The sequence below is a fragment of the Pseudoalteromonas sp. P1-9 genome (genome assembly GCF_001399975.1).
GTDB lineage: Bacteria > Pseudomonadota > Gammaproteobacteria > Enterobacterales > Alteromonadaceae > Pseudoalteromonas.
On the sequence record NZ_LKBD01000015.1, the window covers coordinates 1 to 57,671 of the forward strand.

General features: G+C 39.4%; 53 protein-coding genes (1 of these 53 running past the window's edge). 25 read left to right on the top strand and 28 right to left on the bottom strand.

Going from position 1 to position 57,671, the window contains the following annotated elements; all coding sequences use genetic code 11:
- The first annotated feature begins 574 nt into the window (after positions 1-574).
- On the top strand, positions 575-1,525 hold the full coding sequence (locus AN214_RS10865) for a hypothetical protein (RefSeq protein ID WP_054979756.1): 951 nt from the start codon (positions 575-577) through the stop codon (positions 1,523-1,525).
- An 86-nt stretch (positions 1,526-1,611) separates the two neighbouring features.
- Entirely contained in the window at positions 1,612-2,307 is a 696-nt protein-coding gene (locus AN214_RS10870; protein WP_161805680.1) for an HNH endonuclease, read from the top strand.
- Between the two features lie 241 nt (positions 2,308-2,548).
- On the opposite strand, the gene AN214_RS10875 is transcribed toward AN214_RS10870, so the two are convergent.
- The 3 genes from AN214_RS10875 to AN214_RS10885 form a co-directional block, all read right to left on the bottom strand.
- Positions 2,549-3,409: a hypothetical protein gene (locus AN214_RS10875; protein ID WP_054979758.1), complete on the bottom strand. Its 861-nt coding sequence runs from the start codon at positions 3,407-3,409 to the stop codon at positions 2,549-2,551.
- Between the two features lie 195 nt (positions 3,410-3,604).
- Positions 3,605-4,414, bottom strand: a complete 810-nt coding sequence (locus AN214_RS10880; RefSeq protein WP_054979829.1) for a pyruvate, water dikinase regulatory protein — start codon at positions 4,412-4,414, stop codon at positions 3,605-3,607.
- A 106-nt stretch (positions 4,415-4,520) separates the two neighbouring features.
- Positions 4,521-5,582 carry a hypothetical protein gene (locus tag AN214_RS10885; RefSeq protein ID WP_152960753.1) on the bottom strand — a complete coding sequence of 354 codons (1,062 nt, stop codon included), beginning with the start codon at positions 5,580-5,582 and terminating at the stop codon, positions 4,521-4,523.
- A 671-nt stretch (positions 5,583-6,253) separates the two neighbouring features.
- Between AN214_RS10885 and ppsA the strand changes: the two genes are divergently transcribed.
- The gene (gene ppsA, locus AN214_RS10890; protein ID WP_082428555.1) at positions 6,254-8,626 is read left to right on the top strand and encodes a phosphoenolpyruvate synthase; all 2,373 of its coding nucleotides are present in this window, start codon (positions 6,254-6,256) and stop codon (positions 8,624-8,626) included.
- Positions 8,627-8,719: 93 nt separating this feature from the next.
- Here the strand turns inward: ppsA and ykgO are convergent, their stop codons facing one another.
- Together ykgO and AN214_RS10900 are read right to left on the bottom strand one after the other, a co-directional pair.
- Positions 8,720-8,863, bottom strand: coding sequence for a type B 50S ribosomal protein L36 (ykgO, locus tag AN214_RS10895; RefSeq protein WP_010559268.1), 144 nt, complete (start codon positions 8,861-8,863; stop codon positions 8,720-8,722).
- The gene (locus AN214_RS10900) at positions 8,863-9,114 is read right to left on the bottom strand and encodes a type B 50S ribosomal protein L31 (RefSeq protein ID WP_010559267.1); all 252 of its coding nucleotides are present in this window, start codon (positions 9,112-9,114) and stop codon (positions 8,863-8,865) included. Before AN214_RS10900 ends, ykgO begins: the two co-directional genes overlap by 1 nt.
- A 191-nt stretch (positions 9,115-9,305) precedes the next feature.
- On the opposite strand from AN214_RS10900, the gene AN214_RS10905 reads away from it, so the two are divergent.
- On the top strand, positions 9,306-9,881 hold the full coding sequence (locus tag AN214_RS10905; RefSeq protein WP_054979760.1) for an HAD family hydrolase: 576 nt from the start codon (positions 9,306-9,308) through the stop codon (positions 9,879-9,881).
- A gap of 110 nt (positions 9,882-9,991) precedes the next feature.
- Here AN214_RS10905 and AN214_RS10910 read toward each other — a convergent pair whose 3' ends face one another.
- The gene (locus AN214_RS10910; RefSeq protein WP_054979761.1) at positions 9,992-10,204 is read right to left on the bottom strand and encodes a PGPGW domain-containing protein; all 213 of its coding nucleotides are present in this window, start codon (positions 10,202-10,204) and stop codon (positions 9,992-9,994) included.
- Positions 10,205-10,378: 174 nt separating this feature from the next.
- Here AN214_RS10910 and AN214_RS10915 point away from each other — a divergent pair, with 174 nt between their 5' ends.
- The 4 genes from AN214_RS10915 to AN214_RS10930 all read left to right on the top strand — a co-directional run bounded on the left by AN214_RS10915 (position 10,379) and on the right by AN214_RS10930 (position 17,372).
- Positions 10,379-13,420 carry an FAD-binding and (Fe-S)-binding domain-containing protein gene (locus AN214_RS10915; protein WP_054979762.1) on the top strand — a complete coding sequence of 1,014 codons (3,042 nt, stop codon included), beginning with the start codon at positions 10,379-10,381 and terminating at the stop codon, positions 13,418-13,420.
- A 31-nt stretch (positions 13,421-13,451) separates the two neighbouring features.
- Positions 13,452-14,045, top strand: coding sequence for a GDSL-type esterase/lipase family protein (locus AN214_RS10920; protein ID WP_054979763.1), 594 nt, complete (start codon positions 13,452-13,454; stop codon positions 14,043-14,045).
- 101 nt (positions 14,046-14,146) lie between these two features.
- A complete protein-coding gene (locus tag AN214_RS10925) occupies positions 14,147-15,121 on the top strand; it encodes a hypothetical protein (RefSeq protein ID WP_054979764.1) in 975 nt (324 codons plus the stop codon).
- Between the two features lies 1 nt (position 15,122).
- Positions 15,123-17,372, top strand: coding sequence for an NAD(P)-binding protein (locus AN214_RS10930; protein WP_054979765.1), 2,250 nt, complete (start codon positions 15,123-15,125; stop codon positions 17,370-17,372).
- Positions 17,373-17,558: 186 nt separating this feature from the next.
- Here the strand turns inward: AN214_RS10930 and AN214_RS10935 are convergent, their stop codons facing one another.
- From AN214_RS10935 to AN214_RS10965, 7 genes are all read right to left on the bottom strand, one after another.
- The gene (locus AN214_RS10935; RefSeq protein WP_152960754.1) at positions 17,559-18,758 is read right to left on the bottom strand and encodes a serine hydrolase; all 1,200 of its coding nucleotides are present in this window, start codon (positions 18,756-18,758) and stop codon (positions 17,559-17,561) included.
- Positions 18,759-18,806: 48 nt separating this feature from the next.
- Complete coding sequence (locus AN214_RS10940; protein WP_152960755.1) at positions 18,807-19,631, bottom strand: alpha/beta fold hydrolase; 825 nt, start codon at positions 19,629-19,631, stop codon at positions 18,807-18,809.
- 123 nt (positions 19,632-19,754) lie between these two features.
- The gene (locus AN214_RS10945) at positions 19,755-20,168 is read right to left on the bottom strand and encodes an Ig-like domain-containing protein (RefSeq protein ID WP_054979768.1); all 414 of its coding nucleotides are present in this window, start codon (positions 20,166-20,168) and stop codon (positions 19,755-19,757) included.
- A gap of 356 nt (positions 20,169-20,524) precedes the next feature.
- Positions 20,525-21,127 (bottom strand): DNA-binding response regulator, encoded by a 603-nt coding sequence (locus AN214_RS10950; RefSeq protein ID WP_054979769.1) that lies wholly within the window; start codon positions 21,125-21,127, stop codon positions 20,525-20,527.
- Complete coding sequence (locus AN214_RS10955; RefSeq protein WP_054979770.1) at positions 21,124-22,203, bottom strand: sensor histidine kinase; 1,080 nt, start codon at positions 22,201-22,203, stop codon at positions 21,124-21,126. The genes AN214_RS10950 and AN214_RS10955 overlap by 4 nt, the downstream gene beginning before the upstream one ends.
- Entirely contained in the window at positions 22,196-22,780 is a 585-nt protein-coding gene (locus AN214_RS10960) for a DUF7010 family protein (protein ID WP_054979771.1), read from the bottom strand. Before AN214_RS10960 ends, AN214_RS10955 begins: the two co-directional genes overlap by 8 nt.
- A gap of 59 nt (positions 22,781-22,839) precedes the next feature.
- Positions 22,840-23,544: a tetratricopeptide repeat protein gene (locus tag AN214_RS10965; protein ID WP_054979772.1), complete on the bottom strand. Its 705-nt coding sequence runs from the start codon at positions 23,542-23,544 to the stop codon at positions 22,840-22,842.
- Between the two features lie 245 nt (positions 23,545-23,789).
- On the opposite strand from AN214_RS10965, the gene AN214_RS10970 reads away from it, so the two are divergent.
- Positions 23,790-24,164: a hypothetical protein gene (locus tag AN214_RS10970; protein ID WP_054979773.1), complete on the top strand. Its 375-nt coding sequence runs from the start codon at positions 23,790-23,792 to the stop codon at positions 24,162-24,164.
- Between the two features lie 3 nt (positions 24,165-24,167).
- The gene (locus AN214_RS10975; RefSeq protein ID WP_054979774.1) at positions 24,168-25,547 is read left to right on the top strand and encodes a lyase family protein; all 1,380 of its coding nucleotides are present in this window, start codon (positions 24,168-24,170) and stop codon (positions 25,545-25,547) included.
- Positions 25,548-25,627: 80 nt separating this feature from the next.
- Here AN214_RS10975 and AN214_RS10980 read toward each other — a convergent pair whose 3' ends face one another.
- The 4 genes from AN214_RS10980 to AN214_RS10990 all read right to left on the bottom strand — a co-directional run bounded on the left by AN214_RS10980 (position 25,628) and on the right by AN214_RS10990 (position 31,983).
- Positions 25,628-27,928, bottom strand: a complete 2,301-nt coding sequence (locus tag AN214_RS10980; RefSeq protein WP_235576742.1) for a methyl-accepting chemotaxis protein — start codon at positions 27,926-27,928, stop codon at positions 25,628-25,630.
- On the bottom strand, positions 27,915-28,394 hold the full coding sequence (locus AN214_RS23010; RefSeq protein ID WP_235576743.1) for an MCP four helix bundle domain-containing protein: 480 nt from the start codon (positions 28,392-28,394) through the stop codon (positions 27,915-27,917). The genes AN214_RS10980 and AN214_RS23010 overlap by 14 nt, the downstream gene beginning before the upstream one ends.
- A gap of 246 nt (positions 28,395-28,640) precedes the next feature.
- Positions 28,641-29,744, bottom strand: coding sequence for a branched-chain amino acid aminotransferase (locus AN214_RS10985; RefSeq protein ID WP_054979775.1), 1,104 nt, complete (start codon positions 29,742-29,744; stop codon positions 28,641-28,643).
- A 238-nt stretch (positions 29,745-29,982) separates the two neighbouring features.
- Positions 29,983-31,983 carry a S9 family peptidase gene (locus AN214_RS10990; RefSeq protein ID WP_235576744.1) on the bottom strand — a complete coding sequence of 667 codons (2,001 nt, stop codon included), beginning with the start codon at positions 31,981-31,983 and terminating at the stop codon, positions 29,983-29,985.
- A 167-nt stretch (positions 31,984-32,150) separates the two neighbouring features.
- On the opposite strand from AN214_RS10990, the gene AN214_RS10995 reads away from it, so the two are divergent.
- The 3 genes from AN214_RS10995 to AN214_RS11005 all read left to right on the top strand — a co-directional run bounded on the left by AN214_RS10995 (position 32,151) and on the right by AN214_RS11005 (position 33,839).
- Positions 32,151-32,591 carry a hypothetical protein gene (locus AN214_RS10995; protein WP_054979777.1) on the top strand — a complete coding sequence of 147 codons (441 nt, stop codon included), beginning with the start codon at positions 32,151-32,153 and terminating at the stop codon, positions 32,589-32,591.
- Positions 32,592-32,772: 181 nt separating this feature from the next.
- The gene (locus AN214_RS11000; protein WP_054979778.1) at positions 32,773-33,156 is read left to right on the top strand and encodes a YacL family protein; all 384 of its coding nucleotides are present in this window, start codon (positions 32,773-32,775) and stop codon (positions 33,154-33,156) included.
- A 173-nt stretch (positions 33,157-33,329) separates the two neighbouring features.
- Positions 33,330-33,839: a hypothetical protein gene (locus AN214_RS11005; RefSeq protein ID WP_054979779.1), complete on the top strand. Its 510-nt coding sequence runs from the start codon at positions 33,330-33,332 to the stop codon at positions 33,837-33,839.
- 62 nt (positions 33,840-33,901) lie between these two features.
- Here the strand turns inward: AN214_RS11005 and AN214_RS11010 are convergent, their stop codons facing one another.
- The 3 genes from AN214_RS11010 to AN214_RS11020 form a co-directional block, all read right to left on the bottom strand.
- Positions 33,902-36,178 (bottom strand): S8 family serine peptidase, encoded by a 2,277-nt coding sequence (locus tag AN214_RS11010; RefSeq protein ID WP_054979780.1) that lies wholly within the window; start codon positions 36,176-36,178, stop codon positions 33,902-33,904.
- Between the two features lie 125 nt (positions 36,179-36,303).
- Positions 36,304-37,476, bottom strand: a complete 1,173-nt coding sequence (locus AN214_RS11015; protein ID WP_054979781.1) for a cation:proton antiporter — start codon at positions 37,474-37,476, stop codon at positions 36,304-36,306.
- A 2-nt stretch (positions 37,477-37,478) separates the two neighbouring features.
- A complete protein-coding gene (locus tag AN214_RS11020; protein WP_152960756.1) occupies positions 37,479-38,432 on the bottom strand; it encodes a hypothetical protein in 954 nt (317 codons plus the stop codon).
- A gap of 30 nt (positions 38,433-38,462) precedes the next feature.
- On the opposite strand from AN214_RS11020, the gene AN214_RS11025 reads away from it, so the two are divergent.
- Positions 38,463-39,869 carry a YdiU family protein gene (locus tag AN214_RS11025; RefSeq protein ID WP_054979783.1) on the top strand — a complete coding sequence of 469 codons (1,407 nt, stop codon included), beginning with the start codon at positions 38,463-38,465 and terminating at the stop codon, positions 39,867-39,869.
- A gap of 74 nt (positions 39,870-39,943) precedes the next feature.
- A complete protein-coding gene (locus AN214_RS11030; RefSeq protein WP_082428556.1) occupies positions 39,944-40,633 on the top strand; it encodes a diguanylate cyclase domain-containing protein in 690 nt (229 codons plus the stop codon).
- 57 nt (positions 40,634-40,690) lie between these two features.
- Here the strand turns inward: AN214_RS11030 and AN214_RS11035 are convergent, their stop codons facing one another.
- Entirely contained in the window at positions 40,691-40,930 is a 240-nt protein-coding gene (locus AN214_RS11035) for a hypothetical protein (RefSeq protein WP_054979785.1), read from the bottom strand.
- 232 nt (positions 40,931-41,162) lie between these two features.
- On the opposite strand from AN214_RS11035, the gene bfr (AN214_RS11040) reads away from it, so the two are divergent.
- The 5 genes from bfr (AN214_RS11040) to AN214_RS11060 all read left to right on the top strand — a co-directional run bounded on the left by bfr (AN214_RS11040) (position 41,163) and on the right by AN214_RS11060 (position 46,125).
- Positions 41,163-41,633 carry a bacterioferritin gene (bfr, locus tag AN214_RS11040; RefSeq protein ID WP_054979786.1) on the top strand — a complete coding sequence of 157 codons (471 nt, stop codon included), beginning with the start codon at positions 41,163-41,165 and terminating at the stop codon, positions 41,631-41,633.
- Positions 41,634-41,636: 3 nt separating this feature from the next.
- Positions 41,637-42,119, top strand: a complete 483-nt coding sequence (bfr, locus tag AN214_RS11045) for a bacterioferritin (protein ID WP_054979787.1) — start codon at positions 41,637-41,639, stop codon at positions 42,117-42,119.
- A gap of 270 nt (positions 42,120-42,389) precedes the next feature.
- The gene (locus AN214_RS11050; RefSeq protein ID WP_054979788.1) at positions 42,390-44,630 is read left to right on the top strand and encodes an acyl-CoA dehydrogenase; all 2,241 of its coding nucleotides are present in this window, start codon (positions 42,390-42,392) and stop codon (positions 44,628-44,630) included.
- Between the two features lie 299 nt (positions 44,631-44,929).
- Entirely contained in the window at positions 44,930-45,307 is a 378-nt protein-coding gene (locus AN214_RS11055; RefSeq protein ID WP_054979789.1) for a cytochrome b562, read from the top strand.
- A 176-nt stretch (positions 45,308-45,483) separates the two neighbouring features.
- Positions 45,484-46,125, top strand: coding sequence for an outer membrane beta-barrel protein (locus AN214_RS11060; protein WP_054979790.1), 642 nt, complete (start codon positions 45,484-45,486; stop codon positions 46,123-46,125).
- A 42-nt stretch (positions 46,126-46,167) separates the two neighbouring features.
- Here the strand turns inward: AN214_RS11060 and AN214_RS11065 are convergent, their stop codons facing one another.
- Positions 46,168-46,770 carry a DUF6058 family natural product biosynthesis protein gene (locus AN214_RS11065; protein ID WP_054979791.1) on the bottom strand — a complete coding sequence of 201 codons (603 nt, stop codon included), beginning with the start codon at positions 46,768-46,770 and terminating at the stop codon, positions 46,168-46,170.
- 146 nt (positions 46,771-46,916) lie between these two features.
- Between AN214_RS11065 and dapA the strand changes: the two genes are divergently transcribed.
- Together dapA and AN214_RS11075 are read left to right on the top strand one after the other, a co-directional pair.
- Complete coding sequence (dapA, locus tag AN214_RS11070) at positions 46,917-47,831, top strand: 4-hydroxy-tetrahydrodipicolinate synthase (protein WP_054979792.1); 915 nt, start codon at positions 46,917-46,919, stop codon at positions 47,829-47,831.
- A 106-nt stretch (positions 47,832-47,937) separates the two neighbouring features.
- Positions 47,938-49,203: a DEAD/DEAH box helicase gene (locus tag AN214_RS11075; protein ID WP_054979793.1), complete on the top strand. Its 1,266-nt coding sequence runs from the start codon at positions 47,938-47,940 to the stop codon at positions 49,201-49,203.
- A gap of 136 nt (positions 49,204-49,339) precedes the next feature.
- On the opposite strand, the gene AN214_RS11080 is transcribed toward AN214_RS11075, so the two are convergent.
- On the bottom strand, positions 49,340-50,929 hold the full coding sequence (locus AN214_RS11080) for an AbgT family transporter (RefSeq protein ID WP_054979794.1): 1,590 nt from the start codon (positions 50,927-50,929) through the stop codon (positions 49,340-49,342).
- Positions 50,930-51,033: 104 nt separating this feature from the next.
- Complete coding sequence (locus AN214_RS11085; RefSeq protein WP_054979795.1) at positions 51,034-51,819, bottom strand: Rossmann-like fold-containing protein; 786 nt, start codon at positions 51,817-51,819, stop codon at positions 51,034-51,036.
- A 118-nt stretch (positions 51,820-51,937) separates the two neighbouring features.
- Here AN214_RS11085 and rluF point away from each other — a divergent pair, with 118 nt between their 5' ends.
- From rluF to AN214_RS22705, 3 genes are all read left to right on the top strand, one after another.
- Entirely contained in the window at positions 51,938-52,807 is an 870-nt protein-coding gene (gene rluF, locus AN214_RS11090) for a 23S rRNA pseudouridine(2604) synthase RluF (protein WP_054979796.1), read from the top strand.
- A 208-nt stretch (positions 52,808-53,015) separates the two neighbouring features.
- On the top strand, positions 53,016-53,996 hold the full coding sequence (locus tag AN214_RS11095; RefSeq protein WP_054979797.1) for a hypothetical protein: 981 nt from the start codon (positions 53,016-53,018) through the stop codon (positions 53,994-53,996).
- A gap of 114 nt (positions 53,997-54,110) precedes the next feature.
- Positions 54,111-54,275, top strand: a complete 165-nt coding sequence (locus AN214_RS22705; protein ID WP_161805681.1) for a hypothetical protein — start codon at positions 54,111-54,113, stop codon at positions 54,273-54,275.
- Positions 54,276-54,408: 133 nt separating this feature from the next.
- On the opposite strand, the gene AN214_RS11105 is transcribed toward AN214_RS22705, so the two are convergent.
- The 4 genes from AN214_RS11105 to AN214_RS11120 all read right to left on the bottom strand — a co-directional run.
- The gene (locus tag AN214_RS11105; RefSeq protein ID WP_054979799.1) at positions 54,409-55,152 is read right to left on the bottom strand and encodes a transporter substrate-binding domain-containing protein; all 744 of its coding nucleotides are present in this window, start codon (positions 55,150-55,152) and stop codon (positions 54,409-54,411) included.
- Between the two features lie 128 nt (positions 55,153-55,280).
- Positions 55,281-56,084 carry a DUF1338 domain-containing protein gene (locus AN214_RS11110; RefSeq protein ID WP_054979800.1) on the bottom strand — a complete coding sequence of 268 codons (804 nt, stop codon included), beginning with the start codon at positions 56,082-56,084 and terminating at the stop codon, positions 55,281-55,283.
- 74 nt (positions 56,085-56,158) lie between these two features.
- Complete coding sequence (astA, locus tag AN214_RS11115; protein ID WP_054979801.1) at positions 56,159-57,181, bottom strand: arginine N-succinyltransferase; 1,023 nt, start codon at positions 57,179-57,181, stop codon at positions 56,159-56,161.
- 14 nt (positions 57,182-57,195) lie between these two features.
- Positions 57,196-57,671: the 3' portion of an aspartate aminotransferase family protein gene (locus AN214_RS11120; RefSeq protein WP_054979802.1), read on the bottom strand. The gene runs 730 nt beyond the window's last position; 476 of the gene's 1,206 nt are visible here — the last part of the coding sequence; its start codon lies off the right edge, out of view — the gene reads right to left on this strand; the stop codon is at positions 57,196-57,198.

Consider the following 57,671-nt stretch of genomic DNA (forward strand, 5'->3'; position numbering starts at 1 on the left):
GGCTTTAGTTGCAGCTAAAGCCTGGGCCTCACATTACCCTAAATCGGTATAAAAATAATAATTAAGATGGGTGAATTATCCATACAAGGCAATTATGGATGGGACGTCTAAAGCTTGGCTGGCGCTCATTCTTCGCTAATTATAGCCAAGCATTTATACGCCCCATATTGCGGCGTTAGGGTTACAAATTGAGCTGGGTTTTAATTGCGAAGCTATTGTCTCCAGTTATAGGATTATTTCTATTTTTTAAAGTAGAAAATGCGCGAAAGTCTAATTTAGGGATAAATTCAAACAGAGTTCACTGTCCTAATTGTCAGCTAAAGATGCCTATAATAAGACGCCCCCAGAATGAGTTCCAAAAGAACTATGGTGGGTGGACGTGCAAAAAATGTGGAACCATGATGAATAAATGGGGTAAGCAAGTTGACGAATATGGTGAGCGTATTCCGTAACCCTAACAAGCCATTGCAGTGTGGGACTTTTAACAGTTGGCTTTTCCTCACTGCGTTCGTTATTTTAGCCAACTATTAAAAGCCCCTGAATGGGGCGTTAGGCATCACGAAAGGATTCAGGTTTGGAGTTAATAGAAAAGCACTGGATAAAAATACCTGTCATTTTATATGTTGTCGGGTTCATTGTTCATAATGTGTATTTATCAAACTTTGGCAGTTATGAATTTCAATTAGTTCAAGCTAAATACATTCTATCAGGGTTTGGGGTAATAGGTTTTTCAGTTATATGTTTTGTATACACTGGCATCAAGGTTAATCTATCTAATATAAATAAAAGCCTCACAATCGATAAAGTTCTACCGTGGTCTTTAAGAGTAATTTCTCTACCTTATTTTATTTACACAATCTTATATGGCAAAGAGTTATTTGAAATTAGTCAAAATCCAACAGACTCATTTCTTATAATTGGTTTTTTAGCTTCCACAATTGCCCATACAGTCGTAGCTTTTTCGATATTCAATATCGTTATGATGGTAGGTCAAACTGAAACATGGGTTAGTAAACTCCTTGGTTTTCTTTCAAGAGTTTTATCAATACCCATGCTTATCGTTAGTTTAGTTATTGCTTTCAATATTCCTGAATTTTCAGGAATATTGAAAGCTACTACATTTTTCTTTTTGGGCTATATAGGTATTGCCCTGAACCAAGATGACAAATATTTGGGAATTGAGCCAAACTATTCAGATCCTGAAACAAAAGAAAAACACGAAAATTTATATCAAATGGCATTCGGTATAATTGGAATATTCTTTATTTTGTGGATGGTAATAAGTAACTACACAAAATATATTTACCCTAAAATACCAGTTGCTTTAGGTGGCGCTAAGCTCGAATTTGTATCTATTAAAACCAAAGAAAAAACTTATGACTCTTATTTAATACAAGAAACTAAAGATTGGGTAATGTACATAGATAATTCAAGTGGTCAGGTAGAAAAAATCAAAACAAGTCTTATAGAAAAGATTGTTTTTAAAGAAAAAATGCCTAACAAGTCCTTAAAGCAGGACAAATAACAGTTGGCTTTTTCTCCTCCGTCGCTTATTTTAGCCAACATATTATTTGCCTCTTAACGAGGCGTTAAGTGCCTATGGAGTATCGCTTGAATTTTAAGCAATGGATCGTATCGGAAACAAAGGCTAAAGAAAGCTCTGCCACTAAATACAATGGGGCAATATCAGGTCGTCTGTCTAGAATGGCTATTGCTAATAATCTCACAAATGTAAATTTGCTAGAGGTACAAAATCCTAATTCAGTTGCATTGAAGCTAAAATCCTTGGATGAGTTCATCGAGTTAAACTCCACGGGTAATTCAATGTACAGTAGAGCATTGGACCTATTCATTGAATATTGCTCATTCCAAGACCTTAATCTTGAACGAGATTTAGATGAAATATTAGCGGATAAAACTACCTCTGTTACCGAGAAAAGTAGCTTAATAAAAGCAAGAATTGGTCAAGGAAGCTTTCGCAAAAGTTTAATAGATATGTGGCAAGGTTGTGCGGTTACTTCATCAATAGAAGAGCAGCTATTAGTAGCAAGTCATATCAAACCGTGGAAAGATTCAAATTCACAAGAAAGGCTAGATAAATTTAATGGCTTATTGTTAGTTGCAACTATCGACAGAGCTTTCGACTCAGGTTTAATCAGCTTTTCAGATTCAGGTAATATTCTGATATCTAGTAAATTTAAAGAACCTAGTAAAGCAGGTATAGAGCCGACCATGAACATTAGCTTGTTCAATGAGAATTTGCCATATCTAAAGTATCATCGGAATTATGTCTATAAAGGCACTTAACAAGTCAATTCAGCAGGACAAAAAACAGTTGTTGGCACAGAACCGACCGTTGAATCTAATCATAATTGTCTAAATATGAGTTAGATAAACGTATGGTTAGCAATTGAGTTTAATACATAACGTTGCGGTTGAGCGGCTTCTATTAGCACACATACGAATAGCAAATTTCAAAAATGAAATATGACAAAAAAGTTAAGCGTTTCTAATACAATAAGACCCAATCGTTTTTTTTAGATAGCGCTTAGTCTTGCTGCGCATTAATAATATTTAAATTCTGCTTATCAACAAAAAAGCCGGCTTGGGTATAGGCTTTCTCTATTGCGCCTTGGTTTCGTAAAATGTTCAGCCCTTTTTCAAGGGCTAGGTATGCTTGTGAGCCAAGAGGGTGATTACGACTAATAACAAAGTGACGGCTATCTTTAAGTTCTATCGCTACATTTGGCACTGGCACCAAATTGATTTTATCAAGCTTAAAGCTTTGGTCAGCAGTTGCGTTAAATGGCATTAACATAAAGTCTACCCAGCCGGTGTTGACCATACGCGCCATACTGATCCACTCGTGTTCAATGACTAACTCTTTGAGCGGTAAATCTGAGAGCGTTTTCCAATCGGTGCGCCATTTTGGTGTTGATACCGCACTTAAACGCTTAAAATCACTCATTTGAGTTAAACCAAGGGCTTTTTCTCGTCCTGCTTTAGTATAAACCCCTGCGATATATTCACCACGGCGAATAAGTGGTTTGGTGATATACAAGAAGTTTGCGTTGGCATGAGCATCTGCCAACCAATATGAGTCGAAACTGATAAGCAACTTGCCGGTTTCAAGCATGCGAGTGTTACGAAAATTTACTTTGCCGGGAATATAGTTAAATTGAAAGTTAAACCCACCAAGTTTTAATGCTTGTTGCGCGATTATCATATCAACCACATCGCGGCGAATTGCTTTACCTGAAAAGTTTTTGATGCTAGTAATGTCGCGATTATTTACAAAAGTGGTGTAATCTTTATACACATCATCGCGAATATATATGTCAATAACGTTGGCTTGCAACGAACTACTACTAAATATATTTAAAACAAAAAATATTACTACCCAACGCATGTTCGCTCTCTATTATTAATAAAATCCTTATATATCTGAGTCCTAGTTAAAATATGGCACAACTTGATACAAATTGATAAATCAAAACTATCTAACTTATACAAATGTACTTAAATTAAGTTTAGCGTATTGAATAATAAATGAAGAAATGCCTAATGAGTTATTCACTGTTTAGGCATTTACAACAAAAAGTGACTAATACTTACGGCGTTCAAGCCCTGTCTCTGCCAGAATTTTTGCGGAGATTTCTTCAACTGAAAAGTGTGTTGAACTTAAATGAGGTATTTTATTTTTCTTATAGAGCATTTCAGCTTCTCGTACTTCAAGGCGGCACTGCCTTAGCGACGCGTATTTACTGTTGGCCATGCGCTCGTTACGAATTGCAGCAAGGCGCTCAGGGTTTATCGTTAAACCAAACAGTTTCTTTTTGTGATTTTTAAGCGCGTTCGGCAAGCGCATCATATCTAAATCATCTTCAGTCAGTGGGTAGTTAGCCGCTTTTATGCCGTATTGAAGTGCTAAATATAAGCTGGTGGGCGTTTTACCACTGCGACTGACACCGACCAATATAATATCGGCTTCATCGTAATCTTTTAAATTGCTGCCATCGTCGTTGGCAAGTGCATAGTTAACGGCATCGATTCTGAAATCGTAGCTTTTTTCATGGATTGAGTGAGTTCGGTGTGTACGTGGCACAGGTTCAACGCCAATTGTGTCTTTTACTTGGCCGCTGTAAGCAGTTAAAAAATCAAAGCATTGTCCTTGTGACGATAAAATGATGTCGCTCAACTGAGGATCAACAAAGGTAAAAAACACTAAAGGCTTTTCACCACTTAATTTAAACGCTTTATCAATTTGTAATTTAACTTCGTATGCTTTTTGTTCAGTTTCAACAAACGGAATGGTGATGTGTTTAAATTCGACAGGAAATAACGACAAGGTAGCATGACCAAATACTTCACTGGTAATTGCCGTACCGTCGGATATATAAAATGCGCTGCGCATAATAACCTTATTTTTGTTGTGAGAGCGCTTATATAAGAGCAAATAATTAAACACGACACAACCTAAACTAGGTTGCAGGCATTTAATTTCCTTTAAGGAATCTGTATCAAATATCAGGTATTCGCCAGCGCTGCACTTCGCGCGGTGAACAGATATGAAAAATGCATTTTGGTAACAGCTTTATTATAAAAATTGCAGCAATTATTATAATAAGCGCGTGATTATTTAATTGTAAAACAGCGGCTACGCAAAGCACAGAGAGCAAAAACCATGGCAAAAATCCCATAATTCGTGATTTTTTATTAATACTGTGAATAAGGTGTGCGGGTAGATTTTGTGCTATTTGAGTCAATGCGTGATGTTTTAACCCGTAATTCATAAAGCTAAGTTTGTAGGCTCGATTTGTTGTTGATACCAATAATTTTGGCGAGGCATATTCACTTTCAATTGCACTAATATCTGCGATATCAATTGCGTAGATATTAGGGCGCTTAAGTTTTGCGATTAGATCTTCTAAGCATTCTTCCTGTTGATATAATTGAGCCAGCATTTTAGTTTGATGTTTGTCAAAGCGGATAACGATGATTTGCGAATGAGTTAACCAAATTAGTACATTGTCGTTTGTATTTAACCAAGAGTGCTTAGTATAAAACCCTTTAAGCAAGATATTCGCGCGAGTTCGAACAAATATAAGCATTAGCAGCGCGTGGATAATTAAAAATACCGGCACAGTAATGATGGCGGTTTTAGATAAATAATAAATAAGATGTGATTGTGCTAGTTGATTATCGATATTGGTTTTTAAGTTGTGCTGTTCGCCATTTTTTGCGATGTACACTGGAACTGACTTACCTTCACTCAAGCTTGCATACACATTCTGATCTACATAGGCATTTTTCTTAAACAGTGCGTTATTAATTTTTACACTGTAAGTAATTGCGAAAGCGGTATGAAGTCTTGCCCGCTGTAATAGCGTATTTAGCTTACTTGGTTTGTTATCAAGATTTACGATTGTTCCTTGTGCTAAGTAGCCATTTTTTACCCAAGCAAGGGATTTTTTATGCCACTCTGCAAGGATTAAACTTATTAAAATGGTCGAGATGATAAAAGCGGCACACGATGCCAAATGCACCATACGTTTTCGGTTATAAAAATCTGCGCGTCTCATTGCATATTCCATGTTTTTCAACTGCTTGCTAATGAATTAATTGTAAGGTTTTGGTGTATTTAAACGGCGACTCCTTTGCCGAAATACACGCTAACAGAAATGTTAAACCAATTAACATATCCTGACAAGGCACTTTATTCGCTACTATTTAAACCAAAAAGTTGTTCCAAATTACTCGCGTTAGGCGCGATATGTAAGCTCGCAAATATCTGCTCAGGGTATTAGAACGTTGTAACGTGCTTGCGAGGGAGTAAGCCAAAAATAATCGGGCTGTGCTTTTAGGTGAGTCTAGTGGTTTAAATACTGTTTTTGCCTCAAATTAGTTCTTTAAACACTTATTTAATATCATATTTAAAAAAAATTTATTGTTATGATTTATTCTAATTTTGCTATTGGCACCGGTGTCACTAGCATAAAAATGCAGTTTTAACGCATTTAAGGTTAATTTTTACTTTTTTGCGGGTATTTGTCCTTGATTTTGTCGTTTTTACTCGCTTTACCTGGTTTGTTCATCTATGTAAAATCATGCTCGCTTTAAACGAAACCTTAATTCCTGCTACCCGTTCAAATTTATCGCAGATGTAATAGGCGTTCACATTTAGCAACTTGATGTTATCTCAACTAGGATTAGATAACACACTCTCACAACCTTTTGCTTATGGAGAATTTCCGTGCAATATATACTTTGGTATCAAGAACTTGGTATGAATGACGTACCACGTGTTGGTGGTAAAAACGCTTCCCTCGGTGAAATGATTTCTAACCTAGCAAACGCAGGCGTAACTGTGCCTGGTGGTTTTGCTACAACATCTGATGCTTTTAATGAGTTTTTAGAGCAATCAGGCCTAAACGATAAAATCCACAATGTACTTGATACGCTTGATGTTGATGACGTGAACGAATTAGCACGCGTTGGTGGCGAAATTCGTCAATGGATTATCGATACCCCTTTCCAAAGTAATTTAGATTCTGCAATTCGTGAAGCGTATGCAACGCTTCATGGTGATGAAAATCAAGATGTTTCGTTTGCCGTTCGCTCATCAGCAACTGCTGAGGATATGCCAGATGCGTCTTTCGCAGGGCAACAAGAGACATTCTTAAATGTGCGCGGTATTGACGCAGTAATGGTGGCAATTAAGCACGTATTCGCGTCGTTATTTAATGACCGCGCAATTTCGTACCGTGTGCACCAAGGTTACGACCATCGTGGTGTTGCACTGTCAGCGGGTATTCAGCGCATGGTTCGTTCTGATAAAGCCTCGTCAGGTGTAATGTTTAGTATTGATACCGAATCAGGTTTTGAAGATGTGGTATTTGTCACATCGAGCTACGGCCTTGGTGAAATGGTAGTGCAGGGCGCGGTTAACCCAGATGAATTTTATGTGCACAAGCCAACACTTGCGGCAAATCGTCCGGCGGTTGTGCGCCGTACGCTGGGTTCAAAAGCAGTTGAGATGATCTACTCAAGCGATGAATCTCACGGTAAGCAAGTAGAAGTAGTGGACATTGAACAAACCCGTTCAAATCAATTCTCGATTACTGATGAAGAAGTAATGGAACTTGCTAAACAAGCCGTGATCATTGAAAAGCATTATGGTCGCCCAATGGATATCGAATGGGCTAAAGACGGTAATGACGGCAAGCTATATATTGTTCAAGCACGTCCTGAAACAGTACGTTCTAACGAAGACGCTAACGTAATGGAACGTTTTCAGCTAAATGGTTCGTCAAACGTGTTATGCGAAGGCCGTGCTATTGGGCATAAAATTGGTAAAGGTGTAGTACGCGTACTTAATTCAATTGATGAAATGGATAAAGTGCAGCAAGGCGATGTGTTAGTAACCGACATGACCGATCCTGACTGGGAGCCAATTATGAAACGCGCTGCAGCGATTGTTACAAATCGTGGTGGCCGTACGTGTCACGCCGCAATTATTGCACGTGAGTTAGGTATTCCTGCTGTAGTAGGTTGTGGTAACGCGACAGACACCATCGAAAATAACGCAGAAGTGACAGTTTCTTGTGCCGAAGGCGACACAGGCTACATTTACCAAGGTTTACTTGATTTTGAGGTATTAACATCTCGCGTTGATGAAATGCCTGAACTGCCAATGAAAATTATGATGAATGTGGGTAACCCAGACAGAGCATTCGACTTTGCGCGTTTACCACACGCAGGCATTGGTTTAGCACGTGTTGAATTTATTATTAACCGTATGATTGGCGTGCACCCGAAAGCACTACTTAACTATGACGCACAGTCTGATGATGTAAAATCAGAAATTGATTTTATGATGGCAGGTTACGCGAGCCCAGTTGAATTTTACATTAGCAAACTTGTTGAAGGTATTTCGACACTAGGAGCCGCATTTGCACCAGAGCGCGTAATTGTGCGTATGTCTGATTTCAAATCAAACGAATACGCTAATTTAGTGGGTGGTGAGCAATACGAGCCGGAAGAAGAAAACCCAATGATCGGTTTCCGCGGTGCATCACGTTATATCTCAGAAGATTTCCGCGATTGTTTCGCCCTTGAATGTGAAGCGATTAAACGCGTTCGCAACGATATGGGCTTGACCAATGTCGAAATCATGATCCCATTTGTCCGTACCTTAGAAGAAGCAGCACGCGTAATTGAGCTACTTGAAGAGCACGGTTTAAAACGTGGCGAAAATGGCTTAAAAGTAATTATGATGTGCGAATTGCCGTCTAACGCACTATTAGCAGATGAGTTCTTAGAGTATTTCGATGGTTTCTCTATCGGTTCTAATGACTTAACTCAGTTAACACTTGGCTTAGACCGCGATTCAGGACTAATTGCCCATTTATTTGATGAGCGTAATCCTGCAATTAAAAAGCTACTAGAAATGGCAATTCAAACCGCTAAAGCAAAAGGTAAGTATGTGGGTATTTGTGGTCAGGGTCCGTCAGATCACGAAGACTTTGCAGCCTGGCTTGTAGATCAAGGTATTGATTCTGTGTCGTTAAACCCAGACACAGTGCTTGAAACTTGGTTATACCTAGGTGAGAAGCACGCTAAATAAATTGTAGTAACCAGTTCCTTTAACTGATATGTCATCAGTATAAAGCTGACAAAACAAAAGGCGCTAAATGCGCCTTTTTTTCATTTCATAAAACTATTTTTTCTTTTTACCTTTGCCCTGAACCGCTTTAAAGCGTGGGTTTGATTTGCAAATAACAAACAAGCGACCGCGACGCTTTACGATTTGGCAATCAGGATGGCGTTTTTTCGCGCTTTTTAATGAACTTAAAACTTGCATTATTTGCTTCCTAATTTACCAAAACGCTTATTGAATTTCGCAATACGGCCGTCAGATTGAGCAGCGCGTTGCTTACCTGTGTAAAACGGGTGCGATTCACTCGATACATCTATCGCTACATAAGGGTATGTTTTACCTTGATAATCGATTGTGCGATCGGTTTTGATGGTTGAACCAACTAAAAAATATGCATCTGCTGCTGTGTCGTGAAAAACCACTTTACCGTAATCAGGGTGGATACCAGGTTTCATAAAAGCTCCAATTAATATGTTACAACATCACATAATATAAAGTGTTATAACATAACAATCAATATTAAATGATAATTATTATCAAAAATAAATAAGTTAGTTTGCTAAGAACTTGGATTAATTCATTTACAACCTAATCTGTTAGCGTATTTTTGTTGTATAACGCTAAAAGCAATTAACACAGAGGCAGTATGGAACATATCAAAGGTGTAATTTTCGATTTAGATAGCACACTAGTAACGTGTAGCTTGTGTTTTAAAACTATGCGAAAGGAAATTGGCTGTCCGTTAGACCAAGATATTTTGCAGTTTGTTGATGCGTTAGATGAGCCTAAACAGTCTTGGGCGAATCACACAATAAAGCGTTTAGAACTTGACGATGCTCACAGTGCAAAGTGGATTGAAGGGGCAGAGCACTTCGTTCAGTATTTAATTAATAAAAACTATCCCACCGCGATTATTACGCGAAACAGTGTTGAAGCAAGTTCTATTAAAATCGCTAATAATCAAATACCAATCGAAACCGTAATAACCCGTGAAGACGCACCGGCAAAGCCCGATCCTACAGCATTACTTATGCTAGCTGAAAAGTGGAATATCGCACCCGCTAACTTGTTATATATAGGGGATTATCTTCACGACATTAACATTGCTAAAAATGCTGGGGTGGAAAGTGCACTGTTTTGTGAGTTCGAAACACCAGACTACGCACATCAAGCAGATTATGTATTTGAAAGCTACGCTGAATTACAGGCGCGTTTCGCTTAAATTGCTGAGTAGTGTGGAGTGAGGGGAGTTTAAAATGGATTTCGGTACGAACTATTAAGCTGCTAGTTAAGCTAGCAGCATGAATGTATGTTTTAAAGCCAGTTTTAACGTTAACGTCTTGCTAATTTTTTATCGATAAACTGGCAAGATGATTTAAGCGCTTTTTGAAAATGACTTAAATAGCGTCTTGCCCAAGGATAGTAAAACGCTAACAACAGTAAACCAGCAATAAAAAAGATCAGTGATGGGCCTGGCACCACCATAAAAAGCAAGCCAAGCGCTAGAAACATTATTGCAAACACATGGTTTATCATTTTTTTCATCTGTAGCATCCTAAACGCATAAATTTACGTATAAACACGATATTTATTCATAGTATAAAAAATTTGGTTTAGTGCGCGAATAAATGATGTTACAAACTGTAAATATGAAGCAAAACTCGCTGTATTTCTTTGATATAATGAGTGCAAACCCTGTTCCCCGTCACCGAGCAAGTAATGATTGAAGTAATAGATCAAAAAGATACCTTACCGCCTTTAGCTGAGGCGTTTTTAGCTGAGTTAAAGACAACACACTACAGTGGTGAAATCGACATCAGCTATGCAACGCGCATAGTAACCGCAACTGACAACAGTATTTATCAGGCGTTACCTCAAGGTATTTTATTCCCAAAAACAAGCCAAGATATTCAGCAGATTTTTTCTCTTGCAAATCAAAGAAAATATCAGCAAATCAAATTTACACCGCGTGGTGGCGGCACAGGTACCAATGGTCAATCGCTCACACACAGTATGGTGATTGATTTATCGCGCCATATGCGTGAGATTTTAGAGATCAACGTTGAAGAAAAATGGGTGCGCGTACAAACCGGGGTGATTAAAGATCAGCTTAATGATTTTTTACGTCCCTACGGTTTCTTCTTTGCGCCGGACTTGTCGACCAGTAACCGTGCAACCGTTGGCGGTATGATAAATACCGACGCGTCAGGTCAAGGCTCGCTTGTGTATGGTAAAACATCCGATCATGTACTCGGCTTAAAAACCATGCTGGTAGACGGTACTGAACTTGATACCGCACCGGTTGCTGTTACGACCGCTAAAACATACGCCGAAGAACAATCTACACGCGGAAAAATCTATCAACAATTACTCAATACTGGCATAGGTTTACGCGAACTAATTAAAGCAAAGTTCCCCCGCTTAAACCGCTTTTTAACAGGCTACGATTTAGAAAATATTCTCAACGATGAACTAACTACGTTAGATGCAAGCCGCATTATTACAGGATCAGAAGGTTCGTTAGGGGTTGTTTGTGAAGCAAAACTCAATATTACCCCGATTGCCGAATTTAAAACGCTGATCAATATAAAGTACGATAGCTTTGATTCAGCGCTTCGTAATTCGCCGTTTTTGGTGGACGCCAAAGCGACTTCGGTTGAAACCGTTGATAGCCGTGTACTTAATCTTGCTAGAGAAGACATAATTTGGCATTCAGTTTCAAGCCTGATTGAAGATGTGCCGGGTAAAGATATGCAGGGCCTCAACATGGTTGAGTTTAATGCGACAAATCAGGCGGATATTGATGACAAAGTAAATGGCTTGTTGGCAAAGCTGGATAGCTTGATGGCAAATAACCAAGCTGGGATCATTGGTTATCAGGTAACGCATTCTAAGGCCGATATTCTAAAAATTTATGCCATGCGTAAAAAGGCGGTAGGCTTACTTGGCAATGTAAAGGGCAAAGAAAAACCGCTAGCATTTGCCGAAGATACGGCAGTACCACCAGAAGCACTTGCAGACTTTATTGCTGAATTTAGGCAATTACTTGATTCACACAACTTAAACTACGGCATGTTCGGCCATGTTGATGCAGGTGTCTTGCACGTAAGGCCTGCCCTTGATATGTGTGACCCAACGCAAGAAAAATTACTACGTCATATTTCTGATGAAGTGGTAAAACTAACCGCTAAGTACGGTGGTTTAATGTGGGGTGAACACGGAAAAGGTTACCGTAGTGAATATGGCCCAGAATTCTTTGGCGATACCTTGTTTACTGAACTTAGAAAGATCAAAACAGCATTCGATCCGCTTAATCGGCTAAACCCAGGTAAAATTTGTACGCCACTCGAGTCAAAAGAGCAGCTTGTTAGTGTTGACGATACTAAGCGTGCACATTTCGATAAACAAATCCCGATCACCATTAAAGACAGTTTCGATAATGCCATGGGTTGTAACGGAAACGGTCTTTGTTATAACTATGATAGCCACTCACCTATGTGCCCATCGTATAAAGTAACAAAAGACAGACGTTATTCACCAAAAGGGCGTGCCAGTTTGATGCGTGAATGGATGCGTTTACAAAGTGAAAAGGGCATAGATCTACTCGAAAGTGAAAAAGCGATAGCGAAAGGCGAGACTAAGTCGTGGTGGGAAAAACGCATTTTCGCAAAACAAAAAGCCAAAGGTGCTTACGATTTCTCCCATGAAGTGAAAGAATCAATGGACGAATGTTTGGCATGTAAAGCGTGTACTACGGCATGCCCAATTAAAGTGGATGTACCGACCTTCCGTGCACGCTTTTTAAATTTATACCATGCCCGTTATAAGCGCCCGCTTAAAGACTACTTAGTGGCTAATATTGAATCGCAAGCGCCGCTTTTAATCAAAATACACTTTCTAGTAAACCCTATTTTAAAATTAGGGTTTGTAGAGCGCTTTTTGAAAAACCAAATCGGTTATGTGGATTCACCATTATTAAGCGACAACGCCATTATAAAACGCGTGTCGAAGCAGTTTGCGTTTAATCTAAATCAGCTTAAAACACTTGATGAATCGCAAAGAAAGCAAACTGTTTTAATTGTACAAGACCCATTTACTAGCTTTTATGAAGCTGAATTAGTGGAAGATTTTTGCCAGTTACTGGTAAAACTTGGTAAAACGCCAGTGCTATTGCCGTTTAAACCAAATGGTAAGCCACAGCATGTAAAAGGCTTTTTAAACGAGTTTGCAAAAACAGCGAAAAACAGTGCTGCATTTTTAAACCAGATAGCGGAACTGGATATTCCTATGGTGGGTTTAGATGCATCGCTTGTGATGTGTTATCGCGACGAATATAACCAAGCACTTGGCCAGCAGCGTGGCGATTTCCATGTGTTGTTGGCCCACGAATGGTTTGAAACACAACACTTTGAGCAAAAAGAAGCAACCACTGATAATCATTTTGTGTTACTTAATCACTGCACTGAAACCACGGCAATGCCAAACGCCAGTAAGGTATGGCAAAGCCTGTTTTCTAATTTTGGTTTAACACTCAATGCTAAAGCTACGGGCTGCTGTGGTATGGCGGGCACTTATGGTCATGAAACGCAAAACTTAGATAAATCCCGTGCGCTTTATGAAATGAGCTGGCAACAAACGGTTGATAACACACCAATTGAACAGCTTGTAGCGACCGGATTTTCGTGTCGCTCACAAGTTAAGCGTTTTAATAACGGCAACAAACCAAAACACCCAATACAACTGTTAAACAGTTTGCTTTAGCTAAACGGCTTAACGTATAGAGGCAAGTAATATGATTCGCATCACACTGTTAATGTTTATGGTAACTTGCCTTTATGGCTGCGGCGGCAACAATACTGTGCAAATTAGCCCATACGCTAACATAGTTGCGTTTGGCGATAGCCTTACACAAGGAGTTGGGGTAGATAAACCAAATAGTTATCCTACAAAACTGGCGAGCGAGTTAGGCATTGAAGTTATAAATAGCGGAATTTCAGGTCAAACCAGCAGCCAAGGGCTTGCACGTTTAAACACTGTGTTAACTACGCATATGCCGAGCCTGATTATTATTTGTTATGGCGGTAATGATGTACTGCAAAACAAAAGTAAAACCCAGCTCGAAGCAAATCTAAGGCAAATGATTATCCGCTCTAAGCAACACGGTGCGCAGGTGATGTTAGTTGCCGTACCACAATTTGGATTGTTACTTTCACCTATGCCTGTGTATAAAAAACTGGCTGATGAATATGACTTGGTGCTTATTGAAGATACCTTGCCAGATTTATTGGGTGATGCCAGCAAAAAATCCGACCGAGTACACCTTAACGCGCAAGGCTATGCGTTATTAGCCAGTGAAATTGCAAGGCACATCGAAATTACCAATTAAAGCGTAAAAATAATAGAAACTAATTATTCCCTCTTTCGCAAGTTTGTACTATTTTCAAAGGGTTAAATACCTAATTTTAATTGCGATTTAGAGGGAAGACTATGGCGCAAGCACCTTTACAACCCAACTTTATTCAGTTTCCTGGCAATGTGATTGCCGAACCACCGTGTCGCATGTTAAATGCTAATCAGTATGGCTTTTTCGTTAAAGGCTGTAGCGAAAAAATTCAAACCTATATCGACACAACACTCAACGCGGTTAAATCAGATGAGTTTCGCTTCAAGGCGCTAAGTGCGTATACCTTGCTTACCTTTACGGATATCGAAAACATCGCATCTAAAGTACCTCCGTTTAGTGAACAAGGTTGGATGCAAGAGACTGACATTATATTTTGGTTACCAGTAGCCAAAATGGTGAACAAACGTGGTAAAGAAAAAGTTGACCATATTTATTGGTACCCAGCGTTTATCACAGTAAATAATATTTATGCATTGATTAATGGACGCGAGACCTGGGGTTACAACAAATATTTATGTGACTATAAAATGCCAAACATTGGTGAGTTACCTCAGTTTTTTGAGCTTAGCCTTGATGCCTTTCAGCCTTTTTCGCCGAATACCAAAATGGCAAAACATAAACTGCTTGAAGTAAATTTAGTTGAGCAAGGCGGCGAACACCCTGTGAGTGATTTTGTTGAATTGGTGAAAGAAGCGTTTGAAATTCTAAAGTCCGATACTGACTTCTTTGATCTTGATTTAAACGCTATCAAGCAGTTACTTGATGGTTTTGTAAACCCGCAAATGGACCAGATCCTATTCAAGCAATTACCAAATGGTGATGGCAGTAAAGCAGTTTACCAAGGCGTTGTGCATTCTCCGTCAATTATTAAGAAGGTACACAGCGCTAAAATCTATAAGCATGAATTTGATGTGACCGTGTATCAGCTAGATACGTTTCCGCTTGGTGAAATGTTTGGTATTTATCCCGGCACCCATCGCGCGCTGTTACCATTTAATGTTGTAATGGATTTTGATCAAGAAAAAGCGTGTGAAATTATAGCTACAAAAGGACTTTAACATGGCGAAAGAAAAAATTGTGATACTTGGCGGTGGCGTGTCAGCTATGACCGCCGCGGTGTATTTAACAGACGATGACAACTGGCAAGATAAGTACGATATTACTGTGTATCAGCAAGGTTGGCGCATTGGTGGTAAAGGCGCCAGTGGCCGGAATCCTTACTTGGGCCAACGTATCGAAGAGCACGGACTGCACGTATGGTTTGGCGCTTATGTAAATTCGTTTAAAACGATTCAATCAGTCTACGATAAATTAGCACGCCCCGACAGCATGCCGCTAGCAACCTGGCAAGAGGCGTTTAAGCCTCACAGTTATGTTGTATTACAAGAGCTGATTGATAACGAGTGGCAAACATGGCCTGTCGATTTTCCGCTAATTCCGGGCAACCCTGCGGATGGCACATTGGATTTACACTTTTGGGAAATCGCGCGATTATTGTATTTTTGGATAAAAAAGTTTATCGGCGAATTAGAGCACAAAGCGAACTCATTGAATAAGGCGCGCGATATTAAAACGCCTGAAAACGACGAAGAGCAAAACCTTTTTGACCACTTTATTGATGAAGTAAAAGAAAAAGTCGACGATATCAGAGACGAATGGCGAGAGTTTAAAGACGATGCCGAAGATTCGCTAGAAACGTTCTCAAAACATATTCAAGTAACGCTAAGTGAGCTTAGTTACTTTTTTGATAAGCGCGCTAGCGATAAAAACCTTTCTAATACGAAACACCCATCCGCGATTCAGTGGATCATCCGACGTTTTAAGCGTTGGTTAAACGAAGAGTTTGAAGACTTACTTGAAGATAACGCTGATATTCGACGCCTTTATATTTGCGCTGATTTAGCCCTTGCCATGATGGAAGGCTTAATTGAAGACAAGGTGTTTGAACGTGGCTTTGGCGCAATTAACAATCTTGATTTTAGAGCGTGGTTAGAAAAGCACGGGGCAAACACACAATTTTCAGTAGATTCTGCGCCGGTTCGAGGTTTTTACGATCTTGTCTTTGCTTACCAAGATGGGGACTTTGCAAAACCCAATGTGGAAGCGGGCGTCGCGGCATTGGCAATGCTGCGCTTATCGCTGTGTTATCACGGCGGAGTTATGTGGAAAATGCAAGCAGGTATGGGCGATACCATATTTAGTCCGATTTACGAGTTACTCATTAAACGCGGCGTTAAGTTTGAATATTTCCACCAAGTGACGCAACTTTTGCCAACGCAAAGCAATGCAGGTGAAAACAGTGTCGATGAGATTAAACTGATAAAGCAGGTTGCACTAAAAACAGGGCAATACCATCCGCTTGTTGATGTAAAAGGACTACCATGCTGGCCGTCATATCCACTTTATGAGCAAATTGATGATGAGCAAGCAGCGCTAATAAAGCAGCACAATATTAATTTAGAGAGCTTTTACAGTGATTGGCCAAATGTGTATCAGCAATACTTTGGCGAAGCCCTGCCAGAAGTGACGCTAACACAGGGCGTTGATTTTGATAAAGTCATTTATGGTATATCGGTGGCAAGCTTGCCTCATCTATGCGAAAAGTTATTAGCAAAAGACCAAGGACTCAGTTTAACCTCACAAAAAGTAAAAGCCGTTGCGACACAAGCGTTTCAACTGTGGTTAGATAAACCGCTTGATGAAACCGGTTGGGCATATACGCCAGCAAGTGGTGAGCAACCAATTTTAAGTGGTTTTAGCGAACCCTTTGATACCTGGGCGTCAATGGAGCAGCTGATTAATAAAGAAGATTGGCATGGTGATGTCGAGCCGAAAAATGTAGCCTATTTTTGCAGCGCATTTACGCAAGACAGTTTTCCACCAAGTACCCAGAGTGATTTTCAAGCCGTGTGTAACGCACGCGTAAAAGCCAATAGTGTTCTTAAACTTACGCAGCAAATGTATCCACTGTGGCCGGATATTGCCAAACAAGGTGAATTTGATTGGCAAGCACTAATGGATACAACAAATGCGGTAGGAGAGGCGCGCTTTGATAGCCAATATTGGCGCGCAAATGTAGATCCCAGTGAGCGTTATGTTATGTCGGTGGTTGATTCCAGCAAATACCGTTTAGCAACGGATGGAACGCAATTTACTAATCTGCTGATTACCGGAGATTGGATTAAAACCGGTGTTAATGCAGGTTGTGTAGAAGCGGCAACCATGGCGGGTATGGCAACATCCCGCGCTATTTGTGGTTACCCAAATCATATTAGTGGTGAATTTGGTTTTGAGCCTGACGAGCAATAATAAAGAAGTTTTAACGTGATCTTTCAGATTTGATTAATAGGATTCATTCAAATCTGAAAGTCACTTAAGTTAAGTGCCATAAGCGGAAAATCGTAACACCTTAATAAAAGGCGAAAAATAGTAGGCTAAAATAAGCGGCAAAGGAGCGCAAGCCTGCTGTTTTGTGTAACTTGATTAAAGCATATGTTATATGCCCGTAGTTACATTTAAAACGGAGTCTAACACCTCAAAAGTAAAGTTTTGAAATGCTTCTTCACATTTGTCGTTTACACCACAATTCGCAAAGGCAGTAATACTGACATCTCCCTCTGGGATGTAAATATTTTGCGTAAAATAGCCAAATTCAGTACCTCCATGATGGTAGAATTTTCTACCATTAATTTCTTCAACCCAAATACCAAGCCCATAATAGAAATCTGATGCACGATAAAAACGTGGCCCCCACGATTCAATTAAGTACTCTTCGCCAATCATTTGGGTTCTCACATTTTCACTTACCACGTTGTTTTTGCGTACGATGGCCCTTAGAAGTTTCGCCATATCATTAACATCTGATGCTAAAGGAGCGTCAGATGTGGCAGTTGTTCCAATAATATCTTTTGTATCAACCCACACATTTACCGGGGTTGGGAAAAAAGGATCTTCATCATTGATAAAAAAGCCTGAAGCAAGCTCTGGATGATGTTTTTCAACCCCTTTAGAGTAACTAGAAGTCATTACTAATGGTTCTAGAATTCTCTTTCTGATTGCCTTTGATGGATGGTCTTTTAAAACACGCTCTAAAATGATTCCAGCAAGTGCATACCCAGTATTCGAATAAGAATATCCTTTGCCTGGCGCAAAGTCTGCGGGTTGGTTTAACGCAAAGCTTAATGGAAACATGTCAGTTGTAACTTTATTTTTTTGAGCATATTGCGCTTTAAAAAACGCATACTCACTCGCATCATTATATTCAAAAATACCACTCGTGTGATTTAATAAATGCCTTAAAGTCATTCTATTCGAATATTGGATTTTCCCGAGTAATTCTTTATCAAGGTATTTGCTTATCGGTGAATCAAGATCAACGATCCCTTCCTCTGCCAATAAAGTGATCAGCAACGCAGTTAATTTTTTCCCAGCACTACCATTTGGCATCACAACATCTATTGTCATTGGCTGCTTTTTTTCCAAGTCTTTAAATCCTGCGCTACCTATAAATCTGGCGTGTTTTGATTCAACCAAGAGCACTGCCCCGGGAATATGTTTTGATACAAGGTTATCTAGCAGTGGTTGGTATTTATTGCTGTAATCGATATCTTGACTCAGTAGTTTATTCGCAACGACTAAATTAGGTATAAACATTGAAACGACAAGTACTAGCTTTAATAAATATTTTTTAATCACAAGAATCACCCATGACCCAACTATTACGAATCCGACTTCATTGTCTTGTTATAATCCATTAACCAAATCAACTGTTTGTTTAATAGCTATATTAACTAAACTAGGCGAATCAATAGGTATATTGTGACCAGTTGAATTTGAAACAATATGAATTGAATTAGGGTTATACCTTATTAATGAAGAGTGGAGCTCTCTCCATATTTCTTTCCCTTTCTCACTGTGGCCAATCCACCAATCGCTTTCTCCTAATTTACTGGAGGTGACAATAACAGTCGGTATTTTAGTAATAGATCCGTTATCTTTTAATTGCTCATTTTGATATATTTTTTGCAAAACTTTCCACTCTTGGCTTTGAGCCAAAAGTGAATTTAGCTTTTTATCATCTCTCTCCGCCCAAGCTTTATCTAACTGAATTAACTTTTTCGAAAATTGTTCGTGACTTGGATCTAGTAATACTAAACCTATCACTTGCTCCCGATAAGAAGTAGCATATTCACGAACATGAATACCTCCAAATGAGTGCCCAACTAATATAATATTTTTATCAATATTTAATAGCTTTAGTAGAGCATGTAGGCGCTTATTAGATTTCTGAACAGAAACGTCAATAGTTGCTGTTGAGCTGCCATTGCCAGCACGTGAATAAATAATAACTCGATGTTTAAGCATTTTTAATTTAGTTAATAGTGGCTTCCAATAATTAACTCCCATCCCTACGCCTGACTCAATAATGATATTAATATCTCCAGTACCTATATCAATATATTCAAGCTGTACATTTTCAATCGTAGCAAAACTAACCTTAGACTCGGCAAGGACAGTAAAATGAGTTAGTAACATACTTAAAAAAAATAAAAAGATGGAAGGCTTCAATGCTCTATCCTTGGCTTATAACGCCTCGCTTAAACGGCGCAAAATAGCAGGCTAAAATTAGCGACGAAGGAGCGCAAGCCTGCTGTTCTGCGTCCTTTGGTTAAAGCGTTTGTTATGTATATGTTACGCCTTACCTGCTGTTTTAAAAGAAATTATATATGGTTGAACAGATTTACCATTTACCCCTTTAAAGCCTTTTTTGTTTTTAGAGTTAATACTAAATGCATAAACGGTGTCAGCCTTTAATTTAACCGGAATAACAAAAGTACGTGAATCTTCTTTGAAATAAACGTCACCTGTTATTTGCGGAAAATTACCATTATTTAGTTTTACGACAGACCACATCTTATTGGTCATCATATTCGAGCTAAAAGTGACGGTTATTTCATTAGTTGATGGATCAACAGTTGGTGTTCCTGCTAAAGGCGAGCTAGAAATCACAACAGGGTTTATATCTTTTAAAGTCAATGGATTTGCTGATACAACTGTTGAAACAAATAATGCTGAGATAATTGCTAGAGTTTTAACTGATTTCATAATTTTTCATCCTTGGTTGAAATACACATAACATGTTTATAGCGAGCGAATCGCGTGTTTTTCTACCACAGCGTGACTCGTTTGTTTGAATGACTTATTTGTAACAAACTTCATAACTATTTGCCAGTGCTATCAAAATGCAGCAGTGATAGCTTTTATCTCAGAACAAAAACAAGCGATTGAGTCGTTTGCCTGACTATGCAAGCAATATACTTTGACGAAAAGAAAAGTAATTTTGAAAGATCGCTGTTAGATCATAGTAGACCTACTCAACTGTACGATTTGCTCGGACCAAAAATTTAAAAATATCTGTTTAGATAGGTGCTGCTACAAATAATGTGTTTACAAAGGCTGGTTTATAACCAGCCTTTTTGCTGTGCGATACGCGCTGCATCCACACGATTTACCGCGTTTAATTTGCTGATAGCTTCTGACAGGTAATTACGCACTGTGCCTTCTGATAAAAATAACTTAGCGGCAATGTCGTGGGTTTTAAGGCCATCGCCTGCTAATTTAAGTGCTTTACGCTCTTTATCGTTAAGTGGGTCGGTATCTGATAGTGCGAGTAGGGCAAGTTCGGGATCAATCACCTTTTTGCCTTGTTGCACCGATTTAATTGCATTAATGAGTTGCTCTGATGGGGCTTCTTTTAAGATAAAGGCATAAACACCTGCGTTCATCGCGCGCTTTATGTAACCCGCTTTTGAAAAGGTCGTCATAATCATGGTTTTTAAATTAGCATTATTCTTTTGCAATGATTCCGCTAATTCAATTCCCGTCATATTTGGCATTTCAATATCTGAAAGCACAATATCGACTGTGTTTTCATGTAAAAACGTGAGTGCTGTTTTGCCGTCTTGTGCTTGGCCAACAACATTAATAAACGGGTCTAAACCAACCAGTGTGCTAATTGCTTCTCTAACCATTTGCTGATCTTCAACCACAAGTACATTTATCATGATAATTCCGTTTTAAAAGTCATGGCTAAACAAAAGCCATTTTTGTTGCTGACAAGGAGTTCACCACCCAGTGCTTCAATACGCTGTTTTATACCGCTAAGGCCATTGCCGTTGGTAAATGTGTGCACTTTGCCATTATCTGTTACTGAAATTTTGTTTTCGCTAATATCAATTGTTACTTTATTACCTTTGCTATGGCGTAAAATATTGGTCGTTGCTTCAGTTAGCACAAGTGATACGGTATTTTGTAAAGCTTGTGAGGCATTTTGTAAGTGATTAGTGATATCTACCTGAAAGCCGTTTTGCATTAGTTCACCTTTTAGGTGGTTTAACTGTTCGTCTAATTTAAACTGCTTCATATTGGTAACGGCTTGACGAATGTCGCTTAATAATTCACGGCTAAGGGTTGCCACTTGCTGTATTTCGTTTTGTGCTAACGATACTTGTTCGTTAGCGATAAGCTTTTCAGCAAGCTCTGCTTTTAGGGCGATTGACGATAAGCTGTGACCTGCTAAATCATGCAAATCTCGGGCGATGCGCTCACGCTCTGCCACCATAGCTAATTGTTCTATTTGTTGCTGGCTTTGCTCTTCACTTAATCTATGTTGGCGTTCGCGGCGCTCAGCACGACCCATAAAATATAAGCCAATACTGGTGATAAGGGCTGGCACTATGTAGTACAAATCCATCAGATTAAACAAATAGGCCGATAGCGCAATGCCAAGTAATACGCCTATTAATCCTTGTAACCCTTTTTGTTGCCTAAAGTTAAAGCCACAAAAATAGCAGGCAAAGCCAAACAGTGCTTGTGTGCCCGGTGTAATATAAGCCCCAAAAGTTGCAAGGGCTACTATCGTTAATACGGGTACTAGGGCTTTTTCACCTTTTGCGTTTACCGCTTTTACGTAGCACACAATAAATACGCAATACAGCATAAACATTGCGATAAGTTTAAATAGCGTAAACCGTTCAAAACTAAAAATAAGGGGTAAAAAATAAAAGCTAGAAAAGGCAAGTGGCCCCCACACCCAATATGACTTTCCTTCTACTGCGAGGCTCTGTTTAAAATTATCCATTTTGACCTACGTTTAATGCCGTTGAGTGTGTTTGCTTAAGTTGATTTTGCCAGCGTGAATACAATTGGTAAATACTAAATAAATAGATGAGTACAATAGCAAAAGGCAGTACTACAAATCTATCCTCCGGAAATAAATACCATAAAATCACAAGAGATACTGTGCGTGTGAATGTATGAATAACCCCAAGTGGGTGCTGCAACGTCCAAGAAAGCGGAAGCCACATTAACCCCGAGATAATACCCACACTTAACGGTACGGTGGTGTGATCAAGTTGAGTCATTGGGATCACTAAGCCGTAACCCATCAAAGACATAAGAACGGTACTTAAAAACAAATTATCAAATGGATTGCGCTCGGATTTTTTAACAAACAAGGCTTCATTTGTTAACTTGGCGACACCTAACGCGATGTAAAAAATCATTCCTGTACCAATAAAGGTGATAAGTCCCATGTATTGGCTGTTGATAAAGGTACCTAAAATACCCAATACGGCCCATGTAAAACAGCCAGCGATTGGCATTGCGAGTAGCTTTTTCTGTTTATATTCTTCACGGTACTGTTCTAGTGTTTTCATGATATATCCTAAGTTAAGAGTGGGCAGCATGCTGCCCGTTAGCTGTTTTTTAGCGGAGGTTAACCTTGATTATTGCTAATAAGCATTTGTGGCCAGGTGTAGTTTGGTGCAATATCGAGCGATGCCTGCCAATCGTTAAGCGCACTTTGTACATCGTTAAGTGCTAAGTGAGTAAGCCCACGCCAAACCAACGCTTCGGCCTGACCCCACTGATAACCCAGATTGTCATCGCTTTGATAGTGGTTAATTGACGTATTGAGTGACTTAAGAGCTTGTTGTTTGCTACCACCAAAAATATTTGGTGTGTTGTAAGCGATAATGCCCTTAATTAAATGTACACGCGGGTTTGTTTCATCGGTTTCACTTGCGCTTTCAAGCGCATTAGACGATTTAATGCCGTAGTACATACCTGTAATTGGCTTTATCGAAATGCGATAGCCATAAACTTGGGCAAGTAATGCGTTAACCTCTGTTTTATCTTCGCTTAGTTTTTCATCCGTTAAAATCATCTGTGCGCTATCGAGTAAGCTTATCGCTTTGTCACTCTCGCCCATAATGTTATGCGCGATAGCTAATCGGTAGTTAACGAGCGCTGCGTCATAGCCTTTGGCAGTGTTTGCGATTTGTGTAAGTTGAGCCACATTATTTTGTTGTGATGCCAATTCAATCTCATCAATAGTCGTTTGATCAGCACTTGCATAGTTAGCTGTAAACGTTGCAGTAGCAATAAGTAACGCGTAGATGTTTTTCGTAATTAGATACATAGTAATGTCCTTTATATGATTAATGACTGACCGTTTTTTCGGCGCAGTTATAGTGTTATTCAAAAGGAGCTTGGTGGTTAGAGACGTTTGTCAGCAATTGCATATGACAAATGTCATCTTGTGGCGTTTGGAAAAATCAGCAAATAGGTATTTGTGTTTATAATTTTATGTAATTGATAATCGTTTGCATTTAATTTGCATCTATATTAAGCTTTCAATCAATTGATAATTACAATCATTTGCAAATGAATGCGAGCGACACTCATAGTCACTATTCAGTGCTTTTAACTAAACTAAGTAAATGTTCGTCTGCATGTGCATATCAAACAGTGGATGAATTGGTTTCGACCGGTTTAGTACTTGCAAATTTCTATGGTGAGCGTCAACAATCATTGCTACAAAAGCTCTTTTTAAGGCGTTTGTTCTTTGATTTGCTGGGTAAAGTATGCGACCCACTTGTTGGTGGTGTGGTGCAACGCATCTGCCTTGATTTTACATATCAACCGCTGTTTGCACTCAAACGGTTTTATCGTACATATCATGGTAAGTTAGAGGCATATTATAAGTTGGAACGAGAGTTACGCATATTAAGTAATGAATTTTTAGCGTGTAAAAGGTGAACTATGACACAGTACCGAATTGAAAAAGACAGTATGGGCGAATTAAAGGTACCAGCCAATGCCTTGTATCAAGCTCAAACGCAACGTGCAGTCGATAATTTTGCTATTAGCGGCTTAACCATGCCTGTATGGTTTATTCAGGCATTAGCATACGTAAAGTCTGCGGCAGCTAAAACAAACCAAGAACTCGGTCACTTACAGCCACATATCAGTGGAGCCATTGTTGATGCATGCGAAAAAGTACTGACAGGGGAATATGACAACCAATTCCCAGTGGATGTGTTTCAAACCGGCTCGGGTACCAGTTCAAATATGAATATGAACGAGGTACTTGCCACACTTGCTTCGAACTCCCTTGATGAAAACGTGAGCCCTAACGATCACGTGAATATGGGACAAAGTTCTAACGACGTTATTACAACCAGTATTCAGGTGAGTTGTTGTATTGGTGTGTACTACCATTTACTGCCAGCGGCAAACCACTTAATTAATGCGTTAACTCAAAAATCGAAAGAAGTAGGGCATATTTGTAAAACAGGCCGTACTCATTTAATGGACGCGATGCCAATCACGTTTGCACAAACCCTTGATAGCTGGAAAAGCCAAATTGAAAATGCTATTGCGGGTATTAACACATCGCTTGAACAAGTGAAGCCGCTTGCACAAGGTGGTACGGCGGTTGGTACGGGTATAAATGCGGATCCACAATTTGCCGGTAAATTTGCGAGTAACCTGAGTGCTTCGGTTGGTATTAGCTTTAAACCAAGTGAAAACTTTTTCTACAATATTGGCTCGCAAGACGCCATTGTTGCTTTGTCAGGACAGTTAAAAACACTGGCTGTTGCCATTATCAAAATTGCAAACGATTTACGTTGGATGAACTCAGGCCCACTATCAGGTTTGGGTGAAATTGAGTTACAAGCACTACAACCGGGTTCGTCTATTATGCCGGGTAAAGTAAACCCAGTTATTCCTGAGGCAGCTGCAATGGTGGGCGCGCAGGTTATTGGAAACGACGCGACAATTACGGTTGCGGGTCAATCAGGTAATTTTGAGCTCAATGTTATGTTGCCAGTCATAGCCCATAACGTATTAGAAAGTATTAATCTTCTGACGAACACGTGTTATCACCTTGCGGATAAAGCAATTGCGACCTTTGTGGTAAAACAAGAGAACATTAATAAATCACTCAATAAAAATCCTATTTTAGTCACAGCGCTAAATCCGGTAATTGGTTATTTAAAGGCCGCAGACATTGCGAAAAAAGCCTACAAAGAAAATCGCCCAATCATTGATGTTGCGCTAGAGGAAACAGAACTCACACAACAAGAGCTTGAAAATTTACTCAACCCAGAAAAATTAACACAAGGCGGTATCGCGTAAACGACTAACGCCCGAGTTCATTTTTAAATAGCAAAAGCCCGTAAAAAACGGGCTTTTTTGTTGCGGCGATAAGAACAAAGTTAATGAGAGAAGCGTGTCATCAATTGCTGTAACTCGTTTGCTCGTTCGGCCATATTATTACTGGATGCATTTGCACGCTCTACTAGCCCATTATTTTGTTGAATAATGCCATCCATTTGCTTAATGGCGGTATTGATTTGATTTATTCCGTTGGCTTGCTCCGCACTGTCATCGGCTATTTTAGCCATATTCGCCGATAATTCTTGAATGTTAGATACGATAGATGCGAGCGTATCACCCGATTGGGTTACCAGCGCCATACCGTGTTCTACTTTTGTTGCGCTATCATTGAGTAAATCAGCTATATTTTTAGACGCATCGGCGCTTCGCTGCGCTAAAGAGCGTACTTCCGCTGCGACAACCGCAAACCCTTTACCTTTTTCACCAGCTCTTGCCGCTTCTACAGCTGCATTTAACGCAAGCAAATTAGTTTGAAATGCAATTTCATTAATTACCTCAATTATGTTCGATATTTCACTTGAGCTTGTGCTTATTTCCTTCATCGCATCGACTGTATTTCCAACTAATCGTCCGCCTTCTTGCGCTTGTTCATCTGCTTGTGTCGCGAGTTGATTTGCAACTTGTGCATTTTCAGAGTTTCGCTTAACAGTTTCAGTGATTTCGTGCATTGATGCGGTTGTTTCTTCAATTGATGCGGCTTGCGATTCGGTTCGGCTGCTTAAATCGTTGATGCCGTGTTTTATATCATCAGCAGAATCAGTGATGTTAGAGGCGGTATCAGAAATTTGCTTTACCAATAGCGATAAGTTTTCAACGCTACGATTAACCGCTTGTTTTAATGTGTCAAACTCCCCTTGATAATGACCATGTACAGTTTTAGATAAATTACCATCGGCCAGCGCTTGCATTACATCTTGGCATTCATTTAATGGGTGGGTAATTGCATCTAAGGTGTCGTTAAAGCCAATAACTATTTTTGCAAAATCGCCACTGTGCTTATTGCTGTCGGCGCGTGTTGATAATTGGCCACTCGATGCAGCGTCAACTAATAAGTTAGTATCTGATATTAACCCTTCAATGGCATTACAACAGGTTTCAAGACTGTGCTTAACTTGCAAAAAGTCACCTTTGTAATCGTTACTAATGGTGTTTGGTATATCACCCTTAGCTATTTGGTCTAAATATAAAGAGGTATTGTTTATTGGCGTAACGATGGCATCTAGTGTTGCGTTAATGCCCTCAATAATCTTCTTATAATCACCGTTGTGACTATCGGCGTCTGCCCGTTTCGATAATTCGCCAATAACAGCGCTTTGTACAATGGCGTTAGTGTCATTAATCAGTTTTGCAATCGCGCTGGTGGATTGCTCTAAGCTTTCTTTAATTAATAGAAAATCACCTTTGTAGTCGCCTGATATGCTATTTGGGATCTGTCCGTTGCCAATTAAATTTAAATATTCTTGAGTTTGTTTAACGGGCTTTACGATGGCATCGAGCATTTGGTTAATGCCGTTTGCAAGTGTCAACATAAAACCGCCAAATTCACTTGCATCTATGCGTGTTGCTAGTTTGCCTTCAACCGCAGCTTGTATAATTGTTGCAACTTGCTGCTCTGCGCGGCGTTGTTCTGATAAATCATTAAGTTCATAAACAATGCCTATTACGTCACCGGAGTTATCTTTAACTGGTCCTGCAATTACAAATATAACGCTATCTTGGTATGTTAATTCACACTCAACTTGAGTCGATATAGCATTTTTCAATGCATCAAACTGTGGTTGGTTATCAAATAACAGACTATCTGTGTGGTCTAGGAAGGCTGAACTGGTAAAGTGTGGCTGGGTAGCTTGAATATTGGACTGGTGATTATTTAGCAGCGACTTACATTGGTTATTACAATAAATAACCTTGTGCGAGCTGTCACACATCATGACTGGTGTCGCTACGTTATCAAGTGCTTGTTTAATGCGCCCATTCACTTTTGCAACCTCTTTTTGGTGTTCCATTTGGTTAGTTAAGTTTCTATTTGCCTCATTTAAATTGTGTTGCATGCGCGACAATGCATTTAACAATAAGCCAATCTCATCGCGGTTATGACCAACTATTCGGTTTTCCAAATTACCGTTAGCGATTTCGTTTGCGACTTTTGCTGCGTGATTTATAGGTTTTGTGATTAAAATTCGTATGTATATCAGTAATAAAGCAATGGTTAATAGCGTAATCACCGAAAGACCGAATAAGGTGTAATTAATTAAGCTGTCTTTTTGTTTTGTTAAACGAGAGGTTTGGCGTAGCGCAATTTGATTAATCTCTTCACTAAGCGCGTTAAAGGGCGGCAACGACAGGGCGATCTATGCCTTTAACTGCTTTATCGCCGGCTTGTGTATTAAATCCGGCGTTTTCAAATAGCACTAAGCCCTCACGATATTGCTTACCAAGCTCTTTATGTTGTGCTTGTAGTTCTGATATTTGGTTTCGTAGCTTTGTTGGTAAATAACCTTTAGTTTGAAGAGATACTAGGTCGTTTTGAATTTCAGTTTCTTTCTCTGTAAATCTACTCACGTATTTTTTGTATTGCGTTGCATCGTGACCGCGGATCAAGATATTTTTCCACTCTTGCACTTGGATTTTGAAATTACTCAAAACCTTATTTACTTGCTCACGTGAATCCAGTTCTTGGTTAATAACATTGTCAAAGTCTTTAGCGAGCGAGCGTAAAATAAATACTGAAATAAGTGCTGCGATAAGAATTGAAAAAAGGCCTATCAATACACTTGTCATTAACTTGGCTTTGATACTTTTCATATTTCGTCCCTGAGTGTGACAAAAGAAACATAAGTCTAACCCCAATTTTGTTAATTATGCTGTTGAGTAATGTCTAAACCCATCGACAAAATTAAAACAATTGGTATAACTACTCTAGTCAAAGAATCGAAAATCGGCAAAAAATGAGTGTTAATTCAGAGGCTTCAAGGAGAAGAGGGAAACATAACGGAAATTATAAGGCTTAACTGAGAAGTGGAAAAACCGAGTTAAGCCATAGTTAACGGGTTATAATGCGCTTGTTGCTACTTTTTGTAACCAACCGCTTGGGGCCTTAATACGACCTTGTTGCATATCACTGTAAAATTGGTGAAGTGCTAACGTGTGCTTGCCAATCTCACCGTTTCCAACCGTATAATGCTCGCCATTTTCTAATATGTAATGACCTACTGATGCAGTAACAGCTGCAGTACCAAATCCACCAGCTTCAATTATCTCACCCGATTTTATATCGTTTAAGAAATCTGTTAGCGCTATTTTTTGTTGTATCGGTTTTAGGCCAAGTTCTTCAGATAAACGCTCTGCCAAAGCCAAAATAGATTCAGAAGTGATTGATTTTAAGATGGTGTCGGTAAATTCTGGAATGACTAAATAGCCACTTTTAGTAATGTGAAAATGATTCATTGCGCCAACTTCTTCAAGGTACGTGTTGCTTGCATCAAGATACAATACTTGGTCAGCTGAGAAACTTGCAGCTTGTTTTTGCGCACGTAATGATGCTGCATAGTTACCGGCTGCTTTAGCAGCTCCAGTACCACCTGACACCGCTCGGTGATAAGTGTTTGAAATTAGTAGCTTAAGCGAGGTTGTCATTCCTTTTGGATAATAAGAACCGCTTGGACTTAACATAACGGCGTAGGTATAGCTGTTACTGGCTCTAACCGATAAATTATCTTCAGTAGCGAATAAAAATGGGCGAATATACATGGATGCGCCATTTGCACGTGGCATCCATAATCGCTCTACATCAAGCAATGCGTGTATTGCCAACATTTGCATATCTTCGGGTACTCTGGGCATCGATAATATACTGGCAGATACATTTAAACGCTGGCAATTTTTGTCGAGTCGAAAGGTATAAATCTCATTGTCTTGGTGTAAAAACGCCTTGGCTCCTTCAAAAACCGATTGGCCATAATGTAATGCCATTGCGCCTGGTGCTAATTGCAGTGCTTGGTAAGGAACAATGCGCGGCGCTATCCATTGGCCGTCTTTATAGTCCATTAAAAAAATGTGGTCGGTTCGTTGCTGGCCGAATCCGAGGTTATCGCATTGTTCAAGCGGCGCTGTGCGCCTTAATTCTGGTGACAGTAGTTGATAGTCTATATTCATTATTATTTAATTCTGTTGGTGATAGCTGCATAGTGAAGCTGAGCGTTTAAATAATCAAGGTGAAATTAATCAAATTAAAATTAAAACGTAAATAAATTTATCAAATTGTGTGAGGCGAAAATTCAGGCATAAAAAAAGCCAGTCGAAACTGGCTTAAAATGGTTGGGAAAACGGTCAATGTCTATCTGGCGTTAAGGCTGGGTAACCTGATTGTTGTTCGCCAATTACTACTTTTAAATTATTTATATTTTTCAAACCACGCGAGTGTATGTTCAATTTTACTGATCATGCGTGACGGTTTATTTGCAATACCGTGGTAAGCGCCAGGAATTTTAACCAATACAGTATCTATTTTTCGTAATTTAAGCGCTTGATAATATTGCTCAGTTTCAGCCATCGGCGTGCGTAAATCTTTTTCACCTGTGATCAGCATGGTCGGTGTTGTTACATTACCAACAAGCGAGAGCGGCGAGCGCTGCCAATAATGTTCAACGTTATCCCAAGGCATACCCGGAAATTGCGTAGGAATTTGGCGAAGGCCACTGTCGGCGGTTAACACTTTACTTAGCCAGTTAATAACAGGTTTTACGACAACCGCAGCCTTAAAACGGTCGGTTAAGCCAATGGCGTAGGCTGTTGCAATACCCCCTGCAGAACCACCTGCAATATAGATCTGGTCGGGATTCACAAAGCCCTTCGCTATCATCGCATCAACGCCTGAATTGTGATCGGCAAAGTCTTCTTTCGACGAGTACTTATACTTTAAAAGCATCGCAAAGCGCTCACCGTAAGAGCTGCTGCCGCGATGATTATCATAAAATACAACATAGCCTTCGGCTGCGAAACGCTGTAGCTCTGCCGAAAAATGAGGGCCATAGGCTAAATGCGGACCGCCATGAATTTCTAAAATCATTGGATATTGTTTGTTGGGATCAAAATTAGGCGGAGTGATATACCAACCTTGAATTTGCTCCCCATCAAAAGACGACTTGTAGTTAATCTCGTGAACTTGACCTAGTGTTTTATGGTTTAGTAAGTCGTTATTAAGCGCCGTGAGTTGGGTAACTTTACCTTTTGTTGAAACTATCGCTACATCGGCAGGTTTTGTTGCAGCACCGTGCGTAAATGCAATATCACCTTGGTAATTTGCACTAAATTCACCACTGATATATGGGCGACCTAATGTGGTTCCCGACAACGTATCAGTTAAGTCTTTTAACTTGCCTTTTGTAGTCATAGTGGCAACTTTACGTTTACCAAAATCATCATAGCTAAATGCGATGGTGTTTTTACCAATCCAACTTGGCTGGTTAACTGAGCGGTCAAAGTCTGGCTTAATTTGGCTTGATTGCTTCGTTTGCCAATCCATTACATTCAAGATGTTATTGCGATACGGATTCAGTGCATTAGAGCTTTGTAGATAAACGAGCTTGTTACCATTTTCTGAAAATTGTGGGCTGAACTCGCGTCCAGGCGCGTTTGTTAACTGAGTTAACTCTAAGTTGTTTACGTCTACTTGAAACAAGTCGCCTTCCAACGTTTTGTATTCCCAGTCTGTTATACGATTTGCAGAGAACACAATCGCTTTGCTATCTTGGCGCCACGCTAAACGGCCTTTGTGATGATAATTGCCAGAAGTGATTTGGCGCGGTGTTCCGCCTTCTGAAGGAATCACAAACAGTTGATTATATCCGGGCTTTACTAAGCCACTGCCGTCAGCTTGATAGTAGGCTTTATCGATGACAATGGCAGGCTTTGACCATTTAGCTCCTTTAGGTGCAGTAGGCATTTTTGCGATGACGCTTGGTTTTTCAGCCACTTTTTTGCTAAAAGCGAGCCACTTTCCATCGGGTGACCAGGTTAGGTTAGTAACGCCACTTTGCACATTACTAATTTTTGATGTGCGGTTTTGTTTAAGGTAGTGGACGTGTATTTGTTTGTGTCCGGAGAGGTTACTAATAAATGCAATTTTATCGCCACTTGGTGACCAAATAGGCGAACTATATTGCTTATCATCAGAAAAGAGCGGTGTTTGATCACCTGTTTCAGTATTTACCAACCATAAGTGCTTATCAGTGGCGTCACGCATGATGTTGTTGCTATTTCTAACATACACAATGTGTTTGCCATTAGGTGATACGCTAAGTGAATTTGCATATTCTAGCTGAAATACGTCGTTTGCTTGAAACGTGTTTGCAAAACTGGGTGCAGCATACGCGGTTAACGCACCAATAAGCATAATTGCTTTGGTTGGAGTAAACATAAAATGCCTTTTATTACTTTAGTTTGTAGCACCTTATCTTAGTTAATTGGCTTTAACAGCGAAATCAGGACGAATGGAACAATTTAGTAGACAAACAACCGTGCTAACCGCAAGATGAGCCTTGTTTTTAAAAGGAGTACAAAGTGACAGAAGAACAAAAAATCGTTTTTTTAGAAAAGGAATACTTTCATTTACAAGCACGTGTAGAAAGCTTTGATGCTAAGTCGCTAACCATTAAGGCGTGGAGTGTGTCATTGGCAATGGCGGTATTAAGCTCGGGAGCATTTAGCAAAACGTATAATGTGTTGTTGTATGCGTCGATGGCGGCATTATTGTTTTGGCTAATTGAAGGGTATTGGAAAACATTCCAAAGCGCTAATTATCAACGTATTGCAGAGATAGAAGGGTATTTAAACGGTACAATTAATGAGATTGATTGTTTACAAATAAATGCATCTTGGAGTAGTGAATTCAATAAGCAAGGTAGAACGTTGTTTTACAGAAGCTTGTTTTGGCCTCATGTGATGTTACCACACGGTATTATGACCTTGGGCTTTGCAATTAGTTATTTTTATTTTATTTAAACAATCAAAAAGAACACATCATACTAGTTGGTAACTCACTGTAATCGGCGCAACGGTGTGCAGCTTAGTGAACGGTGTTGCGAGGGGAGGCGTTTATTTGGCAATAACACGAAATTGATGTCGTTGTCGTTACAACAAACGAGTACAATTAGAAGCATAGTTAGTTATGAGAGTTTAAGTAGTGGAATATCAGTTTATCAAAGATCCGATCGATGGATTTCGACTATTGATTAGCGATGAACAAGCAAATATCGCCCGTTGGCTTGTCGACGAAACAGGCATAAGTAGTAGCGCCGTGAACGATTTGCTCGTTCAAGTTGATAAAAAAACAAGCGCATTTACCCATGATGTCGAATTCCGAGGTAAAGAGATGGTAATGTCGATTGTCGATGGAGAAGTGGCTGTACGTGTTAACCAACATGGCGTTAGCGATTTTGAACAAGAGCGGTTTGACCAAGAAATGCTATCGGTTGATACAACAAATGATCTAAGTGAATGCGGCTTAGATGATTTTGTGTCTTTGTTACAAGACTGGTATCTTTTTCTTAAGGATAATCGTGTTTAAATAACTTGAATGTAAGATACAAAATTACGCCGTATCAAAGTCTTGAAAATATAAAAGCACTTATTCGTCCTAGCGAGTGATTTCTACTGAGTTAAAGACTTAGGCTGGCTTAAATGAAAGTTATAAGCATATGTGTAATTTATATTTGAGGTTAAATAATAGGAGTAGCTCCAATGAAAAAAATAATCGCGCTGTCGGCGCTTTTTATGTTAACTGCGTGTGGTGACAACGAAGTTAATGGCAATAACGACGTTAAACAAGAATTAAAACAAGAGTTAAAGCCTCAAGCACAGCAAAGCGTTAAAAAAGTAGAGACATCAGACAAGCTTAAAGATCTTGATAAAGAGGTGAGCATTGCAAAAACGGACAGCAAAACGCTAGACGGTTTTAAAGAACGTATTGAGCTTGCGCAATCGGACGTAAGTTGTGACACAAGTGCGCAATGTTATGTCGTGTCAACCGGTGTTAATCCCTGTGGTGGCGCAAGTGGTTATGCAGTTTTATCATCTAAAACCAGTAATAAAGATGAAATTGAAGCACTTACTGCTGAACTTATTCGCTTAGAAAAGAGTAAACATGCGTTAGAGGGGACAATGGGGATTTGTCAGCACCTATTTGAACCAAAAGGCATGTGTAAAAATGAAAAATGTGTTGCGGTTGACGGCCCACAAGAGGTTTATTAATACAAAAAAGGAAAGTGGCTAACCACTTTCCTTGCTTTCAAATGATTAAGATTTTGTGTTGCTTATGGGTTAGCTTGCACGTTTAGCGTAATACCGCTCGCTGCGCGATAACCGTATACATCAATGTACCAAGTACCTGCCTGTGGTGTGCTGAATGAACAAGATTCATTGTTACCACTTTCATATGGACGACAATCATAGCTGCTCGTTGTTGATTGAGCACCATACGTTACATATAAGTCCGCATCACCAGTACCGCCAGACATGGTTACATTAAAGTCAGTGTAACCAGCTGCTAGGTCAATTGTATAACGCTGCCAGCTGCGACGTGAAACTGATACGTCGTTTACCGTATCGTTAATTGGCGTAAGTTCACCTGTACCACCGTCGTTTCCTTCGGTGTAGCTAGCAGTAAGACTTACATTGGCAAAGCTGCTGTAAGCTTTTAAGCGTACATAATAAGTACCGCCAGATTGCGTTAGGTTACACGTTTCGTTATTACCTGACTGATATGGGCGACACTCATAATTGCTGTCTGTAGGCGCTGCATTAAATTGTGTATATAAATCAGCATCACCAGAACCACCGCTCATTGATACTGTTACATCAGTCGCACCTGCTGGTACTTCAAATGTGTACAGGATCTCTTCATTAGTATTTGCACTAATACCCGATACAGTCTGACCGTTAACAAGGACATTTTCACCTGGATTAGGTGGTGTTGTGCCGCCTGAACAACCATTTGCTTGTAAATAGTCGATAGCGTCTTTCGCTTGTACTAAACCGTGACCGAATTTCACGTCACGACCTGCTGCGCCTAAATCTTCTGCTGTTGTATTTAATGCGCTACGAATATCGTCTGCGCTACAACTTGGGTGGTGGCTCCATACTAACGCTGCTACACCCGCTACATGTGGAGAAGCCATAGAAGTACCGCTCATCATGCCGTAGTTACCAGTACCAATATCAATTGTTGCTGATAGACCAGTTTGAGACAACATTGTTGCACCATCAGTGTCGGTTGCTGTTACAGCAGGAATTGATGTTTGGTTTGTATCGCCTAACGTACCGCCGAAGCTGCCTGCTGCATTGTTATAGATTACCGCGCCAACGCCGCCGCTGTCTTGACAGTTTTTAACTTTGTCGTGGAATGAGATGTTACCGCGCTGAATTAGACATACTTTACCGTTTGCGCCAGAGTCAGTAGATTCACCCGTAGCAAAATCATAAAGTGGTGCAGTAACTGAGCCGCTGTTTTCCATTGCGTTAACACTGTATGCATTGTTGCCAACAGATAACGAAACAACTTGGCCTGTACCTTCTGGGTAAGTTGAGTACACATCTACACCTGGTGCTGCAATTTCAACTTGGCTATTCTTTTGTGAGAAATCAGCCAGAGCTTTAGCACTGTCAATCGCAGCTACAGACATTACTGAATCATATGATGCAGGGAAGCTTTCAATATCAGTGGTATTTGATGGGTTACCATCGTTACCCGCAGCCGCAATTAATAATAAACCAGCGTCAGCAATTGCTTGAATTCCGTTACGCTCTGATGTGCTAGAACCTGAGCCACCAAGACTCATGTTAATAACGTCGCTGCCTGCGTTTTTACATTCGTTCATTGCCGCAACAAGATCAGATGAGTAACCCCAACCGCTTGCATTAAATACTTTAATAATATGAAGTGACGGATCTGAACCAATTACACCGCGTACACCAACGCCATTGTCAATGGCTGCAATTGTACCCGCTACGTGTGTACCGTGTGGACCACCTTCTTGATACCAGTTACCTGTACCACTGTTGTTTGTGCCAGTTACGGTACCGCCATTAGTACCCATATCTTCGTGTGGAAGATCTAAACCAGAGTCGATTACACATATTTTTTTACCGTTATTTGCACCTGATGCTACAGAATCATCAACCTGATCAGCTTGTACCATTGCAATGCCGTAAGGCTGTGTTTGTGCCATTAAGCGACGCGGTAAGTCTTCTTCAATGTATTCTATGTTAGGGTCGTTTTGTAATTGCTTTAATTGCGAATCTGATAGGCGCGCAATATTTGCGTTAATTGATGCATTGAACTGTGCGTTATTAACGCCCATTTTTGATAAACGGTCAGTAGTTGCGAACTGAACATTTGTTGAGTTTGCAAAATTCATAAACGCTGAATTGTTTTTATATTTAATGATATAGCGCTTTGGTAAAGGCGATTTTACGGCTGCACGGTCAGATAGGTTAAGAGTTAATAAGCCTTCAGCTTCAGTCGCTACTGCGGTGTTAACTGCAAGCGCTACCGCTGCCAGTGAACAAAGCTTAAGAGGTTTGTTTGTCATAATAGTTCCCAGGTTGTTGTCGTTATAGGAACTTGGAATGTAACAGTGAGTTACATAAGTTTACAACTATTTAACATCTTCTAGTGTAAACAATTGTTAATGTATATTGTTTTCAAAACCTTTGATTACTTGACTCGTGAGCTTATTCCATGAAAAAAGACGCTTAAAATTATTGTTAAAATAGCAACGTCGACTAATTGGTCTGAGACTCCGTCTAATTGCTGCAATAAAATCAATGTAAAAACAACCGAAGCTAAACCTCTAGGACCAAACCATGCGAGTAAAAATCGTTGTTTAAGGTTAAGTTGTGTAAATAGCAGAGACAACAACACGGGAATGATGCGCATAATAGTTAATGCAAACAATGAATAGAGTAAAACTAGTAGTGATACACCATCAACCAAATAACTAAAGGCAAAGTTACCAAAAATAAACCAGATAATGAGTGCGCAGGTATTAGCTAAGGCATGGGCGTTACTGAGCCGCTGAGGTTTAAACGCCTTTTTAAATTTATAATCAAATAGCAAGCCCGCAATAAAGGCAGCAAAAAAGCCACTTCCGCCAAATAGCTGTGCAATTAAAAAGATTAAAATCGCGATAGCTACGCAAATGAATACTTCATTGTGTTTGTTATAAAGTCGGTATTTTTCTGAAAAGATCACAAGTTTAAAGACCAATACCGAGACAACCACAGCAACAATAACCGCAACACCGATTTCTTTTGCTGCAATCATAAGCGTATTTGTTAGGTTTAAGGTTTGTTGATTGCTTGCGGAATATAAAAGCAATAAAAATACGGGTACAGCCAAACCGTCATTTAAACCACTTTCAACGTTTACTGCCTCACGTGTTTGCGCCGGAATTTTTTGATTGTCGATAAAGTTGCTGCTGAGCGCTGCGTCTGTTGGTGTTAAAATAATCGCTAACAAAGCTAAATGAATAAACGGCTCGTCAGGAAACAAGGTGGTGCCAATATAGGTTCCAAATAAAAAGGTTAACGGCATTGCTATGAGTAACAGTAAAAGCGGATAGACGTAGCTGTGCGTTAACACCGATATTTTGGCTTTCGCCGCATCGCCAAATAAGATGAGTGCCAAGGTGAGTTCAATATAAATTTGAAATGCAGAAACATCAAATTCTAAGTGGTTAGGTGCTCTAAAAAAATACGCAAAACAAAAGCCAAAAAACAGCATAAACATTGGGCCTGTAATGCTTACTTGCCCAATGCGTTTGGCAAAAAGCGAATAGACGATAACTAAGCTCGTAACTGCAACGAAAATTGCGTATTCATTTTCCATAATTAGCTAATCTCTTTTTCCATGGCGGTGATTAAACGTCGCAACTGCCTGACTTCATAACTGCCATTGCCCCTTTCTCGGTGAAATAAGGGGGCATCAACCGTAAGCGCACTTCCGCGAAGCTGCTTGTAACATGTTGCGATTTGTAACCCAATGTCACACAAATGATGCGGGGTTAACTGATTATTCTCGAAAACATAAAGTACCTGTTCGTTAAGGTCTAGGTGGGCTAATAGAGGTGCGCAATCAGCGTTTTGTTGAGAAAATGCTTGCAGCGGTAATTGCGCTTTCTTAACTAAGTAAAGCAAGAATAAGTTTCGCATTTTATGAATGTCGTTTTCGTAGCGCACAAACGCATTGCGTAAAATGGTTTCGTTTATCGCTTTTGAGCGCGTTATTGGCTTATTTTTTTTATTTAAAATTGGGTCGCTTTTTCGAAGCGTTTTTACCGGATTGTCTTCAATAATAGCAGCTTGTGTTAAGGCATCGCAGAAGTGGTTAAGCACAGTAAACATAGACGCGCGAGATTCATAACTCATTACCGCTGATTTAAAGGGGCGCCAGTTTTCATTAACACGTCTCTCACCATTACGTAGTTTAAAGCGCGCATTATGCTGTAAAGTACACCAAGTGGCGTCCGGGGATTGGCAAAACAATGTATATGTGGTTAACAACTCTTTATTAATCGACACCAAGCCACAATTATGTTTGAACCAAAGCCATAGCAATAATTTTTCTATTTCATTACGAAAACGATTAAAACTGTTTTCGCTTTTTATGCCTACTTTCTGTAAGTACTTTAAACAAAACGTTAAGTCGTCTAATTGTGCCTGCGTTAACCTACTTAAATGTGTATAATTTCCAACATTAAAATGATGTTGTGCGTAATCGATTTGATAAGGCAGTTGAGCAAAAGTGTCGAATAACGGTTTAATCATTACACACGTCTTTTCCATGTTGGCGCTAAATTATTTTGGGGATCGTTTATGTCTTTAATTCAACACTATAGTGAACTACCTGACGCGTTATTTCAATCGATTAAACCCGAACCACTTGAACAACCCAAAACTATCGTGTTTAACGATAAGTTGGCTTCAAGTTTGAATTTGCCTACGAGTTTTAATGCACAAAATCCAGCTATTTTAGCGGGTAATAAATTGATTGATTCATGCAATCCTCTTGCACTTGGTTATGCGGGGCACCAATTTGGAAATTTAACGCCTCAGCTTGGTGATGGCCGTGCGCATTTGCTTGGTCAAGTGAGCGCAGAGAATACGTTACATTACGATTTGCAACTTAAAGGCAGTGGGCGAACGCGATACTCACGAGGTGGTGACGGTCGCTCAACACTTAGAGCTGCGCTGCGAGAATATGTCGTAAGTGAATACCTGCACAAGCTGGGGGTTGATACAACGCGCAGTCTGTACGTGGTTGCAGGCGACGATAAGATAATGCGCGATGACCTTGAGCAAGCCGCAGTTGTATGCCGAGTTGCAAAAAGCCACTTACGCATTGGCTCGTTCCAATTCGCGGCGATGCATCAAGAAAGCGATGTATTAAAAACACTCACCGATTTCACAATAAAGCAACTTTACCCAGAACTTATCGATCATGAAAATCCATACCTTTCATTGTTTGAGGTCGTAAGCGAACGATTAGCTGATCTAGTAGCAAGTTGGATGGCTTATGGCTTTATTCACGGGGTTATGAATACCGATAATATTTTGTTAAGTGCAGAGAGTATTGATTTTGGACCATGTGCATTTATGGGAGTGTACAAACCTGAGCAAGTGTTTAGCAGTATCGATAGGCAAGGGCGCTACGCGTACCGTAATCAACCAGGCATAATGCACTGGAATCTTGCACGCTTAGCCGAGAGTCTCATTGGACTTGTCGCACAAGATGAAGACAAGTCGATATCGTTACTTTCAAATGTATTGAATTTGTTTCCACAAAAATATGAAAGCTATTTCCACCAGCGAATGTGTGAAAAGCTTGCCCTTGATCCTAAAGAACCTCAATCGAAACCAGTTGTTCAAGCATTATTGAAGTATCTCGAACAGGAACAAAAAGATTTTAATGGTGCGTTTAGTCAATTGGCAATGTCTGAAAAAAACATACATGGTGACTACGATATTGTTAAATCAGAATGGTTTAAGTTATGGCAATCACAGCGAAAATTGGACTTAATACCACGAATGTGTCATGTTATACAAAATGCATATTTTTCCAACAGCGACATTGAAACCTTGCTTGATAAGTGTGTAACTAATCCCGAGCAGGCACCTCAAATCATTTCGCATTATTTTGCATTATTAAACAATCAAAGCGCTAACGAACTTCACGCTAACCACCATTTTGATACAAGTTATCGTACGTTTTGCGGCACATAAGCACGTTAACCCATTGCACACTGCTATACTCTGAGGAAAACCCAATTAGCAGTTAAGTAGAGCCGAGAGCAGTTATGATAGACGTAATAAAACAACAAATAAGAAAGCGTATGTTTTGGGACTTAATTGCGCTGATTTTGTTATTTGTTGTGAGTTACTTTCTATTCTTGTTGTTCAACGTGATTGAATGGCTTCATCATATTAGCCACGAAGTTGGGGTTAGGGGGATTGCGGAAGTGATTCCTACGTTGTGTGTGTTGTCGTTAGGGTTTTCGGCGTATGCCTACAGACGTTGGCAAGATACAAAAGCGTTTTCGCTTTATGCCGAAGAGTTGTCAATGATTGACCCAATGACAAATTTGCCTAATAGACGTGCCGTCCAACGCATATTGAATCAAGTAAACGAAAACAAAGAATACCCAGTAGGGGTGTTGTTAGTAGATATTGAAGGACTTGAAAGTATTCGTTCGTTACTTGGTCAGACAGTTATTGAACATGTTTTAATTGAAATTTTATATCATATTTCGAAAGAACTAACTGGCGATCAGCTTGTTGCATATTGGCAAGCAGGGCAGTTTATTTGTGTATGCCCTGGGCTTGAGCAAGGTGATGTAGAAACGCTAAAAAAAGGCTTTGAAGCAATTACAATCAATAAAGACAAATTACTTGGCCAGCCGTTAAAATTCAGCTGCGCAGCAAGCTCTGTGTACAACAAAGCAGAATTAGAAAACCTCTTTACTGAGCTTGAAGACCAATTGATTTAAGTTTATCAATAGGCTTTATTGACCTAATTTTGATGAGCAATACATGTTGGTTTCAAGTTAATTTAGTACCAACACGATAATATCGTTGTTGTTAATGCCATTGCATTGATGCTGATGTATATCGCTTTTACTCGTTTTTAACACACATGACTCAAACCCGAGTGTTTCACATTTGTCGTAGCATGCCAATTTTTTAGTCCAGCCAGTGTATTCTGACATAAGAATATTGAGTAAAAGCGTGCTTGTGATAACAAATAATAATGTAACTGCAATGGCTTTATTAAATGCAATTTTCATAGTGCTTGACCTTTACCACCCAATATTCCAAGTTTAGTACATTGTTAAAAATTGCATAGTTCAAACTTGGTTACTAAACCAATTAACAATCATTTTCAATAGCCTTTAAAATTGCTTAAACATTTTAGCTAGGTTATTGAATTTTTAATATAAAAACAGTCTTTTAGACCCCTTGTTTCTCATTTTATATGCGCTAGAGTTAGTACATCTAGTATCGCGTAGAGTAATCGTAATGAAAGGAAATAAAGACGTACTGGTAACGCTAAATCAAGTGCTTACACATGAATTAACGTCAATTAATCAGTTTTTTTTACACGCACGTATGTTCAAAAATTGGGGCCTAGAGGAACTAAACGAAAAGGCCTATAAAAAATCAATTAAAGACATGAAACAAGCGGATGATTTAATAGAACGCATTTTATTCTTAGAAGGTTTACCAAACCTTCAGCATTTAGAGAGATTACGCATAGGCGAAAATGCCACTGAAATGCTTGAATGTGATCTTGCTATGCAAATGGACCAAGTTCCTTTATTAAAACAAGCAATCGCATTGTGTGAAGACAAACAAGATTACGTTAGCCGAGAACTACTCGAAGATATTCTCGAGTATGAAGAAGACTATATTGATTGGTTAGAAACACAGCTTTCACTGATCGGCAACATCGGTATTGAAAATTACCTACAAAGCCAAATTGAGGAGTAAGTGATGAAAGGCAATCAGAAGATTATTGATTTACTTAACCGCCAGCTTACACTTGAATTAACGTCAATGGATCAGTATTTGGCGCACGGTAAAATTTATGAAGATTTAGGCATTGAAAAGCTACACAGGCAATTAGCTCACGAATATGAAGAAGAGCTAGAGCATGCCAACAAATTGATTGAGCGTATTCTATTTTTAGAAGGATCACCAGATACAGCGTCACGTAAACCAATTAACGTTGGCAGCAATGTGCAAGAAATGCTCGAAAATGATTTAGCAGCAGAGCACACGGTTCAGCAAAGTCTTATCGAAATCATTAAAGTATGTGAAGACGAAAAAGACTATGTAACACGCGAAATACTCGAAACCTTACTCGATGATACCGAAATGGATCATATCTACTGGTTAGAGCAGCATCTGAACTTAATTAAACTGATTGGATTACCAAATTATATTCAGTCACAAATGAAAAGTGATACCCCGTAGAAAAGGCCTTTATGGCCTTTTTTATTTTCGAGCTACTCCGTACTCTTGTTTAAATTACCGCCTGCGCTTTGTTCTACTGCGCATATTTGGCCCACAAAAACATTCCAAAACAACGTTTCAGCGTACATGTGTGCATATTTAAAAATATAATTAAATCATATGCATAGGTGTTAAATGTAATAAATTTATTAATTTTTTTAACTAGAGTAATTGATCTAAACAAAATTTTATGACGTAATGTATAAAAATTATCTGGTCGGATGAGTAGCCATGAGTTTAAGAACAAGTTTGAAAAAAGTATTACCAAGTATCTCTGTAACAGAGCAAGAAGCCTTAGATGCAGGCGATGTTTGGTTGGAAGGTTCTATCTATCAAGGTAAGCCTGATTTTGATGCGTTACGTGCAGTGCCTGAAGCAAAACTAAGCGATGAAGAGCAAGCATTCTTAGATGGTCCAGTAGCGCAATTGTTAGACATGATTGATGAAACTGAGATCCAAAGTTCAAATCATTTACCTGACAATATTCTTGAGTTTATTAAATCAAATCGTTTCTTTTCACTGATTATTCCTAAACAGTATGGCGGTTTAGAGTTTAGCCCATATGCGAATTCAACGATTGTTGCGACTATCGCTACCAAAAGTACAGCTGTTGCAGTAACGGTTATGGTACCAAACTCACTTGGACCGGGTGAGCTACTTATGCACTATGGTACGGAAGAGCAGCGTCAGCACTACTTGCCTAAATTAGCTATCGGCCAAGATATTCCATGTTTTGCACTAACAAGCCCTGAAGCGGGTTCTGATGCTGGCGGTATTCCAGACCAAGGTATCGTAACTATGGGCGAATACCAAGGCAAACAGGTACTTGGTTTAGAGTTAACGTGGGATAAGCGTTATATCACGCTTGCACCAATTGCAACGGTACTTGGCCTTGCAGTGAAAGTAAAAGATCCACAAGGTCTACTTGGTGGCGAAGAAGATTTAGGCATTACCTGTGCGCTAATTCCAAAAGATCATCCAGGTGTTGAACTGGGTAATCGCCATAACCCAATGGGCATTAAATTCTACAATGGTACAACACGTGGTCAGAGTGTTTTTGTACCGATGGAATTTATCATTGGTGGTCAAAAGAACATTGGTCGCGGTTGGCAAATGCTTGTAAGTTGCCTGGGCGCGGGCCGTGGTATCTCATTACCAGCATTAGGTTGTTCAACTGCACACGTAGCACTTAAATCAGCGTCAGAATACGCAGCAGTGCGTGAGCAATTTGGTTTAAGCATTGGCTTATTTGAAGGTATTCAAGAAAAATTGGCTGATATTGCGGGCAAAACGTACTTACAAGAAGCAATGCGTGTATTAACAACAGAAGGTTTGGGCTTAGGCTTAAAACCATCAGTTGTAACTGCAATTGCAAAGTACCATATGACAGAGCTTGGCCGTGATGTACTAAATTCAGCAATGGATATTCAAGCTGGTAAAGCAATTCAATGTGGTCCGCAAAATACCTTAGCGCAAGGTTACCTTGGTCAACCAGTTGCAATCACAGTAGAAGGTGCAAACATTCTTACGCGTAACCTTATGATCTTTGGTCAAGGTGTAATGCGTTGTCACCCGCATCTGCAAAGCATGGTTGAATCAATCCACAGTACTGAAAAAAATGCAGACGCTACGTTCCGTGGCTTGTTAACAAAAACAATTGGCTACAGTGTTGGTAACAGTTTAAGTGCGTTTACTAAAGGTTTACTGCCATTTACTACAGGCGCGAAGTCAAAACTGTCTGAAGTGCGTCAGTACGAAAAAGCAGTAAATAAACTTTCAGCAAAACTTGCAGTATACGCAGACTTCTCATTACTTGTGCTTGGCGGCAAACTTAAGCAAGCTGAACTACTATCAGCGCGCTTAGGTGATGTAATGAGTTATTTATACGCAGCAATGGCATCGATTCGATATTACGAGCAAAAAGTGTCTGTTGAAGACCGTGCACAAGCAGCACCGTACTTCCATTACGCAACACGTTGGGCTATTGCGCAAGCTGAAAACGCAATCAGCGATTTCTTAGCAAACTTCCCATCAGGTTCAACACGTAAGTTCATGCGTTTGATTACAGTAACGTACTCTGAAAGCACAATGCGTATCAATGATGATTTGGTTAGAGAACTTGCGCATCAGTGCCAGTTAAATACCAAATTTAAAAAGCAATTAACGCATTTAGTACATGCTTCAAGTGGCGATGGACACGACATTAACCAGCAAGCGTACCTAGCTAAACTAGAGTGTTTAGATATGCTAGCTAAGATTAAAAAGTCACTACGCAAGAGAGAAATCAAAGCCGGCGTACGTTTCGCTGAAACTCTCGATAATGCATTGGTAGCAAACGTTATCACGGCAGATGAGTATAAAATGCTAGTCGATTACAACGTAAAACGTGAGCTTGCAATACGCGTTGATGAATTCGATTTTGATATGAATTTACTAAAGCCAGAACAGGCAAAGCTAAAACAAGCTAGCTAATTAGAATCCTAACGTACTTGCAAAGCCAATCCATGTGATTGGCTTTTTTTATGTTCTTGTTACAATAGGCGCGATTTTAAATACCAATTCTGTTAAGTGTGAGACTAGGGATAGCGCTGGATAAATGAAATGATACCAAGGCGGAATATTTCTTATGTAGTTGTTCCACATTTATACATTCTTACGCCGTTATCATGATATTCATTCCGCGAGGATGATCAGCTACTTAAGTGAATTGGTATTAGTATTACGACACTATTAATTAGAATACTTAGCGATTTAGGTAACAAGAGAGCAGTATGAAAAAAACCTTCCTTTTATCGATTTTTATAATGTGTTTTTCACTCTCAGCTGAACAATCAGAGCTAGCGTTAGTGATGAAAGAAATGGCACTAAGTTACAAACAAGCCAAAACAGCGCAAACATCAGATGAGTTGCTTACTCATTTAACTGATATTGAAAATGCCTTACGTAAGTCGCAACAAATTGGCTTTAACCGTGAGTCGGAGAAATCGAACCAAGGTATCGAGCGTGTACTTAAACACGTTGCGTTAATTAAGCAAAACGTAAACGATTTGCCAACTGCTAAAAAACAATTGACCAAAATTGATAAATTACGCAAGCAATATCACAAAATTCATGAGCCCAGTTTCTGGCAGCTATTATTTGGTAACTAACTGTTAATAAGTGTAATTTTACTTGATAAATCACTTTTCAATTTGCATTATATTGCGCCGTTATTCGGCGTTACTTTTATAACCTTGATAACGTCTAAGCACTTATCTAACAGATAAGAGCGTTTTAATCGGTTCTGGTGCGCGATCACCGTTTTATTTTCATTTTAAGGACAATAATGAAACCCTTAACTTATTTACTTCTTATCATTGTCAGTGTGTTTTCACTTAATTCATATGCAAAAAACCACAATCAATTTGCATATTACGGTTTGAGTTTACAACAGCAAAACTTTAAATCGCTTGATTTTAAAGCATCAGTTGTGGACGAAAACCTCGGTGAATATAAGTATAAATCCAGTGATAGTGGTTTTGGTGCACGGATTTTAGTTGGCTTTCAATTTAACAGATTTGTTGCCATAGAAGGCGGTGTGTCGCGTTTTGGGGTAGCCGATTTCAAAGTGTCAGAGCAAAGCACCGATAGCAAAGGTAAAAAAACAAGTACCACAAAGCATAAAGGCGAATTTGAAACGTTAGCGGCAGATTTACGTTTGGTCGGTACATTGCCTATAAATGATAAGCTATTTTTAAAAGCGCAAGTGGGTGTGATCGGTTGGGACAATAAAATGGAGCAACTGATATATCAAGATAGCGCATTAGCCACACAAAAAATTGACGACCGCGGCACGTCTGTAGTCAGTGGGCTGGGAATCGGTTACGGCATCAGCAAATCAATGGCGCTTACCCTAGATTATGAGAAAACTGAAATCGCTGAAATTAAAACCGATACCTTAAGTGTGTCGTTACTGTTCCGATTCTAGATTTAGTATTTAGCGATATTTTTAATATCGCTAAATACACTACTATAAATCTTTAAGGCGCTTTAGTAATTTATGCGCATTTGATACACAATTTAGCTGCTGTGGCGGGTAGCTTAAAGTGCGTTCAAGTAGGCGCAAACATTTACTTAACTGTTCGTCACCTATTTCACAGTTATTAACTAAGTAATCTACCGCTTCTAGCGCAACAATTTCATGTATAAAACCATTTGCTGTAATAACGCCATATTTACCCGCCAAAAATAATTGCCAATGGTTTTGAATTTGCTCTTCAAGATTTTCGAAATATTCGGCGTTAAGTTCAAAGCCTTTTGCCGCCAAATCGTTTACTGATTTTGCATATTGCTGATAGAACAAGGTATATGCTTGCGCTGAGCTTAGCTCTGAATGATTCTTTAACAAGTCTATCCATTTAGTATAGCCTCGGGCGTAATACTCTTGCTCTTCATTGAAATCACAGATGCCAAAAAACGAGCTCGACTGCACTTGGTTTTTTAAATGGTAGGCGGCGCTTGGCAAAATACAGGCGTCTTGCCACTCATTTAAGGTGTGCTCTTTCACCCCTGTGTGCAAAGAAAGCTGTTTTAACGAGTAGAAATAATCTTCGAAGTATTCTGAAATAGCCATTGAAAAATAATTAACTGTATATTTGTACAGTTATCTTATCGTAACTAATAAAAATAACAACAAATTTTAACTAAGACTTGTTACCTACTTACGTGACACCTTGTTTATGGTTAAAATAGTGGAAATTTTTATAACGATAAGTATCTATGACAAACGTTGCCACAATTAAACAAGCGAGTCTAATCACCGCAATAAAAACGCCTTACCACAGCAATGGCGAAATTGATTTACCCACTTACGACATGCTAGTTGAAAAGCAAATCGAAGCTGGTGTAGATGGCATTATTGTGGGTGGTACAACGGGCGAAGGCCAGTTAATGAATTGGGAAGAGCATTTAATGCTTATCGCCCATAGCGTTAACAAATTTAAAGGCCAATTACTTATTGTTGGTAATACCGGCAGTAATAATACTAAAGAAGCAATTAAAGCCACAGAATATGGTTTTGCTACAGGTATGGATGCAGCACTGCAAATTAATCCTTACTACGGACGCACGTCAAATCAAGGGGTTATAGCTCACTTTGAACGTGTATTAGCGATTGGTCCTGCATTTATTTACAACGTACCGGGGCGTACGGGTCAAGACTTAACTCCTGATATTATTGAACAGCTTGCTCAGTCAGAAAACTTTATTGGTGTAAAAGAATGCGCTGGTAATGAGCGAATTGAATATTATGAAAGCAAAGGCATTGCATGTTGGTCTGGTAACGACGACGAAGCCCATGAGAGTCGCCATAAAGCCAAATCACATGGTGTGATTTCAGTTACGTCAAATTTAATTCCGAGTGTATTTCGTGAATTAATGGACCGCGAAAATAATGAACTTAACGACCAATGCCAACAATTAATGGCATGGTTATTTTGTGAGCCAAATCCAATCGCGATTAATACCGCATTGGCGTTATCGGGCGCGGTAAAACCAGTGTTCCGCTTACCGTATGTGCCGCTTAATAATCAGCAAATTGAAACAGGCATGGGATTAATGCGCCAGTTTGAAGATAAACTCGTTGGCGATTCGCTTAATCAACTAGCACAAAGCGATTTTATCGTTACCCCATAACGCCCGTTTTTATTAAAGCGATTGGTTAAACGATCGCTTTTAGCTATTCTGCACAGCACTTTCCTTGTTATAATCAACGTAATTCCCTCAATAGGTTTCCAATATTATGAATTTCAAATCCTTTAGCTTTGCTGACTCGATTTTATCAGCATTAGAGAAAATGGGTTATGAATCACTGACGCCAGTACAGAAAATGGCGATACCACACGTGCGTCGCGGTCACGACGTGCTTGCAAGTGCGCAAACAGGCACTGGTAAAACAGCAGCGTTTGCGCTGCCGATTATTCAAAAGCTACTCGATAGTAACGCCAATGGTGAGTCAATTCGCGCTGTTATTTTAGCGCCGACGCGTGAACTCGTTGATCAAATTGATCATAACATTAAGCAATTTACAGCGTTTAATAATTTAAAGTCGGTTGCTATTTTCGGTGGTGTTGAGCACGACAAACAAATTAACCGTGTTAATAAAGGCTGCGATATTCTTGTCGCAACGCCAGGGCGTTTAATTGAACATTTACGTAAAGGTAATTTTGCGCTTAATAACGCGTGTCATGTCGTACTTGACGAAGCAGACCGTATGCTAGATATGGGCTTTCGCTCTGATATTGAAACCATCTTAGAGCAATGTGACAAAAATAAACAAACATTGTTGTTTTCAGCAACGTATCCGTCGGCAGTCAAACAGTTTGCTACAAAAGCACTTAAAAATCCCAAAATTGTTCAGGTAAGTAGAGATAACGAAACGGCTAGTACAATCACCCACGTTGCGTATCCCGTATCAAACGACAGAAAATTAGAGCTATTGTCAGAGCTTATTTGTCGTAAGGGATGGAAGCAAGTACTGGTTTTTGTCAATATGAAAGAAGATGTGCAGTTAATTGTTGACGAGCTTACTCAATACGGCGTTACTGTTGGTGTGATGCATGGTGATAAAAGCCAAGGTAATCGTCGCCGCGCCTTACGTGAATTTAAAGACGGGAAAACCACTATTTTAGTGGGTACGGAAGTCGCGGCTCGCGGCTTGGATATTGCCGGACTACCACGCGTAATTAACTTTGATTTGCCGTACCTTGCTGAAGATTATGTTCACCGTATCGGGCGTACAGGTCGCGCGGGGCAAAAAGGCTTTGCTATTTCATTAGTTAGCCGTGAAGAAGAGCACGTACTTGCGCAAATTGAAGACTTAATTCAAGACAAAGTTAAGCGTATTTATTACCCTGGCTTTGAAGTAAGTAACCGTGATGGCTTAATTAAGAAAATCGGCAAGAAAACCTCGCTGCAAAAGCGTATTCGTTCTAATAGAGCAACGCAGTACGGAGCAGAAGCCAAGATGCAAAATCGTCAGAAAATCAGAAAAGCATTTAAAAAGTAACAACCAAGATTAATATTTCGTTGTTATCGAGTAGCTGACAAAGCGAAAGTTAAGTACAAAAAAGGAGCATTTACTGCTCCTTTTTTATTTCAAATTGTAATAGCTTACGCCAATGGCACTTAGCAAGCTAAACCTTCTATGGCGTATAGTAGATTGGTGAATTAGGGCCAACTGGCATACCTAGAACGAATACCCACAAGTAGAATAAACATACCCAGCCTACAAAGAAGAACATTGAATATGGCAGCATGGTTGCGACAAGTGTTCCTATGCCCATATCTTTTTTGTATTTGGTTGCCACCGCGAGTATTAAGCCGAAATAGCTCATCATTGGCGTGATAAGGTTAGTTACCGAATCACCAATACGGTAGGCCGCTTGAATTGTTTCAGGCGCATAACCAATAAGCATTAACATAGGTACAAATATTGGCGCGGTGATTGCCCACTGTGCCGATGATGAACCTAAACTCAAGTTAACCACTGCACACATAAAAATAAACAGTACAAACACTTCAGGGCCAGTTAAGTTTAACGCAGTTAACATAGCCGCGCCCTTAACCGCTAAGATAGTACCTAAATTGGTCCATTTAAAGAATGCAACAAATTGCGCAGCGAAGAACACCAACACAATATACATACCCATTGAGCTCATACTTTTAGACATGGCATCAATGATATCGCGGTCGTTTTTCATTGAACCAACAACGCGACCATAAACAAAACCAGGAATAGCAAAGGTTACAAAGATAAATACAACAATCCCTTTTAAGAAAGGTGAACCTGCCACTAATCCAGTTTCTGGATGACGTAGAATACCGTTCTCAGGCACGATTGTTGTAGCAAGTACGGCACACGTTGCTAAAAAAGCAAGACCAGCGTAACGTAAACCTTTACGTTCAATGTCAGTTAAATGGTCGATTTTGTTATCTGCTAAATCAATGCTTGCTTCGTCATTGTTGTATTTACCTAAGCGAGGCTCAACAATTTTTTCCGTTACCCACGTACCAACAAAGGCGATTAATACGACTGAAACCGCCATAAAGTAATAGTTTGCTTCTGGGCCTACTTCATATGTTGGGTCAATCATTTGTGCTGCTGGCGTTGTAATACCCGCAAGTAATGGGTCAATCGTACCCAGTAAAAGGTTAGCACTGTAACCACCAGACACACCGGCAAACGCGGCAGCAAGGCCTGCTAACGGGTGGCGCCCCAGGCTGTGGAAGATCATTGCAGCTAATGGAATAAGTACCACATAGCCAAGTTCTGATGCCGTGTTAGACAAAATCGCGGCAAACACCACCATAAACGTTACTAGGCGCTTTGGCGCACCCATAACCATGCCGCGCATAGCTGCTGATAACATACCTGAATGCTCTGCAACACTTACGCCTAATAATGCGACGAGTACCGTACCAAGTGGCGCAAAACCGGTGAAGTTAGTAACAAGTCCAGTCACGATACGTTGTAAACCTTCAGCGCTCATAAGTGATACAACTTCAATCACACCATCTGGTGCACGGCCTTTAGCACCTTCGGGGCGTGGATCAATAGCACTAATCCCCATCCAATCTGCAATACCACTGAAAATAACAATAGCAACACAGAACATTGCAAATAGGGTAATAGGATGAGGCAGTAAATTACCGAGGAATTCGACGGTTGCTAAAAAGCGATTAAACAACCCTTTATTTTGGTTATCTTGAGAGTTTACTTCTATCGTTGACATGAATAATAACGGTTAATATAAAAATGCCCGCAACATACCATAATACGTAGATATTACCAAGGCTGATGCGGTTAACCGCGCGTTACGCCGCCAAGATGCGGAGATTATTGCTGTGCTAAGAAGTCAAACCACTGTTGTTGATATGTGGCGAGTTTTATGTGTTTTTTCGACATTAAATGGCGTTGCTTGTTTTCTTTTGATGTAAACGGGCCGACACGACATAGAGGACAATACTCATTTTGATTGAAGACAAACGGTGTAAATTGATTTTTGACCGATTCTGGTTGTGTTACATCGGAGTAGCAATAAATAAAGCCTTTAGTGTCTTTAACCTGTTTATCACGGTCAACATTACGAATTTGATAGTCAGGAAAAAGTGAATAGTTAAACGCTTGTTTGCCCAAGTAAGCGATTGATGTGTCGCTGACAAGATCGGTCTCAATCTGCCAATGGCTATAAGGTTTAACTTCTTTTGAGGTTATATAACTGAGCCGTGCACCGTTTTTATCTAAAAAGTAGTCAAAACATGCGAGCAAATATTTACGTAGCAAGTTACGATTTACAATATTTTGATTTGGGGCCTTGTTAAAAGCATCTTTTGACTTAACTGCAGGTACAAGCGGAAATTGAAAAATCACTAAATCAAACGCACCACAAAGGGTATTTGGCCAGGTGTTGGCGTTTGTTATATCAAGTTCATAATTTACATTGGCATTTAATCGATTTAATCCGTCAATGCCATTTTTACTGTATTTATCCATTATGGTTGCTTTTGCATCCAATACTGACGCTGATAAATGTGTTATTTGATGATGAGCAAGTAACGAATACGAAAAGGTGAGGTCGCCATCGCCAATGGTAAGAATACGCCAGTTGGGTTTTAAGAACATAAAATCAAAGTGCTAAAACAAAAACGCTATTCTAACATGGGCATTTACCTGAGAAAACGCAAGCGTTTTAAATGTGGCTGAATTACAATAGCGCTATAGATTATTTAGTTGTTTAGATATGAGTGAATTAAAGCGCTTAAACAAATATATCAGTGAAACCGGTATTTGTTCACGTAGAGAAGCCGATACGTTAATTGCAGAGGGTAAAGTTACGGTTAACGGAACAGTTGCCGAAATGGGTTTAAAAGTATCTGATGCTGATAACATTACGGTTAACGGTAAGTCATTAAAGGCAAAACCAAAACGCGTTTATATTGCTTACAACAAGCCTGTGGGTGTTACCTGCACAACCGAAAAGAAAATTAAAAGTAATATTGTCTCTGCAATCAATTACAAAGATCGAATTTTCCCAATTGGACGCCTAGATAGACCGTCAGAAGGGCTTATCTTTTTGACTAATGAAGGTGATATCGTCAACAAAATATTGCGAGCGGGCAATAATCACGAAAAAGAATACATAGTCACCGTTGATAAAGAAATTGACCAGCGTTTTGTTGAAAAGATGGCGTCAGGTATTCCTATTCTCGATACCATTACAAAACCGTGTAAAGTTAAACAACTTGGCAAGAAACGCTTTAATATTATTCTAACACAAGGGCTTAATCGTCAGATCCGTCGTATGTGTGAATACTTAGGATTTGAAGTAACTAAGCTAAAACGTGTTCGTATTATGAATGTATCGTTAAATGATTTAGCGGTGGGGCAATGGCGCTTTTTAAGCGACAGCGAAATGGCGCAAATTAATGCATCAATCGCTGATTCAAGTAAAACGCAAGAACGTTCAACGGACCACAATAAAAAAGCGAAAAAAACGTTTAAACCTTTGTCATATGACGGTTCAAAAGCGAGTGATAAACATAAACGTCAGGAGCAATCTAGAAAACCTGCGAAGCGTCTTTCAGGTACATTAAGTTTAAAACGCAAATAAATTTATGTTTTAAATAATGGGCGCATGCCGCCCATTATTGCGTTGAAATACCGTGTACAACGCATTTCTGTTTAACATTTAGCTATCTTGCCTGCGATTTATTACACGTTAATCAAACAGCTATCTTCATAACATATCAACATAAATTAAGCATAAGTGACTACATTAGACTACGCTTTTAACACTAAGTTAAAAACTGAGAATAACTGTGCGCACACTGATTTTATTAGCTTTGTTTGTTGTTTTTTTAGGGCAATTAACGCCACGCTTTGAGATCATCAAATCGATTTATCAAATTGATTTGATAACCAGTCTACAAACCCAGTTTGCTCTGCTATCAATTGTGTTAAGCATACTGTTGGGCTTTTGGAATCGCACCGTAATGGTAATTTTTCTGCTTGTTAGTGGATTATTGATTGCTGCAAATTTTAATGCCTATCTAAACAGTACATTGTTTATTAGTAAAACAGAAGAGTTCATTAATCAGCGTGAGAGCGATGCGATAAAAGTGTTGCAATACACGTTTGATGATACGCTAGACTCAGTGCTTTCACCGATTTATCAAGAAATAACACAACAAGATGCAGAGTTAATAATTCTTTTCAATGTCAATGAATTGCATATCAATCAATTAAAAACATTAAGTGAAGGGCGCTTTAATTACGGTATTCGCAAAAAAGAAAGTTTACCGAGTAATATTGCTATTATCAGTAAGTATCCAATCAGTAAAAAGCAAAAAATATCCATTTTAGATGAAAGAGGCGATTTGGTGTCACTTGGCATAGTAATTAACAAGCAAACTCTTGACTTATTTGCAATGCACCCACCAAGACCGACGACAGAGGTTAATTGGCGACGTCGCAATTTAATGTTGAACACATTAGAGGCGCGATTAAACAACGCTGATAATACGTCGCCTTACGCTTTGGTTGTTACCGAGCTGTATACAACGGTGTGGTCTAAGTATTTTCCAAATTTAACGAACTTACGCTCATGTGCTTATACAATGGGGCTTTATGGCAATTGGTATGCAAAGCCTTGGTTAAAATCATTGGGTGGGCTAGGTGCAATCAATACAAGCCATTGCTTTTTTAGTTATCGATTAAAAACAAATAACTTAGAGACACATCAAGTGGCACGTTCAGATAATAATATTGTTACGTACTCGGTAATATTACCAACAACTTAGTTGCTAAAAATTTTTTGATAAACAAACATCAGGCTAATTACTATTGCGCTTACGAGTGGCAGTAAACTAAACATAAGCCATACATCATAACTGACTAAACTGCTGGCGCTGAATATGTTGCGCACGTTACCTGAGAAAATTAACGATACCGGAAACCAACTTAATGCAGCGTATAGTCCAATATTGGCAATGCTCTGTTGCAAAAAAGTAGGACGTGCGATTAATTTTGCAGAGCAGGCTACGGCAACTAAGCATAACATGATGACAAATGAGCGATAAGGAACATGCCAAAATATTTCGTTAGAATGTTGAAGAAAATCAACATCTAAAAGAATAAAACACCCGCTGACAAGCGCTGTCATAAATGAAGCTAGCAGACAATTTTTATGTGACATGTGAGAGCAATAAAATACTAATGAACAGGCATAGTATAATTTAGTAGACGTTGTTTCCAGTGTTTCGTAAAGTCTTCACAGATTAAAATTGAATTTAAAGCTAAATATAAGCTGTTATTTTGGCTTTTTGGTAACATGATATGGCGAGTAAACGTATCGTGATGTTTTTCAGCAATGTAGAAGTCGTTGTGATCTCGTTTACTTAAATAAAGAAATGTGTAGTAACTCAATATCGCAGTATCGATACGTTCTTTTTTCAACATATCAAATAATTGCGTTTCGCTTTGTGTATTTACGCGGGTTAACTTTTGCTGATTTGCTAACGAATCTACGCCTATGTATTTAAAGCCATGAATGCCACCAACCCGTTTACTTTCTAGATCGGATAATTCGTTCACAATCACAGGATGCTTACTTAAGCTCACAAATATATCTTGATCGGACATCATTTTCGGCGTCCAATGATAGCGTGATTGAGTTGGATCTCTAAACCACTTGGGATTTACACCAATAACTACACCGTTTAGCTTGTTTTGCTTTAAGCGGTGGTCAATGCGTTTTCGTGGCATGTACACCAATTTAAACTGATAGCCAGAATTCATTTGGTTGAGTAAATCGACGAACTCAAAATATAATCCAGATTTTTGTTCCAAGTCGATAACGTAAGGCGGCATATTATGATAGGTATATACCTCAACTTGGCTTTGTCTTGCGGTTAGTTGCAACGGTAAAATAAATAAAAGCAGTAAAATATATTTCATCAAACGGTATTTAGGCTCTCGATAAACACGCTTTTTTAAATAATAGCGGCAGTTACAACACGGTTTATTAAGTATAGTGAGCGAATAATAAAAAACGAGCCATTGGCTCGTTTTTTATCATCTACCAATTAGCGCGCGTTGGTACTTTCAAAAATTTTGTCTGCCGATGCTGCAACAAAACCGGTGTAAATATCACCATCTGGTTTTGCGTAGCGCAGTGCAAATTCGTAAAAACAGCTAGGGATCGCTTTAACACCATCGCTAAATGTTACGTCTGCTTTGTCAGCAAGTGTTGAAGACTGCTCTAGCAGTACTTCTGGTGAACCTTTAATTTCGCCACCTGAACTGTTTAGTTTAAAACCAGCATCTTTAAGTGCTGTGTTTACTGCTTGAATTGTTTCAAAGTTAGCGAGGTGATTAATGCTAACCGTAAAGTGATTTGCACGATAACCCCAAGCTGCAGTCCAAGCCGCGTATTCAGATTCTTCTAATAGTTTTGCGTAGGTTGCTGAGTCAATTTGCCAATGCGCACCTGAGTACAAGAAATTATCAGCCGTAATTGCATCTTCGTCAATTTGTTCAACTAATGCGTGAATTGTTTTTTGTAGCTCAGGCGAAAACTTTTCAACAAGTAATTCCGAAATAAACACTTTTGGTTTAGTCGGATCGCTGTGCTCAAAATGCTTTGCATACAGTTTTTTAGCTTCAAAGTGATACTCGCCACACTCTGTGTAGCCGACAGCTAAAAAGTGTTGTGCAAGTTTTTCAAGACCCACTTTTTCAATATTAAATGTACGTAATGCAATGTGGTCATTAATCACGTCTGTTTGCTGCGTATCACCTAATAATTTGTGAACTTTAACTGCTGATGGCGTTACGTCTAAATAGCTTTGCCATAAATTTTCAAATAATGTATCTACATTGTTGTGCATAATGTTACCTTTGTATTAGTGAACAGGGCGACCTGAACACTTTAATTGTGTATTAAAGTAGGTTTAAGCACGACCTAACTTAATTTTAAAATTCGTATTGAATCGCCACACTTAACGTTAAGCGCTTCAGCTAATTCGCTGTCGATGATTGCCGCATCATCATTATCATCAATCGAAATATCACAGCTAAATACGGCTTTAAACGCATTGACTTCAAGGTTTGCAATCGCATAGGTATCAACACTTTGGCCTTTACCAATTTTCACTGTAAGCAAACGGCTTTCGCGTACACTTTTTATGTTATCCATTTGCGCTTCAACGGTTGGTCCGGCATCAAATAAATCAACATAACCGCGAAATTCAAAGCCTTCTTTTTCTAGCAATCTTAACGCGGGTTTTGTTTTATCATGAACATTACCGATGACGGCTTGTGCGTCTTTACTGAGCAAATTGGCGTAAATAGGGTATTTAGGCATCAACTCGGAAATAAATACCTTATTACCTGTACCAATTAAATGGTCAGCAGTTGGAAAGTCAATTGAAAAGAAATGTTCTTGTAACCATTGCCAAAATGGTGAATGGCCATTTTTATCAGAAACACCACGCATTTCTGCGATTACACGGTTTGAAAAACGTGCTTGATGCTGGGCCATAAATAAAAAGCGAATGCGTGATAGAAAACGACCTGCCAAACCACTGCGGTGTGACTCTTTTAAGAACAAGGTACAGATTTCAGTGGCACCTGTGTAATCGTTACACATGGTAAGAATGTCAACTGTGTTGTATACACCGAGTGTACTGGAGTGATGAACCGTCTTGCCCATATGATAATGGTAAAGTGGTACATCGAGTCCAACAGCAGCTTCAATTGCAGTAGTGCCTACAATTTCACCTGTTTTGGTGTCTTCTAATACGAATAAGTAGCCTTCATCGCGCGGCGCGCTTACGTCTTTTTCAAAACTCTCTACAGCACGATTAATTTTACTTTCGAGTAAATCATCGCAAACTGGAAGTGATGTAAAGCCGTGGCCAGACGCTTTGGCTACTTCTTTCAAAGCAGCAAAGTCGTCTTTTGTAATTGGTCTAAGTACTAACATAGCCAGCTTGGTTATTAACCGTTAACAACCGCCGCTACGGCTTTTTCAAAACGCGCAAGACCTTCAGCAATATCTTCATTTGGAATAACTAATGAAGGTGTGAAACGTACTACATCAGCACCTGCTACAAGCGCCATAAGACCGTTATCTGCAGACGCTACAAGGAAATCGCGAGCACGACCTTTGTAACTATCGTTTAGAACTGCACCGATTAATAAACCTTTGCCGCGTACTTCACTAAATACATTATATTTAGCGTTAATTGCATCTAAACCTTCACGGAAAAGCGCTTCTTTTTGGCTAACACCGTCAAGCACATCCGCTTGGTTAACCGTATCAAACGCAGCTTCTGCAACTGCACACGCCAGTGGGTTACCGCCATATGTTGAACCATGAGTACCAATTTTTAGGTGTTTAGCGATTTCAGTGGTGGTGATCATCGCGCCAATTGGGAAACCGCCACCTAGTGCTTTCGCGGTTGTAAGGATAT

Coding starts and splice junctions, on each gene's coding strand:
- AN214_RS10875 (WP_054979758.1), bottom strand. CDS start 3,409: ATGCGTTGGGTAGTAATATTTTTTGTTTTAAATATATTTAGTAGTAGT.
- AN214_RS10880 (WP_054979829.1), bottom strand. CDS start 4,414: ATGCGCAGCGCATTTTATATATCCGACGGTACGGCAATTACCAGTGAA.
- AN214_RS10885 (WP_152960753.1), bottom strand. CDS start 5,582: ATGAGACGCGCAGATTTTTATAACCGAAAACGTATGGTGCATTTGGCA.
- ykgO (WP_010559268.1), bottom strand. CDS start 8,863: ATGCAAGTTTTAAGTTCATTAAAAAGCGCGAAAAAACGCCATCCTGAT.
- AN214_RS10900 (WP_010559267.1), bottom strand. CDS start 9,114: ATGAAACCTGGTATCCACCCTGATTACGGTAAAGTGGTTTTTCACGAC.
- AN214_RS10905 (WP_054979760.1), top strand. CDS start 9,306: ATGGAACATATCAAAGGTGTAATTTTCGATTTAGATAGCACACTAGTA.
- AN214_RS10910 (WP_054979761.1), bottom strand. CDS start 10,204: ATGAAAAAAATGATAAACCATGTGTTTGCAATAATGTTTCTAGCGCTT.
- AN214_RS10915 (WP_054979762.1), top strand. CDS start 10,379: ATGATTGAAGTAATAGATCAAAAAGATACCTTACCGCCTTTAGCTGAG.
- AN214_RS10920 (WP_054979763.1), top strand. CDS start 13,452: ATGATTCGCATCACACTGTTAATGTTTATGGTAACTTGCCTTTATGGC.
- AN214_RS10925 (WP_054979764.1), top strand. CDS start 14,147: ATGGCGCAAGCACCTTTACAACCCAACTTTATTCAGTTTCCTGGCAAT.
- AN214_RS10930 (WP_054979765.1), top strand. CDS start 15,123: ATGGCGAAAGAAAAAATTGTGATACTTGGCGGTGGCGTGTCAGCTATG.
- AN214_RS10945 (WP_054979768.1), bottom strand. CDS start 20,168: ATGAAATCAGTTAAAACTCTAGCAATTATCTCAGCATTATTTGTTTCA.
- AN214_RS10950 (WP_054979769.1), bottom strand. CDS start 21,127: ATGATAAATGTACTTGTGGTTGAAGATCAGCAAATGGTTAGAGAAGCA.
- AN214_RS10955 (WP_054979770.1), bottom strand. CDS start 22,203: ATGGATAATTTTAAACAGAGCCTCGCAGTAGAAGGAAAGTCATATTGG.
- AN214_RS10960 (WP_054979771.1), bottom strand. CDS start 22,780: ATGAAAACACTAGAACAGTACCGTGAAGAATATAAACAGAAAAAGCTA.
- AN214_RS10965 (WP_054979772.1), bottom strand. CDS start 23,544: ATGTATCTAATTACGAAAAACATCTACGCGTTACTTATTGCTACTGCA.
- AN214_RS10970 (WP_054979773.1), top strand. CDS start 23,790: ATGAATGCGAGCGACACTCATAGTCACTATTCAGTGCTTTTAACTAAA.
- AN214_RS10975 (WP_054979774.1), top strand. CDS start 24,168: ATGACACAGTACCGAATTGAAAAAGACAGTATGGGCGAATTAAAGGTA.
- AN214_RS23010 (WP_235576743.1), bottom strand. CDS start 28,394: ATGAAAAGTATCAAAGCCAAGTTAATGACAAGTGTATTGATAGGCCTT.
- AN214_RS10985 (WP_054979775.1), bottom strand. CDS start 29,744: ATGAATATAGACTATCAACTACTGTCACCAGAATTAAGGCGCACAGCG.
- AN214_RS10990 (WP_235576744.1), bottom strand. CDS start 31,983: ATGCTTATTGGTGCGTTAACCGCGTATGCTGCACCCAGTTTTGCAAAC.
- AN214_RS11005 (WP_054979779.1), top strand. CDS start 33,330: ATGAAAAAAATAATCGCGCTGTCGGCGCTTTTTATGTTAACTGCGTGT.
- AN214_RS11010 (WP_054979780.1), bottom strand. CDS start 36,178: ATGACAAACAAACCTCTTAAGCTTTGTTCACTGGCAGCGGTAGCGCTT.
- AN214_RS11015 (WP_054979781.1), bottom strand. CDS start 37,476: ATGGAAAATGAATACGCAATTTTCGTTGCAGTTACGAGCTTAGTTATC.
- AN214_RS11020 (WP_152960756.1), bottom strand. CDS start 38,432: ATGGAAAAGACGTGTGTAATGATTAAACCGTTATTCGACACTTTTGCT.
- AN214_RS11025 (WP_054979783.1), top strand. CDS start 38,463: ATGTCTTTAATTCAACACTATAGTGAACTACCTGACGCGTTATTTCAA.
- AN214_RS11030 (WP_082428556.1), top strand. CDS start 39,944: ATGATAGACGTAATAAAACAACAAATAAGAAAGCGTATGTTTTGGGAC.
- AN214_RS11035 (WP_054979785.1), bottom strand. CDS start 40,930: ATGAAAATTGCATTTAATAAAGCCATTGCAGTTACATTATTATTTGTT.
- bfr (WP_054979786.1), top strand. CDS start 41,163: ATGAAAGGAAATAAAGACGTACTGGTAACGCTAAATCAAGTGCTTACA.
- bfr (WP_054979787.1), top strand. CDS start 41,637: ATGAAAGGCAATCAGAAGATTATTGATTTACTTAACCGCCAGCTTACA.
- AN214_RS11050 (WP_054979788.1), top strand. CDS start 42,390: ATGAGTTTAAGAACAAGTTTGAAAAAAGTATTACCAAGTATCTCTGTA.
- AN214_RS11055 (WP_054979789.1), top strand. CDS start 44,930: ATGAAAAAAACCTTCCTTTTATCGATTTTTATAATGTGTTTTTCACTC.
- AN214_RS11060 (WP_054979790.1), top strand. CDS start 45,484: ATGAAACCCTTAACTTATTTACTTCTTATCATTGTCAGTGTGTTTTCA.
- AN214_RS11065 (WP_054979791.1), bottom strand. CDS start 46,770: ATGGCTATTTCAGAATACTTCGAAGATTATTTCTACTCGTTAAAACAG.
- dapA (WP_054979792.1), top strand. CDS start 46,917: ATGACAAACGTTGCCACAATTAAACAAGCGAGTCTAATCACCGCAATA.
- AN214_RS11075 (WP_054979793.1), top strand. CDS start 47,938: ATGAATTTCAAATCCTTTAGCTTTGCTGACTCGATTTTATCAGCATTA.
- AN214_RS11080 (WP_054979794.1), bottom strand. CDS start 50,929: ATGTCAACGATAGAAGTAAACTCTCAAGATAACCAAAATAAAGGGTTG.
- AN214_RS11085 (WP_054979795.1), bottom strand. CDS start 51,819: ATGTTCTTAAAACCCAACTGGCGTATTCTTACCATTGGCGATGGCGAC.
- rluF (WP_054979796.1), top strand. CDS start 51,938: ATGAGTGAATTAAAGCGCTTAAACAAATATATCAGTGAAACCGGTATT.
- AN214_RS22705 (WP_161805681.1), top strand. CDS start 54,111: ATGTTGCGCACGTTACCTGAGAAAATTAACGATACCGGAAACCAACTT.
- AN214_RS11105 (WP_054979799.1), bottom strand. CDS start 55,152: ATGAAATATATTTTACTGCTTTTATTTATTTTACCGTTGCAACTAACC.
- AN214_RS11110 (WP_054979800.1), bottom strand. CDS start 56,084: ATGCACAACAATGTAGATACATTATTTGAAAATTTATGGCAAAGCTAT.
- astA (WP_054979801.1), bottom strand. CDS start 57,181: ATGTTAGTACTTAGACCAATTACAAAAGACGACTTTGCTGCTTTGAAA.